The following is a 55,023-nucleotide window of genomic DNA, read 5'->3' as shown; positions in this document are numbered from 1 at the left end:
GCAACCGCGCCGCGCTGCTGCCCGAGGACGACAGCGCCATCGCCGCGCTGGTCGAGGCCATCGACGGCGCGACCGAGCATGTGCACATGCTGTTCTATATCTGGCTGGACGACCCTTCGGGCCGCGCGGTGGCCGAGGCGGCGATCCGCGCCGCCGGGCGCGGCGTCAAGGTGCGGGCGATCATCGACGCCTTCGGCTCGCGCGCCTTCGGCCGTTCGGAATCCTGGGCGCGGATGAAGGCGGCGGGGGTGGAATGCGTCGAGGCGCTGCCGCTGAGCATCCCGGTGATCGGCGGCCTCTTCCAGCGCATGGACCTGCGCAACCACCGCAAGATCGTGGTGATCGACCATGTGCTGGGCTTTACCGGCAGCCGCAACTGCTCGGACCGGGCCTTCGCCATCAAGCCGCGCTACGCGCCCTGGATCGACGTGTTCCTGGCCATAGAGGGGCCGGTGGTGCGGCAGATGCAGGCGGTCTTCCTGCAGGACTGGATGAGCTATACCGGCGAGGACCTGGGCGAGATGCTGCGCATGACCCGCCCGGTCACCGCGCCGGGCGAGGTGGCGCAGGTCGTCGCCACCGGCCCGGACGAACGGCAGGGCTCGCTGTCGGACTGCATGGCGACGATGATCCATGCGGCGCGCGAGCGGCTGGTGATCACCACGCCCTATTACGTGCCCGACGCCTCGCTCGATTCGGCGATCCGCACGGCGGCGCGGCGCGGCGTGGACGTGACGGTGATCCTGCCCGAGCGCAACGATTCGCTGGTGGTGCAGGCCACCTCCGAGGGGTTCTATTACGGGCTGGTCTCGGCCGGGGTGAAGCTTATGCTGTTCCGGGACGGGCTTCTGCATTCCAAGATCATCAGCGTCGACGGGCGCATGGCGATGCTGGGCAGCGCCAACATGGACCGCCGCAGCTTCGAGCTGAATTACGAGATGAACATGCTGTTCCTGGGCGGCGACGTCACCGAACGGCTGGACGAGCGCCAGCAGAGCTATGTCGAGCGCGCCCGCCCGCTGAGGCTGGATGAGATCCGCGGCTGGTCGGTCTGGCGGCGGCTGCGCAACAATCTTCTGGCGCTGGCGGCGCCGATCCTGTGACGGAGGAGACGATGACCGGACTGGACAAGGAAAAGATCGTGGACGGTGCGCCGGCGCTGGCCGGGGACGAGTTGCGCGCGGCCTTGGCCGGCCTGCCGGAATGGCGGCTGGCCGAGGACGGCAAGGCGATCCGCCGCGAATGGCGCTTCAAGAGCTTCAAGCGTGCCGCGCAGCTGGCCAACCTGGCCGCCTGGCAGGCCGAGGCGGCCAATCACCATCCCGACATCGCCTTCGGCTGGGGCTTCGCCAGCGTCACCTATTCCACCCATTCGGCGGGCGGCGTGACGCGGAACGACCTGATCATGGCCGCGCGGCTGGACGCGGCGGCGGGCTGACGGCCGCGCCGCCGGCCTCGCGGGCCAGAGCCTCTTGCCCCGGCGGCAGGCTGGGCCTATCCAGAATCCAGCCAGAGGATGCCGCCATGAAAAACACCCGCTTCGACAAGTCGTCCCTGCCGAGCCGCCATGTCACCGAAGGGCCGTCCCGCGCGCCGCAGCGCAGCTTCTTCTATGCCATGGGCATCACCGAGGAGGAGATCCATTCCCCCTGGGTCGGCGTCGCCACCTGCTGGAACGAGGCGGCGCCCTGCAACATCGCCCTGAACCGGCAGGCGCAATCGGTCAAGCAGGGCGTCAAGAAGGGCGGTGGCTGCCCGCGCGAATTCACCACCATCACCGTCACCGACGGCATCGCCATGGGGCATGAGGGGATGCGCGCCAGCCTCGCCAGCCGCGACGCCATCGCCGACACGGTCGAGCTGACCATGCGCGGCCATTGCTACGACGCGCTGGTGGGGCTGGCCGGCTGCGACAAGTCGCTGCCGGGCATGATGATGGCCATGGTGCGGCTGAACGTGCCCAGCGTCTTCATCTATGGCGGCTCGATCCTGCCCGGGCGTTTCCACGACCGCGACGTGGTGGTGCAGGACGTGTTCGAGGCGGTGGGCCAGCACGCCGCCGGCAATCTGCCCGATGCCGAGCTGGAGCTGCTGGAGCGCGTCGCCTGCCCTTCGGCCGGGGCCTGCGGCGGGCAGTATACCGCCAACACCATGGCCTGCGTCAGCGAGGCGATCGGGCTGGCGCTGCTGAACAGTTCGGGCGCGCCGGCGCCCTACGAATCGCGCGACCAGTACGGGCTGGCCTCGGGCGAGGCGGTGATGGCGCTGATCGAGAAGAACATCCGCGCCCGCGACGTGGTGACGCGCAAGGCGCTTGAGAACGCGGCGCGGGTGGTGGCCTGCACCGGCGGCTCGACCAATGCCGGGCTGCACCTGCCGGCCATCGCGCATGAGGCCGGGATCGAATTCGACCTGTTCGACGTCTGCGACATCTTCCGCGACACGCCCTATTTCGTGAACCTGCGCCCCGGCGGCGATTACGTCGCCAAGGACCTGTTCGACGCGGGCGGCGTCCCCGTGGTGCTGCGCGAGCTGCGCAAGGCCGGGCTGATCCACGAGGATTGCCTGACCGCCTCGGGCCGCAGCATGGGCGAGGAGCTGGACCTGATCGCGCGCGAGGCCGACGGCAAGGTCATCCATCCGGTGACGGCGCCGCTGTCCCGCACCGGCGGCGTGGTCGGGCTGCGCGGCAACCTCGCCCCCGACGGCGCCATCGTGAAGGTCGCGGGCATGGCGCCCGAGGACCAGGTCTTCACCGGCCCGGCCCGGGTCTTCGACTGCGAGGAGGACGCCTTCGAGGCGGTCATGCGCCGCGACTATGCCGAGGGCTGCGTGATCGTCATCCGCAACGAGGGCCCGGCCGGCGGCCCCGGCATGCGCGAGATGCTGGCGACCACGGCGGCGCTGTCGGGGCAGGGCATGGGCAAGAAGGTGGCGCTGATCACCGACGGGCGGTTTTCCGGCGCCACGCGCGGCTTCTGCGTCGGCCATGTCGGCCCCGAGGCGGCGCATGGCGGCCCCATCGCCCTGTTGCGCGACGGCGACATCATCACCATCGACGCGATCCGGGGCGAGATCTCGGTGGCGCTGTCCGACGAGGAACTGGCGCGGCGCCGCGCGGAATGGCCGGGACCGCGCAAGACGGATTATGCTTCGGGCGCGCTGTGGAAATACGCCCAGCTCGTCGGCAAGGCCCGCTACGGCGCCGTCACCCATCCCGGCGCGGCGGCGGAAACCCATGTCTACATGGATCAGTGACAGGCGGACGCATGGCAATACGCCCTCGCAAATGGCTTGAGCGCAAGACCCGGGAACGGGCGCTGCGGCAATGGACCCGACTGGCCGAGGGGGTCGAGACCCTGGGCCCCGCCCGCCTGCGCCACCTGCGCGAGGAGGCGCTGGACCTGCGCGGCAGTCTCGACCGCTTCCTGATCCGGGCCGACCGCCGCGCGGCGCGCTCGCGCGCGGCGCTGGACGCGCTGCACCTGCCGGGCGGCACCGACTGGCGCTGGCGGCCGGGCTTCCTGGCCGGCCAGGTCTCGCCCCGCGGCGTCGCCGGGCCCGAGAATGGCGGCCGGCTGGGCGACGGCGCGGCGGTCTGGCACGATTGTCCCGAACGCGCGCTGATCCTGGAGCAGCTGGCCAATACCGGCGCCACCGACCTGTCGCCCTTCGGCATCAGGCTCGAGGTCTTCGGCTTTGCCGGCAGCTTCCTGTCGCTGTCGATCGATCTGCCGACCAGCGCGCTGCAGGGCCTGACCCGCAGCCATATCCTGCGGCTGGAGACCGGCATCATGGCCGAGCGGGCGATCAACGTCTATGCGCGGCTGAACATCGGCCACGGGCCGAATATCGACGAGGTCACGCTGCAGCTGCACAGCTTCGAGCCGGGGCATTACAGCCAGCAGGTGGCCGAGTTCGACCTGGCCTATACCCAGATGAACGAGAAGCGGCTGGAAAAGATCTGGCTGGACCTGATCTTCGAATCGCCCCGCATGAACGCGGTCGAGATCCGCGAGCTGTTCTTCTCGCGCCATCTGCGGGCCGAGTTCTGACCAAGGAATGTCCCATGAACGAGTTTGAATCCCTGGGGTTGAAAAGCGGCATCTGGCAGGGCGTGATCCATCGCGACGCCCCGCCGGGCCGGCTGGTGCTGGTGCATATGGGCAGCCGCGTGGCCGAGGCCCGCGTCACCGCCGAGGCCGAAGGCTGCTGGCGCGTCGCCGCCGCCATCCCGGCCGAGCGGCTGTCGGACGGGGTGCAGAGCTTCCTGCTGCTCGAGGATCAGGGAAACGAGGGCGAGCCGCCCCAGCCCGGCGCCCTGCATCTGGGCAGCCTGACGCTGGTCGCGGGCGAGCTGCTGGATGCCGACCTGCTGGCCGAGCTGGGCCTGATGCGCAGCGAGCTGGAACTGCTCAAGAAAGAGCTGCGCCGGCTGGCCTCGGAACCGGCCTGAACGGGGCCGCGGCCAGACCCCGCGCGGCCCGGCTCAGTCCTTGCTCCAATAGCCATAGCCGCCCAGCTCGGCGAAGCCCAGCCGGTCATAGACCGCCAGCGCGCCGGCATTGTCGCGGCTGACCGCCAGCGCCAGGCGGGTCGCGCCCTGCGCCTCGGCCCAGGACGCCGCCATGCGGATCAGCCAGCCCGCCACGCCCATCCGGCGCAGCGCCGGCACCACCTCGATGGCATGGACCATGGCGACCGGCCCGTCCAGCGCCACGAAGGCGGCCCCGGCGGCGCGGTCCTGCACCCGTCCCAGCAGCGCGGTCTTGGGCAGGGCGACGCGCTCCATCACCGCCTGCCGGGCGGCGGTGACGTTGCCGTCGCTCCAGATGTCGCGCTGCATGGCGAGCGGCGGCCAGATCTCGAAACTGGACAGCGGCGGCACCGGCCGGGCGGTCAGCGCCGCGCAATCGGCGGCCAGGATCGCGGTCGGCGTGCCGTGGCGATAGCCCCGCGCCGCCAGCGCTTGCGCCAGGGCCGCGTCGCTGTCGGCGACGCGGAACATCGGCCGCTCGTCCCAGCCGCGCTGGATGGCCTCGGCGCGGGGGATGTCGGCCGGGTCCCAGTCCGGCCGCGCGGCCCGGGCCGAGCTGACGCGGCCGCCGCCGCCCCGGCCGCGTCCGACCAGAAAGCCGCCCGCCCCGGCATATTCGGCCGCGGGCCAGGTGCTCTCGAAGGCGCGGGCGATATCGGGATCGGCAATCACATCGCAAGCCTTTCGCGCAGGGCGGTCATGGCGTCGGTGACGCGCTGGCCGTCCAGGCCGCGGATCACCAGGCTGGTGCCGTAGCGCTGGCCGCGCTGGAACGGATAGGAGCCCAGCGACAGGTCCGGGAAGTCGTCGGCCACCGCCCGCAGCTCGTCGGCCACGTCGGATTCCGGGCGCAGCACCTCCAGCGCCTCGCTGACCGAGGGCCGTCCGGTCGGCAGCTCCGGCACCACGGCCTCGACCATGGCGCGGAACACCTCGGGCACGCCGGCCATGACATAGGTGTTGCCGATATGGAAACCCGGCGCGGCGGAATAGGAATTCGGGATCAGCCGCGCCCCCAGCGGGATGCGGGCCATGCGCAGCCGGTTGCCGGTGACCTCGACGCCGCGCGCCTGCCAGCGTTCGACCATGACGCGCCGGGCTTCCTCGTTGATCTCGATGCCGGTGCCGAAGGCCGCGGCCACGGCATCGGCGGTGATGTCGTCATGCGTCGGCCCGATGCCGCCCGAGGTGAACAGCAGGTCCCAGGCGCCGCCCAGCGAGCCGTCCAGCGCCCGGATCGCGGCGACGATCTGGTCGTGGTCGTCGCCGACGATGCGCATCTCTCGCAGGTCGACGCCGATGCTGTTCAGGACCTGCGACAGGTAATGCGCATTGCCCTCGCGGGTGCGGCCGGACAGGATCTCGTCCCCGATGACGAGAATGGCGGCGGTGGGATTGTCGGACTGCATCGGCGCGCTGCTCCTGGCGATCTGGCTCTCTCGGGGAAATGTATAGGTCGGCGCGCAGGGCTGGAACAAGTGGCGCCTTGGGTCTATCTGTGAGGCAGGAGATCACGAGGACGACATGAACGACGCACGCCAGACCCGCGAGGGCATCCGCATCCACGAGCCGCAGGACTTCCAGGGCATGCGTGCGGCCGGGCTGATCGCGGCGCAGATCCTGGACGAGGTCGGCCCGCTGGTGCGGCCCGGCGCCACCACCGGCGCGCTTGACGATTTCATCCGGGACCGGGTCGGGGAACTGGGCGCCACCAGCGCCACGATCGGCTATCGCGGCTACCAGCATGCCAGCTGCATCAGCGTGAACCACGTCGTCTGCCACGGCATTCCCGGCGACAAGATCCTGGCCGAGGGCGACATCCTGAACATCGACGTGACGGTGATCGTGGACGGCTGGTATGGCGACAGCTCGCGCATGTATGTGGCGGGCAAGCCCAGCGTCAAGGCGCGGCGGCTGATCCAGGTCACCCATGACGCGCTGATGCGCGGCATCGAGGCCGTCCGCCCCGGCGCCACCTTCGGCGATATCGGCTGGGCGATCCAGTCCTATGTCGAATCGAACCGCATGTCGGTGGTGCGCGACTTCTGCGGCCACGGCCTGGGCCGCAGCTTCCACGCGCCGCCGAACGTCCTGCATTTCGGCCGCCCCGGCAAGGGTCCGGTGCTGGAGGAGGGCATGTTCTTCACCATCGAGCCCATGGTGAACCTGGGCCGCCCCGAGACCAAGATCCTTGCCGACGACTGGACGGCCGTCACCCGCGACAAGTCGCTCTCGGCCCAGTTCGAGCATTCGATCGGCGTCACCGCCGACGGCTGCGAAATCTTCACGCCTTCGCCCAAGGGCCTGTTCTTCCCCGATCTGGGCTGACCGCCGGCCCGGCTTCTTCGTTCCGGAAAATACCCATGCGACCGCGCAACCGTCGCCGCCGTATGGGTATTTGTGCAACAGAGAAAGCGCAGGCCGGCGCGCGAAGGCTGGTTGCGGCGCCTGTTTCACCGTTCGAGAAATGCCCGCGCATGGCCGCCCGCCGGCGCGGCGTCAATGCTTGCGGATCGTTTCGCCCGGCATGATGGTCGGGGCCAGGGCGATGATGCCGTTCTCGGGGCGCGGCTCCTTGCCGGCGACGATGCGGGCCGCCCGCCGGCCGATATCGATGCGTCGCGCGTCCGTGGTGGTCAGCCGCATCGGCAGCCCGTCCAGCAACTCGACGCCGTTGAAGCCCGCCAGCCCCAGCCTGCCGGGGATGTCATAGCCCTTTTCCATGCACCACAGAAGCCCGCCGGCCCCGATCATGTCATTGGAGAAATACAGGAAATCCAGATCCGGCTCGCGCGTCAGGATGCGCTCGGTCAGCTCGCGGCCCTTGTGCAGCGACGAGCCGCCCTGGTAATATTCCCGCGCCGCCAGCTGCACGCCATGTTCGCCCAGCCGTTCCTCGAAACCGGCCAGCCGCTTGCGGGCGCGATGGTCCTCGGGCATGTGCGTGCCGATGAAGCCGATGCGGCGATAGCCGGCGGCCAGGATCTCGTCCGCCATCTCGGCCCCGGCGCGGCGATGGCTGATGCCGACGGCGGTGTCGATGGGCGCGCCGTCCACGTCCATGATCTCGACCACCGGCAGTCCGGCATTGTCCAGCATGGCCCGCGCGGCCTTGCTGTGCTCGAGCCCGGCGAGGATCACCCCCGAGGGCCGCCAGCTGAGCATGTCGTAAAGCACCGCATCCTCGCGCGAGGGGCTGTAATTCGTCACCCCCACCACCGGCTGCAGCCCGGTATCGTCGAGCTCGGCCGAGATGCCGCCCAGCACGTCGGGAAAGACCATGTTCGAGAGCGAGGGGATGACCACCGCGACCAGGTTCACGCGCTGGCTGGCCAGTCCGCCGGCGATCTTGTTCGGGACATAGCCGAGGGTGCGGGCGGCGGTCAGCACCTTCTCGCGCGTCGCGGCCGAGACGTCGCCGCGGTTGCGCAGCACGCGGCTGACGGTCATTTCCGACACGCCCGAGGCTTCGGACACATCGCGCAATGTCAGGGGGCGGCGGGATCTTTTCGTGTTCATCGCAACTACCGGGACGCAATCATGTTATCGTTATCGTTTCCGTCCGGTCGCGGCAAGCTTGCCATTTTCCTGATCAGAGGGCAAAAGAGGCCAGAACGGCCCCGTGGCTCAACTGGATAGAGCAGCCCCCTCCTAAGGGGCAGGTTGCAGGTTCAAATCCTGCCGGGGTCACCATTTTTTCTATGTATAACAGGGCCTTGCGAGGATCCACCGGCCGAATCGCGCAGTTTCCTGCGTGATCTTGCGCCGGTTTGCGCGGAACTTACCGGGAACGCCGGTACAAATCCCGTACAGCACCCGCTGACAGCTCCCATATGGCGAAGAAAGGAAAACCCCGGCTCGGCGGCAACCGAGACCGGGGGTCAAGCTCATGTGAAAGCACTCAACTTTCCTGGACAGACTACCCCGGACACCGCCTGCCGATCAATCGCAAAAAATAATGCGTATAAAAAGTCGGCGGTGCGGACATGACGCAGCACCTCACGCATGCCGGCTTGCCGGCTGATCTGACCCGCTGGCAGTTGTTGCGTCTGGTCGAAACCGCGCGCCGGCCGCTCGGGCTCAGCAAGGGTGCCGTGGGCTATCTGCGCCATGCCATCGGGCTCACCACGGATGGCGACTTTGCCAAGGACCGAATCTGCGCCTTCTGGGCTTCCGTCACGGAAATCGCCGCCTCGCTTGGCGTGGAGCGACGGCAGATCACCCGGATCGAAGTCGAGCTAATCGAGCGAGGGCTGATCCACAAGTCCAGCACCAATCGCAGCCGCCGCAGCGGTCATCGGCTTCACGGCGTGATCCGGCACGAGTTCGGCATCAACCTAGCCCCATTGATCGAGCGCGCACGAGAAATCCAGGCGCTGGCGCAGCGGGCCATACAGGAGCAGGTCGAGGCCAAGGCCCTGCGCAAGCAGATCAACAAGCTGTTCGAGCGCATCCGTGGGCTTGGCTGTGATGAGGCCACGGTTGCCGCCGATGCCGTCCTCCCGAACCATCGCCCGTCCACGATCCAGAGCTTTCAGCGGCTCAGGCAGGTCGCGGCGGCACTGGAGGCGGTACTAGCCGATTTTTCGGCCGACGCCGGTGGGGGTGAAATGTCCCACCAGTGCGACATTTCCACCCTACCCAATACCAATCCTGATCAGATCGATAAAACCTGTAGGGCTGAGAACAGGACAGCGCGGCAGCCGATCCGTACTACGCCGGCGCAGGTCTGGCTGCTGGCATCGGAGCGTTTCCGGGAATATCTTGCGTTCTATACTGCCGGTCTCGGGTCCGGCCGTGCCCCGGATGAGCGATGTTTCGTGATGGCGGCGCGCGACCTTGCGATGAACATCGGCATCTCCATGCGGGAATGGCGACACAGCTGCGAGGTTCTGGGCGAGGCCCGGACGGCGCTCTGCCTGCTGATCGCGGATCGGAATGCCTGCCGCCACGATGATTTCCGGGTCAGGGATGCTGCTGCGGCCTTTGTCGGCATGGTGCGGAAAGAGACGCGGCAGGGTGCGGTGGTCGATGCGCTGCTGGGCGAGCTGACGGCCTTCTGCCGAGAGACCGGCCATGCCTGACCGCGCCGGGAAGTCGATCTTTGCGCACAAGCAGACCTATTCGCGCAAGGGCAACAGCAAGAGCCGGTCGGTCCGGGAGATCGCGGATGAGGCCGAGCGGCTGGAAGGGGCCTGCCCGCATGTCGAGAACCCGCAGTCGCCCACCATCCTCGAAGGCATCCGGCCTTCGGAGGTGGTCGCGGTGATCGAGCAGCGCATCACCGAACAGAACAGGCTTTTGCGTCAGCTGCGCAAGGAGCAGCCGGATCGAAAGGACGCCTTGCGGGGCATCCGCAGCGACACCCACGTGATGATCGGCAGCGTCTTCAGCTTTCCCGATCTGGTCGAGGATATGGATGAGGCCGATTACCTGCGCTGGCGCAGGGACGTGATCGCCTTCGCCAGGGCCGATGCCGCGCGTAACGGGGCCGAGGTGCTCAGCATCGTCGAGCATCTCGATGAAGCCCACCCGCATGTGCATGTGCTGGCCGTACCCATATGTGCAGATGACAATATGCGCATCGACGCCAAGCGCTGCCATGAAGGTCATCGCGAGCAGGACCGGCACATGGATCACGGCTGGTCCGGCTCGCCGTCTCGCAGCTACAAGCAGGCGATGCGCGGCTGGCAGGACCGCTATCACGCCGAGGTCGGCGCGAAGCATGGTCAAGCCCGCACGGGGCCGCGCCGCCGCCGTCTGGACCGGACTGCGTGGAAGGCCGAGCAGGAGCGGCTGCAGGCGCAGAAGGAGGCAGAGATTGCCATCTTGCGCGCCGCAGAAGCCCGTCGCCTTGCCGACGAGGAAGAGCGCCGCCGCGATGCGGTCATGCAGGACACGGTCGCCAGGCGGCTTCAGGAGGCCGAGGCGGTACATGCCATTGCGACCGGCGGGCTGATCGCCGCCATCCGGCAGGTCGATCCTGACCCGGTGCTGATTGAGCGGCTGGAGACCCCCGGACAGATGGGCAGCTGGACGAGCCACGACGCGGATCGCAACCGCGAGATGTCCCTCGCGCTGGCGCCGGTGCTCAGCGACGGGTTGGAAGCCCTGCGCCAGCCGCCGGCAGGACCGGGGTTGCTCGGAGGGCTCTCCGGCTTCCTGCGCGGGATCGCGGGTTGGGTCAATCGCCTTGCCGGGGCCAGCCCGCGCTGGCTGAAATGGCCGGAAACCGTGGCCTATGCGGCTCATGGGGCGAGGCAGGCGTTCGACACGACCTACACGGCCTCGACCCTCGCCGGGGTCATCGAAGCCTCGCCGGCATGGCAGTCCTTCACCGGCGAGGCAAAGACGCGGCTGGATCAGGCGCGGGCGGTGCAGGCGCTGACGAATTCGCGCGGCTCTCGACCAGACGCTTCATCGCAGAGGGGCATATGACAGCATGCGCCTATGCCAATATGCCCATCCGCCCGCCAAGAGCCGGCAATTGCGTCCGATACGATTTCTTGGTAATATCCGGTATCGACGCACAGGAGGCCCGCATGTCCCGCAACACATCGGTTTCGCTCGGCGATCACTTCGTCAGCTTCATCGACGCGCAGGTGAAGGGCGGCCGCTATGGCTCGGCCAGCGACGTGGTGCGGGCAGGGCTGCGGCTCCTGGAGGAGCACGAGGCCAAGGTAAAGGCCCTTCAGGACGCCCTGATCGCCGGAGAGGAATCCGGCCGGGCGGAGGGCTTCGACCTCGACCGGTTCATTGCCCGCAAGATGGCCGGTCGCAACGCATGAAGGCGCTGGCCTTCACCGTCGCGGCAACGGTCGATCTGGAGGCAATCTGGGACTATACGGAGGGCGAATGGGGCCTCGCGCAAGCCCGGCGCTATGTGCAGGAACTGCGCGACACCTGCCACGCGCTGGCATCGGGGCAAGGGCGCGGCAGGCCGGTTGACGTTCGGCCTGGCTATCTGAAATGCCTGAGCGGATCGCATGTCATCTTCTTCCGGGATCTGGGCGACACGCTGGAAATCGTCCGCATCCTGCACGGTGCACAGGACGTCGAGCGGCATTTGTGACCAGCATGGGTCTGTGCGATGGCACGATGCTCGAAGGGTAAAATTGCAATATTGGCATATGCGCCCCTTGGGCGTGGAGAGCTTGGTGATGACTTATCTGCTCAGCGATTATCCGGTCCTGGCGCGGCTTGCGGCCGGCAGAACCAAGGCAACGCGGCTTGACGTCAGCGCCTGCCGCCGGCTCTACGCACTGGCGACGGACGACGATCTGGGCGCGATGGGGCCGGAAGAGCGCGGGTTTTACGACAGCTTGGCCGCGAGCGAACCGGTGCCGGGTTCCGGCGGGCCGATTGCAACGCTTCAGGCGCGGGTCAGGGCCGACGGCTTCCGGCGCATGGCCGACGAAAAGGCCTTCATGGACGACCTGTGCGGCGGCATCTGATTGCTGCAAGCCCTGCTCAGCTAACGGCTGCAGGCCGTGGCCCAGAGTGGCCTACTTTTCGCGATTTCGCCAAATATTAGTGACCGACTATTATTTTGCGGGGCCCGGTGCAAAGCACCACCCGCAAAATGTCGGACCAGATGCTGCGCCCCGGTACCCAGCTTCCTCCGCCCAGAAAGAAGATCGATCCCCGACGCCGCCCGATGGGCGGCCGTATTGCTTACGGATGAAGCGCCAGCAGATCCTGCCCGAACTGATGCAGCGGCATGATCTCAATGCCGTTCGGCAGCGGGAAAGCCTCGTCCCCCGGATAGACCACGATCCGCCGCGCGGGTTGCAGGTCTTCGCAGGCCGAGTGAAAGCCGCGCTCGACCTTCGGCGCCAGATTGCGCTTGATCTCGACGGCCCAGACCGCGCCGCCCGGCAGGGTCAGCACCAGATCGACCTCGGCCCCCGCGCCGCTGCGGTAGAACTGCGCCTGCGTTCCCTCCGGCATCAGGGCATGGGCTGACTCGATGACCAGACCTTCCCAGCTCGCCCCCGCAACGGGGTGGCCGAGAACGTCGTCCAGCGTCGTCAGTCCCAGCAGGGCGTGCAGGATGCCGGTGTCGCGCACATAGATGCGGGGGGATTTCACCAGCCGCTTGCCGATATTCGCGTGCCAGGGCTCCAACCGGCGCACCAGCATCAGATCGACCAGCAGGTCGAGATAGGAGGCGACGGTCTTGGCATCGACCCCGAGCGCGCGGGCCAGCTCGGCGGCGTTCGACAGGCCGGATTGCCGGTGCGCCAGCATGGTCCAGAAGCGACGCAGCGTCTCGGCGGCGATGCGGGGGCCGAGCGCGGGAATGTCGCGCTCCAGATAGGTGCGGATGAAGTCGCGCCGCCAGCGCAGGCTGGCCTGATCGTCGCGGGCGAGGAAGCTGTCGGGAAAGCCGCCGCGCAGCCAGAGCCGGTCCAGGTCGGCGGCAGGAACCTCCAGCGCATCGAGGGGGGCGAGTTCGGCATAGGCGATCCGCCCCGCCAGCGTCTCGCCCGACTGCCGCAGCAGGTCGATGGAGGCCGAGCCGAGCAGCAGGAAGCGCCCCGCCCGCAGCCCCTTGCGCCGCCCCCGGTCGATCAGGCCGCGCAGGTTCTGGAACAGGTCCGGCATGCGCTGGACCTCGTCGAGGATGACCAGCTTGTCCTCATGCGCCAAAAGGTAGAGTTCGGGGTCCGAGAGTCTGGCCCGGTCGGCGCTGGATTCGAGATCGAGATAGAGCGATGGCCGCTCTTCCCCCAGCTCCTGCGCCAGCGTGGTCTTGCCCACCTGGCGCGGCCCCAGCAAGGCAACGGCGGGGCTGTCGTCCAGCAGGGACTTTACGGTTGCGGTGATACGGCGCTCGATCAACATCCTTGCAATTATGGAGATCAATTCCCGATTTGCAAGGTTAATTGGGGGTCATGCGCGCATCTATTGCCGGGCTGACTTCAATGAGCCCAGCTGTCGGAAGGCACGCTGCATCTCTCCGGGTGTGAACCGGCGTGCAAAATTGACCCCGTAACGGGGTAATCGGCTTCCAAAAATGACCCCCTTACGCTGATGGTCATGATGCCTCCGAGGCTATCGGGGGGCACAGTGTGGGATGCTGGTTGTGGAGACGATTGCGAAGATCCGCCGGGCGTATTTCCAGGACAAGAAGTCGATCAAGCATATCTGCCGAGAGCTGCGGGTATCGCGGAACACGGTTCGGAAGGTGATCCGGTCCGGCGCAACGGAGATGACTTACGAGCGAACCGTCCAACCGCAGCCGAAGATCGGTCCCTGGAAAGGCAAGCTCGACGAGATGCTGGCGGCGAATGCGCGCAAGCCGAAGCGCGAGCGGCTGACCCGCATCCGGATTTTCGAAGAGCTCAGGGCCCTCGGATATGACGGCGGCTACGACGCGGTCCGACGCTATGCGGCTTCGTGGTCGCAGGCGGAGCAGGAAGCGTCAGCCGCCGCCTATGTGCCACTGAGCTTCGATCCGGGTGAAGCCTACCAGTTCGACTGGAGTCACGAGGTCGTTCTGATCGACGGCGTGACCACCACGGTGAAGGTGGCTCACGTCCGGCTTTGTCATAGCCGGATGCTGTTCGTCCGGGCCTACCCGCGAGAGACGCAGGAAATGGTGTTCGATGCCCATGACAAGGCCTTTGCCTTCTTCGGCGGCGCCTGTGCGCGTGGGATCTACGACAACATGAAGACGGCGGTGGACACGATCTTCGTCGGCCGCGACCGCGCGTATAATCGCCGGTTCCAGCAGATGTGCGGACACTACCTTGTCGATCCCGTCGCCTGCACCCCCGCGTCCGGCTGGGAGAAGGGACAAGTAGAGAACCAGGTTGGCGTTGTCCGGCGGCGGTTCTTCGTGCCGCGGCCGCGCTTCAAGAGCTACGCGGAACTCAACGCCTGGCTTCAGGATCGCTGTATTGCCTGGGCCAAGGCCCATCCGCACCAGGAATTGCGTGATCGGACAATCTGGGACGTGTTCCAGGATGAGCGGGCGAGCCTGGTGCCCTACGTCGGCCCTTTCGACGGATTCCATGCCGTGCCGGCCTCGGTGTCCAAGACCTGCCTCGTTAGGTTCGACAAGAACCGCTACTCGGTCGATGGTCGCGCCGTCGGCCGTCCGGTCGAGATCCGCGCCTATGCCGAGCGGGTCGAGGTCTGGCAGGACGGCAAGATCGTCGGCCGGCACGACCGCGCCTTCGGGCGCGACAAGGCCATCTATGACCCGCTGCACTACATCCCGGTGCTGGCCCGCAAGCCCGGCGCCCTTCGAAACGGCGCTCCCTTCAAGGAATGGGAACTGCCGCCGGCGATACGACGCGTCCAGCGTAAGCTGGGGCGCGTGCCGAACGGTGACCGTCAGATGGTCCAGATCCTGAGCATGATCCCAACGGATGGACTGGAAGCCGTCGAGGCTGCCTGCGTCGAGGCCCTGACCGAAGGCGCCCCGGCGGCATCGGTCGTTCTGAACATCCTGGCCCGACATCGCGAGCCACCACCTCCGTTGACCATCGCCACGCCGGACGCGTTGCGCCTGACCTGCGAGCCCGTGGCCGACTGCAAACGCTACGACAGCCTCAGGAGACCCCGCCATGGAAAGATCACAGGTGCTGGACGCGATGGGCCAGTTGAAGCTCTACGGCATGAAGGCCGCCTACGATGAGATCATCGCCACGGCGGTGAAGCGACAGCACGAACCGCAGCAAATCGTGGGCGACCTGCTGAACGCCGAGATCAGCGAGAAACAAGCTCGCTCGATCAAATACCAGATGACCATCGCCAAGCTGCCCTTGGCCAAGGAAGTCGACGAGTTCAGCTTCGAAGACACGCCCGTAAACGAAACGCTGGTGCGCGATCTGGCCTCCGGAGAGTTCCTCGAGCATCAGCGTAACGTCGTCCTCATCGGCGGCACCGGGACCGGCAAATCCCACCTTGCCGTCAGCATCGCCCGGGCCTGCATCCGCCGTGGCAAGCGCGGCCGCTTCTTCAACGTCGTGGACCTGGTGAACAAGCTGGACGCCGAAGCCCGCGCCGACCGACAGGGACGCACTGCGGATCTCCTGTGCCGCCTCGACTTCCTGATCCTCGACGAGTTGGGATATCTGCCGTTCGCCCAGACGGGTGGCCAGCTCCTGTTCCACCTCATCAGTCGCCTTTACGAACGCACCTCGATCATCGTGACGACGAACCTCGACTTCGGCGAATGGCCGACCGTCTTCGGAGACGCGAAGATGACAACGGCGCTCCTCGACCGACTGACCCATCACTGTGACATCGTCGAGACCGGCAACGAGAGCTGGCGCTTCAAGACGCGGGAATGACCGAGACGCCGCTGGCCCGATCCGGTTGCGCTGTATGGAGGCTACACCGCATCGGGCCAGCTACCCGTGCTGACCAAGCGGGGTCATTATTGGGCGCCGAAAGGGGGTCAAAGTTGCGTGCCGATTGACACATAGCGGGTCGCGAGTGTAGCCACTTTTGTACCAGACGCCTGGTTGGGGCATGTTGCGCTCGTTGATGTCGAATGAATGTTAAGCAGGTATAGTTAAAAGCAACGGCGCACAATAGCAGAACATCTCCATCGGTAATATGTATCAGGTTCGCAGGGCTTTGACGTCGAAATTTGGATGTTGCTGAGGGCGGAGTGGTCCGCAGAGTGGGCGAGAAGTAGACTTGTGCGGCCACGCGTGGCTGACACAGAAACCACCTGAAGCGGCCGCTCGAATTTTTAACGCGCTGTCATCAAAAGTGTTTCAAACAGGTGTACACCGTCTCTACTTCAATGCGGAGTTGATCGCTTGGATCAGCTTTTTCCACTGATTGCGCTCATCTGACGTCAAATCTTTAGCAGAATGATCGCGTGACCAGCGAACGAAAGCCTTGGCAAGGCGGTACTTTGAAAAGTCCCTGATCTCGCTTTCGAATATGTTGACGAGCGGGCGGTCTTTTTGCTTCGCCGCAACTGCGGCGATGTCCCAGCCGCAGTCCGACTTGGCGACGGCGATCAGCGTTTCGCGGAGCATATCTTCGACTTCGGCAGCTTTGACAGGACTGCCGAGGAAGTCTTTCGTCCGCAATATGCCCTTGTTGCCGAGCGTGTGGACAAGCGTGTCCTGCTTCGCGGCCTGGTCGCCTGCACTGTCGGAATCTAAGAGCGCCAGCACCTTTAGGCCTTGTGCGTGTAGGATCGTCGCGAAATACACGACCTTGCCTGCGGTGTTCGACGGAACAAGGGCAATCTTCTCGTTAAGATGCACGTCGCCCGAGTCCCGCAGAAGTGCGGCAACGGCATCGACATACCAGTAATCTGTCAGTCCCTCGAGGACGAGATTCTGCTTCTGCGTGAAGAGACTTTGGGCGAGGTCGTATCCAAGGGCTTCCTGCAAAGGTAGAAGAGCCGCAGGATCGTTCGCGGTGACAGACGTGTGAACCTTGGTTCCCGTTTCCCTGTTTGCCATCTCGACGACGCGGACAAGATCAAGCTCATCTGGGCCGACAAGGAACGGTGAATGGGTCGAATAGATCGTCTGGTTGTCCGCAGCCAGCCGCGAAATCGTCTTCCGGAATTCGCGCTGTTTCAGGGCATGAAGGCTCATCCCTGGCTCGTCGAGAAGGAGTACGGCGTTCTTATGGTCGCCCTCCGCTTCGGAGAAGAAGACCACGAAGAAGGATACCAGCCACTGAAACCCTTCGGAGCGCTGGTCGAGTTCAACCTCCACGCCAAGGTCATCTTCAACCGTCACCTTGAGATATTGGCCGTCCGCGCGCAGCCGCAGCTTCGCGGCTTCGCCCTTACTTTCATCGGGATTCCAGACAGATCTGATTTCGCGCGTGAGGCTGACTTCGGCGGCGTTGAGCTGATATTGCCGCTTATCGAGCTTCTCCCGATAGGTTTCCATTGCATCAGGATTGTTGGCGTCGGGATCGGGGGCGGTCCCCATTTCGGAGAGCTCGGCGGCAGTGAACCCGAGCAGGTTCAGAAGACAGAAATTTCCGTAGTCAAACCGCTCTTCGTCCAAAGTGCTGTTCGCGATCCTCGCTGCCAGTTGCTTGAGGTGGATCAGCGGACGGACGCGGAAATAGTTGCTGAACAGGACGAATACGGGAACGCGCTTCCGAAGCGCCTTAACCGCCGCGTTGCGGGCATCGCCAATACCGATTGCGGCTTTGAGGCTGTCGTAGCGAGCCTCCTCTTTCTCGTTGTCTTCGTCAATGAGAGGCAGCACCGCTTCAAGCCATTGCGATAGTGCCTCGGCTTTGTCCCCTTCAATCATGTTCCAAGTGTACCAGCCCGCCGTCGCGGCCTTGAGCTTGTCGGACGGCTTGCTTTCGGCAGCACCTTCGGAAGGCGAATGCCGGCTGTCAACGTGGGCAGCAAGGCGGAGCAAGTCCTTCTCAATGTCGGAGTATTTTGCCGTGTCTGGCACTCCCAAGAGGCGGTTGCCCGTAGAATTATCCAGGTTCCGCCAAAGGACGTAGGTAGCATCCTTCAAGTTGTCGGGAAGCAGTGCGCGCTCGTCGTCGTCAAGTTCGAACTCCGCTTCCACCACTTTGGTCTTTGCTGGATCAACCTCACCCGTCGTTATTTTGCTGTAGCGGGAGCGCGGATAGTCTCGCAGCGCACTGAGGGGTTTCACCCCGCTGGGCGGATTTAGGTGCTGAATCGCTTGCAAAAGCGCAGTCTTGCCTGCTTCGTTGGGGCCGACCAGAATCGTTTTGTTCTTATCGATTTCGAACTCTTCGCTGTCGATGATCGAGCGGTAGTTCTGAACGTGAATTTTCTTAATTCGCATTGTGGTCCTCCTACCGTGCCGCAACCGCCGCAATATGGCCCGCAAATTCGGTCACGAAGGTCTTGAGTGACGTGAGGTCGCTGAGATGTCTGTACGCGCCGTCCTTGGCCGCCTCGCGGGGCGACGCGAGAAAGGTGGCGCTTGAATAAAGCCCTTCCTGCACGAGGCGCTTGCAAAGAATATCGTAGCGCTGCGCGTATGACGCATGTTTGAAGGCAGGATCGACGGGGAAGTGCGGCTGCTTGTCGGCAACGGGCACGTTTGATTTCGGGCAGTCCTCGACCAGCATGACCCATCCGAGAAAAGGGCGCGGAACGTCGCTCCCGAACGCGCCCTCCCGGAAGGCTGTCCATAGGTCGTGTGCGGTGCCGATGGCTTCTTCGCAGCGGTTATTGAAGTTGTTCCCGAAAGACGGGCCGACCTGTGATTTGAATTCAACGGCGGCGACAAGCTCGCCCCGATACATGACCAGCATGTCCCACAGCTTTGTCGGTCTGAAAAAGCCAGGCAGCGTCAAGACGCGCTTCTGCACCCAGATATCGGCAAGCGCAAGCCCGTTGGCCTCGACAAGGGTTTGGGCGATGGCGAGGAAGCCGTCCATGTTCTTGCCTGCCGTGACAGCGCCGCGCGCCCCCGCATCCTGATTTCCTGACTCGATCTGCCGCGCCAGCGCGGCTTCGCGGTTGCCCCAAAACAGCTTTACCGCTTCGCGCGCCTGTTCTTCGTAGTTGGCAAGATCAAGACTCATGCGTCACTTGTCCCTTCTATCAATTTCAGCTCTTCGGGGCTCAGGCTGTAGAGTTCCGATACAATTTCGTTGAGAGCATGGCGGTCGCTCGTTTCCGCGTAGCGTGCGAGTTTGTCGCGCAGGTCGACACTCACGTCCGACCACTTCGGTATTCTGATCTTGCGGAGATACTGCGCCTGAAAGCGCAAATAGCCGCCACGCATGCGTGTGCAGTAAAGCCCGACAAACAACCGTGCGATGCCTGACCGCATGACGGCCTGGAGCGCAGGAACGTCCCATTCATCGGACGTGATGAAATACAGATTGTGGTGCGGGTAAAGCTTGCCTTCCTCGTGCACGATAGAGGCATCCCCCTTGATGTCGGGGATCAGCAGCTTCTCGCGGTAGGTCAGTTCGGGGTAAATGCGGTCGATGGTGCGATACCAGCCGCGCGGGTTCTTCTCCGCAACATGGCGCCCTGCGATCTGCTCCTTCCGTTCTTCGAGATAGGCGCGCAGCTTGGGAAAATCCTCGAGATCAACAAGCTTGCCGTCTTCGCCGAAAGGATTGATGATCCCTTTGCCCCGCCACGCGACATGACCTGCGAGGATGTCGCGCGTCATCGCCAAGGGGAGCTTTCGGGAAGGCTCGACGTCCAGCGCCTCGAAGTCGCCGATAAAGGCTTTGTCGGCTCCCGTTGCAACGCCGATGCCGACCTTGCACCCTGCGTCTTCAAGGGCAGGAAACTGCTCTTCCAGCCGCCGCACCAGCGCCAATTCGTCGAATGAGTCGAGCACCCACGGATCGCCGCTAGATGCTGGATTCCTGATCTCGCGGACGCGGCTCTTCGCGGGCAGCCGTGCGGCGGTCAGATCGGCGGCGAGGGTCTTGAGAAAGGCCGCGTCAACGGGCGGACGTGCGAAGACGCGCGTCACTTGTGAATGATCCCTGGCGATCACGGTAATAGCGGGATAGGCGCTGACCTCTGCTTGGAAGGCGTCGGTATCGACCATATCGACGTAGATTTTCATGCTGTAGCTCTTGCTGACAAGTTCGCGCAGCTTCTTGCCGTACTTGTTCTTCATCCAGCGATCCGCGCAGATGAAACCGAGCTTGCCGCCCTTGCCGAGCAAGGCCAGTGACCGTTCGATAAAGGGGACATAGATGTCGGCGCGGTCGTAGATGGTCTTATAGCGCTGACGGTACTCGCTCATCAGCGCACCGGGAATGGCCTCCTGACGGACGTAAGGCGGGTTGCCGACGACGTGAGTAAACTGCGCGTCGAAGCCTGCCAGCAGGAAGTCTCCCTGATGCAGCCAGACATCGCACAGACGTGCCGCCTCGTCCCGCGCGATGCCGCTCTCCCGAAGGCGCTGCGCAACCAGTGCGCGCGTACCTTCGAAGGTAAAGCGATGCAGCTCGACGGCGCGGATGGCGGGTGCAAGGTCGTCATAGGTGAGCTTGCCGTCGCGCGCGGCCGCCGCGAGGAGTCGGTCGAGGATTGGCAGCAGGAAATCACCGTTGCCAAAGGATGGCTCAAGCAGGTGATAGTCGGTTAGTGGCGCATTGTCCGTATAGCCTGCCAAGTCGAGGATGAAGTCGACGACCTCACGCTTGGTGTAGATTGCGCCGCGCTCCTCGATCCCGCCTTCAGTCGCCAACTTCTCCACAGCTTCGGTCACGGGACAGAAACCAGGGAAGGCAGTTTGGCGGGCGAGCGTTGCGGTCACGGGCGTTTCCTTGTCGAACATTCGGGGAACATAGTGCTTTTATAGCACCGATTGTGCAAGCCATTCTAGGGTGCGCAAGATGTGGCAATGTCGTATCTTCAAGGCATACAGTTGCAGTCCCTGGTGAAGAGGCGCTTGGGGCGCAATTCGGCGGCTTCTCCGGCGGCAGCAGGGGGCCTTGATGCAGTCCGTCAGGCGGAAGAAGCATCACCGTCGTCGTCAAGTGCCGCCCAATAGCGCTTGCCGTACTTGGTGTGCTTACGAACAGCCTGCACAATGTCGGCCTTCGTGTACTGGATCGTCGGATCGCCGCGCCACCAGCGATCCTGCTCGCGATCCGACAGCACCTCATAGACGACTGTACGCAAGTCCTCGTAGGAAATCTGATCCTCTCCGTCCCGAAAATGGGCAACGATATATGTCTGAAGCTCGAAGATTTCCTCCAGGATCGGACCATAATCGCAATGGCGCACCCGCCCGGTCAGAATGAACTCGGCATCGATGTCGCTTATCGCAGCAAGCCTGCGCAGCACCTCGGCGGGCACCTTGGGCACTTCCTGCGACTCGTAGGCGATGTAGGTTCGTTTGGGGATGCCAAGCCGCCGCGCCATCTCCTCCTGTGAGATGCCCTTTTCTTCAATCTTCCTCCGCGCCTGCTTCAGGATCGCACCCACAGGTGCGACCGGGGCGCGCTTACTCTCAGGCTCAAACGAATCAAAATCGTCCTGCAACCAGGCCTCCCCGTCCAGATCGTCGTCATCAAATCTGATATCGAGGTGCGTTTGGGGCGTTTTCCCGTTCATTTCGCGACGTCTCCGTGCAAAAGATGCAAGTTCTTGCACTAAAAATGACGATATTTTTCAATCCATTGACCGATCTGTCCATGCATGTTTTCCAACATATAGGAAAGGAGAACAGACATGTCGAAGATTTTCGATCTGGGGCGCACCCCCGAAGAATGGTCGGCGAAGCTTCGCCCGCGTGGAGTCGAGTTGTCACCGCGTACACTACGCTCCAAGGCCCGCACGCACGGTCAATATTTCGCTATCGGACGGGCAATTTTCATCACCCCCGACCAGATGGATGAGATCCTGCTGCGTGAAGCGGACCTCATTTCGCAGGCTGACCGAGCGCGACGTCCCTCACAACGGCCTTCCGCGTAAGTATTTCACGAAGCTTTCAGCGAATGAGCGTTTCCAAGATGACTGTAAATGGCGAACCGACAGGGTCCAAAATTCTTGATACGGGCATGACGCCGGCAGAATGGGTCTTGCGGCTTTGCGAACGGGGCCTGGAAATCAGCGAACGGAGCCTGAGGGAAAAGGCGAACCGGATTGGAGCCTGCTACCGTCTGGGAAATTCGATGATCATTACGCCTGCTCATCTTGATGAGATTTTAATGGAGGGACAGAAATGCCGCTCGAACCATATCTCCGAGGCCGTATCTGGTGGGTCAAGGGTCGTGTCGAAATCAACGGCCGCGCCATCACCGGTCCATACCGAAAAAGCACGGGCGCGACTGATGAAGCTGGCGCGCATGACTGGATAGCCGAGGAAACGGATATACAGCGTCGCCGCTATTATGGCGGCGTAAAGGAAGCTTACTATTTCAGAGATGCAGTGTATCTTTATCAGGCAAAAGAGCGAGAAGCACGAAAGCTCTTGCCAATTCTGGATGAAATCGGCGATATGCTTATCTCCGATATTACTGGAAAACTTCTCAAGAACCTTGGGCCCAAGCTTCGGCCGAATGTCTCGACGGACACTTGGTGGCGGGAAATCGTCACGCCCGCTCGTGCCGCTATTAACAACGCGCATGAGTTGGTTGGCACCCCGCTCTTACGTGTTAAGCCATACGATCAATTCGAACGAATTTCCCAAGACCAAAAGCGTAATCGCCAGAGCCGAATAAAGCGAAAGCCATCGAATCAGAAATGGATTGACGCTTTCTGCAACGCGGCTGATCCTTATAACGCTGCCTTGGTTCGTTTCATGTTCGAGACCGCAGCTCGGATCGATCAGGCCGTATCAATTCGGCCCAATGACTTGCGATCGGACGAATGCAAAGTGCGCTTGAAAGCGCAGAAAGGGCACCCGGAGGTCTGGATCACCGTGTCGCCGGAAATGATGGCCGAAATCGAGGCACTGAAGCCGAAGCGGCCACGCAATCGCCGCACCGGAGCTTTGCTGGACCCGCGTGTTTTCGGTTACGGTAGCTCCACAGGTTACAACAATCGCTGGCGCACGATCTGCAGGCGTGCCGGAATCCCCTATCTGTCAGCTCATGCCGCAGGTCGTCACGGCTTTTACACCGAACTGGTCGTGCGCCAGCAGGTTGATCCGGTCACTGCGGCCGAGGCAGGGCGATGGGCTGATGCAAATCTGCCGATGCGCATTTATGCTCACGCCGAGGTTGACGAAGGGCAGATTCGCGCGCGGTTTCGTACAAAGCCGGTACATACCACGACTTCTGAATGCGCTAAGGAAATGTAAATAAAAGGAGAATTCGGATATGCGACTATCCCTCCTAAGGGGCAGGTTGCAGGTTCAAATCCTGCCGGGGTCACCATCGCCTTGTTTTGGCGCTGATAACTCGCGTTATTTTCCTCCTTTTTGGAACTTGATCTCGGAAGTAGGAACTTTCTGTTCCCCATCCGTCTGCGACAACGCGTTTTATTTCCGGGGCCAGGCCCCGTTGAGGGTCATCGAGGCGGGGGACGGCCATGGCGTCACTAACAGGTTGCTCAACGGAAAGCTTTCCTGACTGTCCCGAAATCATGTCGGGCGTCTGCAATCGATGGCCCCGAGCTCGATAGGCCGACGACCGAAGCGGCGTCTTCCGGCGCGTGGACAGCTCTTGGCCGCGTCGGCCGCGCCGAACTTGATCATCTCGCCATGCTCCCGGTTGGGTGTGACAGCTTTTTCCGGCCACTCGCGGTCCTTGTCAGCCACAAGCACCGTCGACGCCGCCTGCTGCCGATATCATGAGGATTGCGCGCAATATCGTGTGATTTCAGCGAGGTCGGATCGGTGCAGGGGCTTGACCTGAGACGGGGCTGGGCCAAACTTTCCTTATGAAAGGGTTTCGTTCAGACTGATGCCGAGGGTTTCATGACGGACACATATCTCTCTGCCGCCCGCGATCTGGTGATCGAGGGGATGCGCGAAAGCCAGGTCGCCCTGTCGTCCGAGCTCGAGTTTCATCTTGCCTCGACGCTGGCGCGCTACATGCACCGTCCCATTGCGCCCGACCGGCTGACGGTGCGGCTGATGGATGCGGCGCAGAGGCAGGCGGGAAAGGGCGAGTCGCGCCAGATCGGGGACGAATGCCTGATCTCTTGCGCCTTCTTCGCGGCGCGGCTGACGCGGCGGGGCGGCACCATCGTCCATTACGCGGGGCTGGGCCAAAGCGCCTATGAGATCGCCGGGATGCCGGATGTGGCCCATGGCTTTCCCGACATGCTGGATGTGCTGCAGGCCAGCAGCCCGCATGTCGAGGAGCGGCCTTTGCCGTCCAGGGACGGCGAGGCGGAGGAGCCGAGGATCCTGCTGCTCTCGCCGAGGTTCAGGCACTGAACCCGACTTGTTCCCCGGGGTCTGGCCCTGCCTTAAGGATGGCCACCCTTCGTTCGGCGACGCGGCTGACAGGGGATGCCCCGCGCCGATCATGGCCTTGTCGGCATGGCGCCAGCCCCATGCCAGCTCCTCGACCGTCGCCTGTTCCAGGCGATCAGCGGCTCACCGGCGGCTGCCGGAACCGGCCTGATATCCGAGTCGCGTGGCGGTTCTCCAAGCCTGCATCAGCCAGCCAGACAGGGGCTTTCCGGGCGCACGAAAGAGGCCGCATTCGCGGTGTTTTCGCCCCCTTGAACCGCCATTTCCGCGCCCTAAATCGTGGATCGCCGGAAGCCTCGAACGGGGCCGGCATGCCGGGGCGGATGCAACGGCACCGCACGGCGAAAGACTTGTATCCATGTTGCTCAACGGAGGATGTGGCTATGAGAACCACTTTCGACTTTTCCCCTCTCTACCGGTCGAGCATCGGTTTCGACCGGATGCTGAACGCGCTGGAAGCGGCAAGCCGGGTCGGGACGGTCGACAACTGGCCGCCCTATGACATCGCCAAGACCGGCGAGGACGACTATCGCATCACCATGGCGGTGGCGGGCTTCTCGCCCGACGAGCTGGCCATCACGCAGGAACGGACCGTTCTGACGGTAACCGGCCGCAAGGCTGGCGAGGACAAGGGCGAGTATCTGCATCGCGGCATTGCCGAGCGCAGCTTCCGCCGGCGCTTCCAACTCGCCGATCATGTCAGGGTGACCGGCGCCGAACTGCTGAACGGGCTGCTGACGATCGACCTGCGGCGCGAGATCCCCGAAGAGATGAAGCCGCGCCGGATCGAGATCGCCCCGGCCAAGGCCCTGCCCAAATCCCAGCCGCAGCAGGTCGAGACCGGCAAGCAGGCCGCCTGAGGCCCTGTCACCGCACGATCCCCGCCGGCCGCCGGGCAGCGCCCGGCGTTTCCGGCAACCTGTTGCCATGACGGAGGAAAATCATGAATGTCCGTGATCTGATCCCCTGGAACCGCAATGGCGGCAACCAGCTTCCCACCGCCTTCCGCGACGGCGACCGCGATCCCTTCCTGTCGCTGCATCGCGAGGTGAACCGGCTGTTCGACGACGTCTTCCGCGGCTTCAGCCTGCCCGCGGTCGGCACGGTCCCTGCCTTTGGCGGCGGCTGGCCGAGCGTCGAGATCTCCGACAACGAGAAGGAGATCAGGGTGACGGCCGAGGTGCCGGGCCTTGACGAGAAGGACATCGAAGTCCTGCTGGATGACGGCGTGCTGACGCTGAAGGGCGAGAAACGCTCGGAGGTCGAGGATAAGGACCGGCAATTCTCGGAACGCTTTTACGGCCGTTTCGAGCGCCGTATCCCGCTGGGCGCCGAGATCCGCGAGGACGAGGTCGATGCGCATTTCAGGAACGGCGTGCTGACCGTGACCCTGCCCAAGACGGAAAAGGCGCAGTCGCAGGTCAAGCGCATCGCCATCAAGGGCTGAGCCATCGCGGCGGCGACAACCGCCGCCGCCGCATCCAGCCTTCCCCCGCAGGGGAAGGTCCATTGACGGGATCACCAAGCAACCGACAAGGAGGAGTGAACGATGCTGAAATCCCTGTCTCTCGATCGCCGGACGGCATTCGACATCGCCAATGTCGTTGCCAGTCTCGGTCTTCTGCTGTCGCCCTGGTATCTCGGCTTCGCGGCCGAGACCGCCGCGGCGTGGAACGCCTGGCTCGTCGGGGCCGCGATGACGCTGATCGCGCTGGCCGCGCTCTTCGCGTTCCACAGGCTTGAGGAATGGGCCAATGTCGCCCTTGGCCTCTGGGCGGTGATCGCGCCCTGGGTTCTGGGCTTCGCGACCCTCGCGGCGGCGATGTGGGTGCATGTGATCGCCGGTCTGGTCGTCGCGATCCTGGCGGGCGTCAGCCTGTGGTCGGGCGACGACCGGCCCTATTCGACAGCGTGACCTCCCGAACGGCCCGGCAACCCGCCGGGCCGTTTTCTTGTTCTCCGTCTGGTCTCGGGCGAGAAAGGAAATCACCACCGATCAAACGGAGATTGCCGATGTCGATGAAAATCCCCCGACTGCGCGCGGCCGTCATCACGCTGTGCACGATCCTGGCGCTGGTCGCGCCGCCCCAAGCGGCTGTCGGGCAGCCCATGCCCGAGGCTGGGGGCGGTATTCCCACCATCGCCCCGATGCTGTCGCGCGTGACCCCGGCGGTGGTCAATATCGCGGTGGTTTCGGAAACCCCGGCAGTATCGAACCCGCTTTACAACGATCCCTATTTCCGCCGCTTCTTCGATCTTCGCGACCCGCCGATGCGGCGGCAGATGAGCGCCGGCTCCGGCGTGATCGTCGATGCCGAAAACGGCTATGTGCTGACCAACCATCACGTCGTCGCCGAGGCCAGCGCGATCAGCGTCACCCTGAAGGACGGGCGCCAGTTCCGGGCCGAGCTCGTCGGCGCCGACCAGGCCACGGAAATCGCCCTGCTGCGGATCGAGGCCGAGGATCTGGTCGCGCTGGAGATCGGCGATTCCGACCGCCTTCAGGTCGGCGACTTCGTCGCCGCCATCGGCAACCCCTTCGGCCTGGGCCAGACGGTGACCTCGGGCATCGTCAGCGCGCTGGGGCGCAGCGGCATCAGCCGCGAGGGCTATGAGGATTTCATCCAGACCGACGCCTCGATCAATCCGGGCAATTCGGGCGGCGCGCTGGTGACGCTGGACGGCCGGCTGGTCGGCATCAACACCGCCATCCTGACCCCGGCGGGGGGCAATATCGGCATCGGCTTCGCGGTGCCCAGCAACATGGCCGTCGCCGTGATGCGGCAGCTGATCGAGCACGGCGAGGTGCGGCGCGGCAGGCTGGGCATCGGCATGCACGATCTGACGCCCGACCTGGCCGAGGCGCTGGAGCTGGGCGGCATCCACGGCGCGGTGATCGCGAATGTCGAGCCCGGCTCGCCCGCCGAGAAGGCGGGGCTGAAGGCGGGGGACGTGGTGACCGCTGTCGACGGCGCCCCGGTGCAGGGCGCCACGCATCTGCGCAACCGGCTGGGCCTGACGCCCGTCGGCAGCACCATCCGCCTGACGGTCAGGCGCGACGGGGATGCGCGGGAGGTCGACCTGACCATCACCGCCGATGCGACCTCCTCCGGTGATTTCGCCGGCACGCCGCTGGATGGCGCCCGGCTGCGCAACGCCTCGGCGGAGGAGGCGCGCCGGGCGGGGGGTGCCGGGATCATGGTCGACAGCGTCGAGCCGGACAGCCTTGCGGCCTGGATCGGCCTGCGCCGTGGCGACATGATCGTCGCCGTCAACCGGACGCCGGTTTCCTCGGTCGCGGATTTGCGTGGCATGCTTGCCGGCCGCCGTGCCATCGTGGCGCTGGAACTGATCCGCGACGGCAACCGTCTTTTCATGGTCGCGAGATGAACAGGAGCGGCGGCATGGACATGAACCCCAGGACGCAATTCAACATCTGGTATTGGGTGGCCGCCTTCCTCGTCCTGGCGGCATTCCAGTATGTCTTCACCGCCGCCAACCAGGTCGCGCAGATCCCCTACAGCCAGTTCGAGGCCTATCTGCGCGAAGGCCGGATCTCCGAGGTCGCGGTTTCGGACCGCTTCATCCAGGGCCGCTTCATCGAGCCGGTGGACGGCCGCCCGATGTTCGTCACCACCCGGGTCGAGCCCGACCTGGCCCGCCAGCTTCAGGAACACGGCGTCACCGTCACCGGCCAGATCGAAAGCACCTTCCTGCGCGATCTGCTGTCCTGGGTGGTGCCGGTCCTGTTGATCCTCGGCATCTGGATCTTCGTGATCCGGCGCATGGGCGCGGGCATGGGCGGCGGGCTGATGCAGATCGGCAAGTCCAAGGCCAGGGTCTATGTCCAGTCCGACACCGGCGTCACCTTCGAGGATGTGGCCGGCGTGGACGAGGCCAAGGACGAGCTGAAGGAGATCGTCGATTTCCTGCGCGACCCGCAGGGTTACGGCCGTCTGGGCGGGCGGATGCCCAAGGGCATCCTGCTGGTCGGCCCGCCCGGCACCGGCAAGACCCTGCTGGCCCGCGCCGTCGCGGGCGAGGCGGGGGTGCCGTTCTTTTCCATCTCGGGTTCGGAATTCGTCGAGATGTTCGTGGGCGTCGGCGCCGCGCGGGTGCGCGACCTGTTCGAGCAGGCCCGCGCCAAGGCCCCGGCCATCATCTTCATCGACGAGCTGGACGCGCTTGGCCGCGCCCGCGGCATCGGCCCCATGTCCGGCGGCCATGACGAGAAGGAACAGACGCTGAACCAGCTTCTGGTCGAGCTGGACGGCTTCGACCCCTCGACCGGCCTCGTGCTGCTGGCGGCCACGAACCGCCCCGAGATCCTTGATCCGGCGCTGCTGCGCGCCGGCCGCTTCGACCGGCAGGTGCTGGTGGACCGGCCCGACAAGCAGGGCCGGGTGCAGATCCTGAACGTGCATCTGAAGAAGGCGAGGCTCGGCCCCGATGTCGAGCCCGAGAAGATCGCCGCCCTGACCCCCGGCTTTACCGGTGCCGATCTGGCCAACCTGGTCAACGAGGCGACGCTGCTGGCCACGCGGCGCAATGCCGATGCCGTCACCATGGAGGATTTCAACAACGCCGTGGAGCGCATCGTCGCCGGCCTGGAAAAGCGCAACCGGCTGCTGAACCCGCGCGAGCGCGAGATCGTCGCCTATCACGAGATGGGCCATGCGCTGGTCGCCATGGCGCTGCCGGGGGTCGATCCGGTTCACAAGGTCTCGATCATCCCGCGCGGCATCGGTGCGCTTGGTTACACGATCCAGCGCCCGACCGAGGACCGCTTCCTGATGACGCGCGAGGAATTGCACGACAAGATGGCGGTGCTTCTGGGCGGCCGCGCGGCCGAGCATGTCGTCTTCGGCCATCTGTCCACGGGGGCCGCCGACGATCTGGTCAAGGTCACCGACATCGCCCGCGCCATCGTCACCCGCTATGGCATGTCGGACCGGCTGGGCCATGTCGCGCTGGAGCGGGACCAGCGGTCCTTCCTTGCGACCGACCAGCCCTGGTATGGCCCGCAGGAGCGCGCCTATTCCGACGAGACCGCCGCCGCCGTGGACGAGGAAGTGCGCCGCATCGTGGACGAGACCTTCCGGCGGACCGTCGCCCTGCTGGAGGAGCGCCGCGATCTGCTGGAACGCACCGCCCGCCGCCTGCTGGAAAAGGAAACCCTGGACGAGCAGGAAATGGCCGCGCTTGTCGGCGGCGGGCAGGGCGCCCCGGGCGCCGAAGGCCGGGACCGGACGGCCCGGGCCTGACCTGCCTTGCTGATCCGGCGCGGGGGCAGGCGGGCGGCTCATGCCTGCTCTCTGGCCAGGCGCAGGACATTGCGCGCGCCCCGCCGACGATGAGGTGGCGAATGTCCTCCGGCATGCCGGGCGCCGGACTCTGCTGACTCGCGATGCGCGGCGGTTCCGGGCTAGGATCGGACAGATGCGCAAAAAGGAGGCTCTGGCGATGCATCTCGACCCCGTTGCCGATCTGGGGACGCATGAGGTCCTGAACCAGCCGAAGGATCCCGGCGACCGCGACCTGTGGCGCGACGATCCGCTGCTGCGCGCCATGATCGAGGCCGGCGGCGCGCAGACCGAATGGCCGGCGCATTACGGCGCGCTGCTGGGCCGGGCCGAGATGCGCGAGGCGGGGCGCGATGCGAACCGCCACCCGCCCGAGCTTGTCCTGTTCGACAGCGGCGGCAGGCGGCTCGACGAGCTGCGCTTCCATCCCGCCTGGCACCGCTTCATGCGCGATTCCGTCGCCGCCGGCTACCATTCGGTGGCCTGGGAGGGCGGGACGGCCGGGCACCTGACCCATGCCGCGATGGTCTATCTGGCCAGCCAGGTCGAGCCGGGCCATTGCTGCCCGCTGACCATGACCTATGCCGCCGTGCCGGTGGTTTCGGCGGCGCAGGATCTGCCCGGCGACTGGCGCGCCGCGCTTCTGTCGCGGCGCTACGATCCCGCCGTGCGGCCGCTGGGCGACAAGCAGGGCGCGCTGCTGGGCATGGCGATGACGGAAAAGCAGGGCGGTTCCGACGTGCGCGCCAATACCACCCGGGCCGAGCCGGACGGCGGCGCCTGGCGGCTGACCGGGCATAAATGGTTCTGCTCGGCGCCGATGTCGGACGGATTCCTGACGCTGGCGCAGACCGGGCGCGGGCTGACCTGCTTTCTGGTGCCGCGCTGGCTGGAGGAGGGGCGCAACGCCATCCGCATCCAGCGGCTCAAGGACAAGCTGGGCAACCGCTCGAACGGCTCGGCCGAGATCGAATACCAGCGCGCCCTGGCCTGGCAGATCGGCGAGGAGGGCGACGGCATCCGCACCATCGTCGAGATGGTCCATCACACCCGGCTCGACACCGCCATGGCGCCGGCCGGGCTGATGCGGGCGGCGCTGCGCGAGGCGCATCACTGGACCGCCCATCGCAGCACCTTCCAGCGGCGGCTGATCGACCAGCCGCTGATGCGCTCGGTGCTGGCCGATCTGGTGCTGGACTGGCAGGGCAGCCTGGCCCTGGGCCTGCATGTCGCCGCCAGCTTCGACGGGCGGGGCGACGAGGATCGCGCCTTTGCCCGCATCGGCGTGGCGCTGGCGAAATACCTGTCGAACAAGCTGTGCCCGCAGGTCGTGGCCGAGGCGATGGAGGTGCTGGGCGGCATGGGCTATGTCGAGGACACGCCGCTGCCGCTGCTTTATCGCGAGGCGCCGCTGAACGGCATCTGGGAGGGTTCGGGCAATGTCATCTGCCTGGACGCCTTGCGCACGCTGGCGCGCGAGCCGCTGGCCGCCGAGGCGCTGGCGGCGCGGCTGGACCAGGCCGCCGGGCTGGACCGGGCCTATGACGCGGCGCTGGCGGCGCATCGCGACCGCTGGGCGGGCGGCGTGCCCGAGGCCGAGGCGCGCTGGTTCGTCGAGCGCAGCGCCCTGCTGCTGACCGCCGCCGTGCTGTTGCTGCATGGCGAGCCGGATCTGGCGGGCGCCTTCGTCCGCACCCGCCTGGACGGCGAGCGCGGCCGCACCCCGGGCACCATTCCCGCGCCTATGGCCGGGCGCATCCTGGCCAAGGGCTTCCCCGCCGCCGAGGCCTGAGGGCAGGGCAGGGCAGGGCAGGGCAGGGACGGGACGGGTGCGGAGCCCGGCTTCCTTCGCCGCCTGCGGCCGGTCACATGACAGCCACGGCTTTCGTGCTAGCATCGGCGTGACGGCCGGTTGCCGGAGGAGAAGGAATATGGTCGATCTGCGCATCCATGCCGAGGTCGAGAACATCGTCCGCGACCGGCTGCGCCGGGCACGGCCCGAGATCGAGGCCTCGCTGGCCCATATCGCCGAAGGCAATCCGCTTGCCGCGGAACCCACCCTGCCGCGCCGCCTCGAAAGGCTGCGGATCAAGACCGGCGGCAGCCGGGAAGAGGCGATGATGCTTTCGGCCGCCATCGACATGGCGGCGGCGGGCGCCGCGGCCGCGCCCGCGCGCGGCAAGCCGCCGGGACCCGAGGCGATCCAGGGCGCGACGCTGGACTTCGTCGGCGTGGCCTTTCTGGAGCGCGGTCGGCGGGCCGCGGACGCGGTGGGGCGCATCGCCTTCCTGAACGGCCGGCCGCAGGGCACCGGCTTTCTGGTGGCGCCGAACCTGCTGCTGACCAACCATCACGTGATCGACTCGCCCGAGGCGGCGGCCCGCCTGCAGGTGCAGTTCGATTACGAGCATGACCCTTTCGGGCGGCTGCGGGCGGTCTCGGGCTTTCTCTTCGATCCGGACCTGTGCTTCGTCACCGACGGGATCGAGGGACTCGACTATACGCTGATCGGCATCGGCGGGCGACGCGAGGGCGACCGGGATCTGGCGGAATTCGGCCATCTGCCGCTGTCGGACGCCGCCGCCAAGCACATGCTGGGCGAGATCGCCAATGTGATCCAGCATCCCGACGGCCGCTTCAAGGAGCTGGTGCTGCGCGAGAACCATCTGGTCGCCCGCGACGAGACGCTGCAGGTGCTGCATTACGTCGCCGATACCGAGCAGGGCTCCTCGGGCTCGCCGGTGTTCAACAACGAATGGGAGCCGATCGCCCTGCATCACTGGGGCGGGCCGTGGCGCGAGGTGATGGGCACGGCCGGCCAGCCGCTGGCGCGCGAGATCAACGAGGGCATCCGCATCAGCGCCATCGTCGCCGACCTGCGCGGCAGGGCGGACGCGGCCTCGCCCGATGCCGCGGCGATCCGAGCGGCCCTGGACGCCTGGGACGGCGCCGGCCGCGGCCCGGACGCCCTGCCGCCGCAAGCGCCGCGCATGGCGGCCACGCCGGGGCCGAGCCAGGCAGGGGGCTCGGCGACCTGGACCTTTCCCATCGAGATCACCCTGCACGCGCCGCGGCTTGCCGGTTCCGCCGCGCCTGGGCCGCCGGCCGCCGGCGCCGAAGCGACCACCTGGCGGACCGAGGATTTCGCCGACCGGGGCGGCTATGAGCCGGGCTTCATCCCCGGCCATATCGTGCCGCTGCCCGAGACCGGCGCGCTGCCCTGGCGGCTGGCCCGCAACCAGCTGGCGGCCGAGGGCGACGATCCGCACGAGCTGCGCTATCATCATTTCTCGATCCTGATGAATGCCGAGCGCCGGCTGGCCTGCTGCACCGCCGTCAATATCGACGGCGCCCGGATCCGCGCGGTCAACCGGGCCGACAAGACCGTCATCGCCGACCCGACCCTGGCCCAGCTCGGCATCGAATCGGCCGAGGCCAGCGACGATTTCCGCCCCGACCGTCGCATCCTGCCGGAAGAGCAGATGAACCGGCCCTTCTACGAAAACCAGCAGGTTCCGGGCTTTCCGGTCGCGACCTCGGCCGGGCGCATCGCCCGGATGTTCCAGAAGGGGCATATCATCCTGCGCGGCGATCCGGCCTGGGGCAGCGAGGCCGAGGCCCGCGCCGCCGAGCGCGACACCTTCTTCTACACCAATGCCGCGCCGCAGGTGGGCTTCTTCAACCAGGGCAGCGCGCTGGACCGGCCCGGCGCCAAGGGCAAGCTGCGCTGGCGCGCGGTCGAGACCTATGTGCTGCGCAATGCCGTGACCATGCGCCAGAGGATCAGCGTCTTCGCCGGCCCGATCTTCGACGACGAGGCCGACCCGGTCTATCGCTTCGGCGCGCGGCTGCCGATGCGGTTCTGGAAGATCGCGGTCTGGAACGACGGAACCGCGCTGCGTTCCATCGCGCTGATCGCGGACCAGCGCCCGGTGCTGGAGGTGATGCCCGAGGCGATGGGCGCCGAGGCCTTCCAGGACGAGGAGGAGCTGGCGCGGGTTTCGGAATTCCTGTCCACGGTGCGCGAGGTCGAGGCGCTGACGCATCTGGATTTTTCCGCGGCGGTTCGCGACGGCGATGTGCGGGCGGGGGCGGCGGAACCGGCCCCGGCGCTGACGCTGGAGCCGCCGGCCCTGGCCGGCAGCGCCCCGCCGCCGCGCCGCAAGGGCCGCAAGCGATGCTGAGCCCGGCGCCTAGCGCCAGAACCGCCGGGCATCGACAAAGGCGTCATGCGCTTCGGCAGCGGCCTCGATCAGCGCCTGCTTGTCCCGGTCCGATCCGGCCAATGCCGCCGCCTCGGGGTCATCGGTCAGGCCCAGCCGCTCGATCAGCTCGGGGGCGGTGACCAGATCGTTCAGCGCGCCCATGCGGTCCTGCAACTGCTCCAGCGCGTCCAGGAAGCGCGCGGCCCGGCGCTTGCGGCGTTTTTCCCCGAACAGCGGCGCGAAGAATTCGGCGGCATAGCGCAGTTTCTTGGCGTCCTTGCGCAGCTCGTGCCGGGCCTCGTCCGACAGCTCGGCCAGGTCGCGGCCCTCCTTCTTGACCTTGCGGCGAAAGCGGTCCAGCGCCGAGGCGGCGAATTCCCGCGCGGCAAGATTGCGGATTTCGGCCCCCGAGGGCAGCGCCAGCCAGGGGCCGATGGCCAGATATTCCGCAAGATCAAGCATCAGCCGCCGCGCCCGGCGCGAGGCCAGAGCCGCCTCGGCCCGGCCATAGGCCGCCTCGCGCGCCGGTTCCAGCCGGGCGTGCAGCGCCTCGGCATCGCAGCGCGTCCGCAGCACGTCCAGGTCGCGCGCCTCGGCCAGCATGCCGGCGAGCCAGCGGCTTTCCTCGTTCAGCCGGCCGGCGTCGTCGTCCTGCAGCATCGGCTTGAAGATCGACAGGGCCGAGCGCAGCCGCCGCAGCGCCACGCGCGCCTGATGCACAGCCTCGGGATTGCTGCGCCCGATCAGCGGTTCGTTCAGCCGGAACTGCCGCAGGCAGGCGCCGGCGATCTGGCGAAAGCTCTCGGCGGCGGTCATGTCGCCGGTCAGCGCAACCGGGGCCGCCTTGTGCATGTTCCGGACCGGGCCGAGCAGGCGATAGCCGCGCTCGGCCTCGCCCAGCACGCCCAGGCGCAGCGGCGCGATCTCGTCCAGCCGCCGCGCCAGCGAGAACAGCGCCGGGGGCGCTCCCTGCTGCAACACCAGCCCGATCTCGCAAAGCGGCGCGCTGCGGTCGCCCGCCGTCACCTGGCCCTGTTCCAGCACCAAGCCGATCGTGGCGCCCTCCCAGTCGAGGGTCCAGCATCGCTGCCGGGTCTGCAGGCGAAAGACCGGGCCGAGATCCTGCGCCTTCCGTCCCAGCAGCGCGCGGACCGGCGTGGAATCGTCCAGCTTCGGCACCTCGCCCGCCACCGGCTGCCGCCATTCGGGCAGGGCGAAAAGTCCGGCGGGGGCGCCGGCCGCCTCGACGATCTGAAGGTCGCCTTCCGGTGCGTGCCGGATCGCCAGCGTGAAGCCCGCCGCCACGAGGTCCTGCGCCGGCGTGTCGAAATAGGTCGCGCGCCGCGCAGCCGCGCTGCCCTCGCCCGGCAGCAGCTCGGACCGGGCCAGGGTCTCCGAAGCCTCGGCCGCGAGGTCCAGCCGCAGCTCTTCGGCGGAAACGATGGCCCGGCGCGGCGGCAAGCCGTTCGCCTTCAGGGCGGCCAGATAGCCATGCTCGCTGCCGGGCGAAGCGGCCGCGTCGCGGGTGGTTGGTTTGCCTTCGGGCCTGTCGATCATGCTCGCGTCACCTTCACGTCCATTCCCTATGGGCGTGCTTGGTAAAGGTAATATGTCATGGCGCTGACCGGTAGCCGGGTTTCAACCGCTCGATCACGGCCCGTTGCCGCGAACGAGGCTCCGCGTCCACCGGCCGTCCAGCCATCCCTGCACCGGCAAGATCGGGCGGTGCACCGCGAGGCCGGGGGCACGGCCGTCCGGGTTCGTCATGAGAAGCGCCATGACCAAGCGCGCCGTCCGAGCCGCAATCCCAGCCGCTTGCAAGGGTCCGCGCTGCTCGCTGACGGGCTCTGACGCGGGTTGCATCCCCAGGCAGGAGGAGTCGGAGGAAAGCCGTCAGATACGACAAGCGCCGCAATCGCATCGGGATCATGCGCGACCGGCGCAAGATCCGGCGCTGCGTCCCGCAGCTGGCCCATCAGCCTCCTCTCCGCCGCTGGCAACGCGCAAGGGCATCCGAACCAACGGAATAGATGACGCGCCTGCGTGGCGTCCCGCTGGGTGCAGTCCGCAGGATCAAGGGCAAGCCGGCGCCATTCCGGCAGCATATCCGGAAGGAGGGCGCCGGGATCAGTCGGTTTGTCGGGCTGGACCCATGGCTGGAGAAAACCGCGACCCGCGTGATCGGCGCGCACGGGACGATGGTGAAGAAGGCGCGGCTGTCCAGCGCGCCCGCGGCCGTGCTGCGCTGGATCAGCGAGCAGGACGGCGCCCTTGCCGCGGTCCCGAGGGCTGAGGCGTCTTGCCCGCGGCCCCCCCCGAACGAAAAAGCCCCGCTCTCGCGGGGCTTTTCCTTTTGCGCTCAGTTGCGCTCCTTGTCGACCATCTTGCCCTTCGAGATCCAGGGCATCATGGCGCGCAGCTTCTCGCCGACCTTCTCGATCTGGTGCTCGTCGTTGATGCGGCGGGTCGCCTTGAAGAATGGCTGGCCGACGGCGTTCTCCTGCATGAAGTCGCGCACGAACTTGCCGGTCTGGATGTCGGTCAGCACCGCCTTCATCCGCGCCTTGGTCTCTTCATAGGGCAGTACGCGCGGGCCCGAGACATATTCGCCGTATTCCGCGGTGTTCGAGATCGAGTAGTTCATGTTGGCGATGCCGCCCTCGTAGATCAGGTCCACGATCAGCTTCACCTCGTGCAGGCATTCGAAATAGGCCATTTCCGGCTCGTAGCCGGCCTCGACCAGGGTCTCGAAGCCCATGCGGATCAGCTCGACCAGACCGCCGCACAGCACGGCCTGCTCGCCGAACAGGTCGGTTTCGCATTCCTGGCGGAAATTGGTCTCGATGATGCCCGAACGGCCGCCGCCGATGGCCGAGCAATAGGACAGGCCGATGTCCATGGCCTTGCCGGTGGCGTCCTGATGCACCGCGACCAGGCAGGGCACGCCGCCGCCCTTGGTGTATTCGCCGCGCACGGTGTGGCCGGGGCCCTTCGGCGCCATCATGATCACGTCCACGCCCGGCTTCGGCTCGATCAGGCCGAAATGCACGTTCAGGCCATGGGCAAAGGCGATGGCGGCGCCTTCGCGCAGGTTGTCATGCACGTATTTCCTGTAGGTCTCGGCCTGCAGCTCGTCGGGCATGGTGAACATGATCAGGTCGGCCCAGGCGGCGGCCTCGGCGATGCCCATCACCTTCAGCCCCTCGGCTTCGGCCTTCTTGGCCGAGGCCGAACCCTCGCGCAGCGCCACCACCAGGTTCTTGGCACCCGAATCGCGCAGGTTCAGCGCATGGGCGTGGCCCTGGCTGCCATAGCCCAGCATGGCGATCTTCTTGTCCTTGATCAGGTTCACATCGCAGTCGCGATCATAGTAAACGCGCATCGGAAACTCCCTCCATTTCGCTGAAGGGTTTGTAGCAGGCGATTTCCCGGAGATGTGTGCATTTTTCCCGTTTAATGTGGGTGTATCGTTATGATAATGTCCAATTCACGATAAAAGTGAAAATATCATGCCCGACGCCACCGACCGCCGCATCCTGCGCCAGCTGCTCGCCGATCCCGACATCGCGAATGCCGCGCTGGCCGAGCGCGCCGGGGTGACGCCGGCCAGCCTGTGGCGGCGGCTGGAGCGGATGCGCGAAACCGGCGTGATCCGCGCCACCCTGACCCGCATCGACTGGCGCAAGCTCGGCTACGAGGTGCAGGTCAGCCTGCGCTTCACGCTGGACAAGACCCATCCGCGCGCCTTCGACGAATTCATCGCCGCCGCCCGCCGCGTGCCCGAGGTGACCGAGATCCAGACCTTCCTGGGTTCGGTGGACCTGCGGCTGTCGGTGATCGCGCGGGACATGGCGCATTGGCAGCAGCTTTACCGCGAAAGCATTCTGACCCTGCCGCATGTGGCGGACAGCGATGCGCTGATGCTGGTCTCGACCATCAAGGACGTGCAGGAGCTGCCGCTGTGAGCGTTCAGCCCGATGCGACGGACCTGGCGATCCTGCGGCTTCTGGCCGAGGATGCCACCCGCGGCGCGGCCGAGATCGGCCGGGCGCTGGGGCTGACCCAGCCCGCGACCTGGCGGCGCATCCGGCGCCTGACCGAGGCGGGAGTGATCGCCGGCCGCCGCGTGGTCGTGGACGAGGCGGCGCTGGGATTCGGCGTCACCGTCTTCCTGGGCATCCGGCTGGCGGTCAAAGGCCGTGTCAGCCTGGAGGATTTCGAGCGCGCGGTGACCGCCATCCCCGAGGTGCAGGTCGTGCAGCACGTGCTGGGCCAGTTCGACTATCGGCTGCGCATCCATGCCCGCGACATCGCCGATTTCGAACGCATCCTGCGCCGCCGCATCATGACCCTGCCCGGGGTCGGCCAGGTCGAGGCGAATGTCATGCTGTCCGAGGAACGCCGGCCGGGGCCGCTGTAGCATGCCGGGGAAGCGGCCGGATCGTCTGCCCGCCAGCCGGGCCGGGGTCTTGGCCAAGCTGACCGATAGGCGGTTCGCCTATCCCACCCGGCAGGGCCGCCTGGGCCCGTTTGTCCGTGGCGCCTTCTCTCAGGCCCGAACGGATCGGGCCCCTGCCGATTGGCCGGATCAGGGGCCGATCACCTGGCAGCTCTGATGCCGGGCGGCGATCCGGTTGCAGGCGAGCTCGGCGGTTTCCTTGCTCATGCCGACGAAATTCGCCTCGAAGCCGCGCCGGGTATTGGCGACCCGGCTCATCGCGCTGCCGAGCGCGCCGCTTTCCTGCAGCGCGGTCTTGAGCAGCAGCTGCTCGGCCTCGTGCTGCGAGCGGAACAGGCCCAGCGTAACCCCCCAGCCCTTGCCGCCGGCGCCCGATCCGCGCGAGACGATCTCGGTCGCCTGCGGGGCGGCCTGGTCGTCGGGTTCGAGCGAGGCGAGGATGACGGTTTCCGACCGCTGCGCCGGGGCGGGTGCGGCCAGCAGCGCCATGCTTTCCGGCTGCGGCTGGGTGGTCTGGACGAAGAGCGAGGGCGAGCCGGCCGCCGGGGCGGTCGTCAGGCCGGCCGACCGGTCGCCGCGCGGCGCCGGCATCGGGCGGGCGGCATCGACCGGCGCCGCCGCGGTCTCGGGCGCATCGCCTTCTTCCGGGCGGGCTTCGGGACGCGCCGCGCGGGCCAGAAGTTCGGAATCGATCGCGGCATTGGCCAGCTGGCCGGTGCCGGGCTTGCGGGCCGGCCGGGCGCTTGCCGTCAACGTGCTGGCGCTGCGGGCGGGGGCGGGCGCCGTCGCCTGGGCGCGCGAGACCGCGGCCGAGATCGCCGCCGGCGTCACCACCGCGACGGTCGAGGCCCGCGCCACCGGCCGGTCGGAGGCGGAAAGCTGCACGTTCGCCGCCGCCGGGCGCGGTTCGGTCCGGGCGACCTGCACGGTGCGGCGCACCTTCTTCTCGGCCACGTATTGCGGCGGCGCAGGCTTGACCTCTCGCACACGGGTGGGGGCCTTTCCGAAGCCGGCGTCCAGCAATTGCGCCATCACCTGGTTGCGATGCGCGGTCGAGGTGCCGCCCATCACCGTGGCGATGATGCGCTTCGAGCCGCGCTTGGCCGAGGCGGTCAGGTTGAAGCCCGCCGCGCGGGTATAGCCGGTCTTGATGCCGTCCGCGCCTTCGTAGCTGTCGAGGAACCGCTTGTTGGTGCTGGCGACGGTGGCGATGCCCGCATCCGCCGAACGGCGCGAGAAGATCGAGTAATATTGCGGGAAATCGTAGAACAGCCGCCGGCCCAGCAGGGTCATGTCGCGGGCGGTGGAATAATGCCCCTCGGCCGTCAGGCCGTTGGCATTGCGGAAATTCGTGTTGCGCATCCCCAGCGCCCGGGCCATCTGGGTCATCTGCGCGGCGAATTTCGCCTCGGACCCGGCCAGCCCTTCGCCGATCACCGTGGCCGCGTCATTGGCGGATTTCACCGCCGCCGCGCGGATCAGGTAACGCAGCTCGATCCGCTGGCCCGGCTTCAGCCCCAGCCGCGAGGGCGGCTGCGCGGCCGCGTGGCTGGAGACCAGGAACTTGCTGTCCAGCCGGACCTGGCCGCGCTCGATGGCGTTGAAGGCCATGTAAAGCGTCATCATCTTGGTCAGCGAGGCCGGATGAAGCCGGGTATCCGCGTTCTGCGCGTAGATTTCCTGCCCGGTTCGCGCATCCATGACGAAGGCTGCGAAAGGGGCGGCGGCCACTGCCATGGGCAGCGCCCAGGCGAATAGGATCATCAGTCCCAAACGGACGTTCTTGGCGAATCTGCTCACTGTCCCGGTCTCTATCTGCCTCTGAGGACCCGTTCATTATGCGGGCCCTTCATTAATAAAATGACAATAGCACGGCTTCCGGCGTTCGGGAACTGCAAGTTTTCACCCCCGGCCACGCAATCTGCCGCAGGTTGCGCCGCCTTTCGGCAGGAAGGCGGGGGCGGGGGTTATCAAGCGCGGGGAAAGCCTCTATATTCGGTCCCAGAACCGTCCATATCCTGTTGCAAGCCTCGTGACCAATCCGCAGATGACGAACCGACCCGGGGACCGCGAAGAGGTCGAGCTGGGGGTCAAGACCCGCCCCCGCACGCAACGGCCTCCGATGTACAAGGTCTTGCTTCTGAACGACGATTTCACCCCGATGGAATTCGTCGTGCATGTGCTTGAGCGGCTGTTCAACATGAGCCATGCCCAGGCGATCGAGATCATGCTGACGGTCCATCGCAAGGGGGTGGCCGTCGTGGGCGTCTTCTCGCACGAGATCGCCGAAACCAAGGTGGCGCAGGTCATGGAACTGGCGCGCCGCCAGCAGCATCCGCTGCAATGCACCATGGAAAAAGAGTAGAAATTGGCTGGATCACGGCTGGAACTTGTCTTTGGCGGCACGCCGCCGGAAGGGCGCTGGCTGCTGATCGGCGCCGGCGCGGCGACCGACCTTTCCCCTTTCGACGCTGCCCGGCCGCAGATCGTGCAGGGCTTCTATCCCGATCACCGGGCGCTGCAGGCGCGCGGCCATGAGGTCGTCACCGAACCCTCGGGCGCCTTCGACGGCGCCGTGGTCTTCCTGCCCCGTGCCCGGGCCGAGGCGCGGGCGCGCATCGCCGAGGCCGCGGGGCGGCTGGCGCCCGGAGCCGCGCTCTGGATCGACGGGCAGAAGACCGATGGCATCGACGCGGTGCTGAAGGAGATGCGCGGCCTTGCCCCGGTGGACGAGGTGCAATCGCGCGGCCACGGCAAGATCTTCCGGGTGACGCTGCCCGGAGGGGGCTGGCTGCCCGAGGACTGGCCGGCCCGCGACCATCAGGCCGCCCCGGGCATGGTGACGCGGCCCGGGGTGTTTTCGGCCGACGGGCCGGACCCGGCCTCGCAGGCGCTGGCGGCGGCGCTGCCGGACAAGCTGCCGACCCGCATCGTCGACCTCGGCGCGGGCTGGGGCTGGCTTTCGGCCCAGATCCTCAGGCATCCGGGCGTCGAGCAACTGCATCTGGTCGAGGCCGATGCGGCGGCGCTGGATTGCGCGCGGCGCAACGTGACCGACCCGCGCGCGCGGTTCCATTGGGCGGATGCGCTGGATTTCCGCCTGCCCGAGCCGGTGAACGGCGTCGTCATGAACCCGCCCTTCCACGAGGGGCGCGCGGCCGATCCGAAGCTGGGCGCCGGCTTCATCCGCGCGGCGGCGGGCCTGCTGACGGGGGCCGGGCGGCTGTGGATGGTCGCCAACCGGCACCTGCCCTATGAGCAGGCGCTGCGGGAATGCTTTGCCGAAGTCGCGGAACTGGGCGGCGATTCGCGGTTCAAGATCCTGACCGCCTCGGGCGCGCGGCGTCCCGGCGCCCGTCCATAGAGCAAAGGTAGGAAAAGATGAGCCTGTCCATCCAGGGCAAGACCGCCATCGTCACCGGCGCCGCGCGCGGCATCGGCCTGGCCATCGCCCGCCATTTCCAGGAGGCGGGAGCCAATGTCATGTTCGCCGACAGCGACGAAGCGGCGCTGATGGCCGAGCTGGGCGAGCAGGCGGCGGGCGAAGGGCCGGTGCGGGCCTTCGCCGGCGATCTTGGCCAGAAGCTGACGCTGGCGAACCTGGTCTCGGCCACCATCGACGCCTTCGACCGGGTGGACATCCTGGTCAACGCGCATCGCATGGTGCAGGGCTGCGATCCGCTGACGGTCAACGACGAACTGCTGGGCGACATGCTGCGCCAGAACATGATGGCGGGGCTGCGCCTGTCGCAGATGGTCGCGCGGCGCATGATGGCGCAGGTGCGCGAGGAGGACGAGGATGCGCTGCAACACGGCGCCATCGTCAACGTGACCTCGCTGGCCGCCGACTGGCCGCAGCCGCAGATGCTGGCCTATTCCATCGCCAGCGCGGCGCAGGCACAGGCCACGCGCTCGCTGGCCTCGGCGCTGGCGCCCAGGCGCATCCGGGTGAACGGCGTGGCCTTCGCCAGCATCATGTCGAACAACATGCAGCTGAAGCTGCGCGAGGACCCCGGCCTGCGCGACCGCATGGTGGCGGCGACGCCGCTGGGCCGCATCGCCGGCGCGGACGAGCTGGCCTCGACGGTGCAGTTCCTGGCCAGCGAGGCATCGAGCTTCGTCACCGGCCAGATCCTGCGCGTCGACGGCGGCCGCAGCCTGGGCGATCCGCTGGCGCCCGGGGTCTATTAGGACCGCTTCTCTTCGGGATAGGCGGTCTTGCAGGCATCGACGGCGGCGCGGGCGGCGGGCATCAGCGCCTGCTTGCGCGCCTGCAGGTTGTCGCGCTTGCGCGTCTCGGCGGCCGGGTCGATCGGCACCCGGTAACGCTCGGTGTCGACGACGTCGCGCAGGCAGGGACGATAGCCCAGCCGGCGGTTGCCGTCGCGATCGATCCATACATGGCGGCAATCGTCCCATTCGGTGCGGGTCACGGTGCGCTCTTCCCAGGCATAGCCGCGCGCCAGATTGGCCTCGACCTCGGCCAGCAGGTTCGAGACGGTGCGGTATTCGCGGGTGTTGCGGCTGATGCACTGTTCCTGCGGGGTTCCGCAGGCCGCGACAACCAGGACAGGCATCAGGGCAAGCAGGATGTTGCGGGTCATGGCCGGGATCTCTAGTTGTTTCGACCGAAGCATAAGCCCGTCCCCCTGGCGGGGCAATTCACGAATCCGGAGGCAAGCCCATGGAAATGCAGGACGAGCGACAGGAGGCCGCGGCCTGGTTCCGGGAATTGCGCGACCGCATCGTCGCGGCCTTCGAGGCGCTGGAGGATCGTGGCCCCGGCTCGGCCCCGCCCGGCCGGTTCGAGATCCGCGAGACCAAGCGCGGCGAGGATGGCGGCGGCGGGCTGATGTCGGTGATGCGCGGCGGCCGGGTCTTCGAGAAGGTCGGCGTGAACTGGTCGGCGGTGCATGGCGAATTGTCCGCCGCGGCCCGGCAGGCCATGGCGGCGCGCGGCGTGCCGGGGATCGAGGCCGACTCGCGCTTCTGGGCCTCGGGCATCAGCCTGGTCGCGCATATGCAGAACCCGCATGCGCCGGCCGTCCACATGAACACGCGCATGTTCTGGACCCCCGGCGCCTGGTGGTTCGGCGGCGGCGCCGACCTGAACCCCTGCCTGGAAGTCGCCGAGGATACGGCACATTTCCACGAAACCCTGCGCGCAGCCTGCGCCCCGCATGGCGCGGATTACTACGACCGCTTCAAGGCCTGGGCGGAGGAGTATTTCTTTGTCCCGCATCGCGGCCGGGCGCGGGGCGTCGGCGGCATCTTCTACGACGACCTGAACACGGGCGACTGGCGCGCGGATTTCGCCTTTACCCGGGCGGTGGGCGAGGCTTTCCTGCCGGCCTTCCTGCCCCTGGCCGAAAAGCGCATGGCCCAGCCCTGGGGCGAGGCGGAAAAGGACGCGCAGCTGATCCATCGCGGCCTCTATGCCGAATACAACCTGGTCTATGACCGCGGCACCAAGTTCGGCCTGGCGACCGGCCACGATCCCGAGGCGGTGCTGATGAGCCTGCCGCCCATGGCGAAATGGGTCTGATGCCGGACTGGCCCGACCTCTACCTGATGCGGCACGGCCAGACCGAATGGAATGCCCAGGGGCGGATGCAGGGGCGGCTGGATTCGCCGCTGACGCCGCTGGGGCAGGCGCAGGCGCGCCGGCTGGCCTGGCTGGTGCGCGACCTGCGCGGCGTCGCGCGCTATGCCAGCACCGCCGGGCGGGCGCAGCAGACGGCGCGCATCGTCTTCGGTGGGCAGGACTTCCGCGCAGACGAGCGGCTGCACGAAATCGACATCGGCGATTTCACCGGCAGGCTTTGGGAGGAGTTGCGCGCGACGCATCCCGCGATCTTCGGCTCCGGCGGGCTGGACTGGTATGACCGCGCGCCGGGGGGCGAGCATTTCGCCGGGTTGGAGGCGCGGGTGCGCGCCTTCCTGGACGATCTGACCGGGCCGGCGCTGATCGTCACCCATGGCATCACCCTGCGCATGCTGCGGCTGGTGGCGATGGACCTGCCGCTGCGGCGCCTGCCCGAAATGCCGGTCATGCAGGGCGCGCTGCATCTGGTCAGCCGCGGCCGGCACCGGGTCTTCTTCTAGGCGGCGCGCTCAGCCCTTCGGCGGCAGCGGCCGGGCCGGGTTGCCGACCACCGTGGCGCCCGGCGCCACGTCCCGGGTCACCACCGCGCCGGCGCCGACGATGGCGCCGTCGCCGATCGAGATGCCGGGCAGGACGACGGCGCCGCCGCCGATCCAGACATCGTCGCCGATGCTGATCGGCTTGCCCCATTCCTCGCCCCGGGCGCGGCTTTCACGGTCGCGGGGCCGGTCCTCGGTCAGCAATTGCACGGCAGTGCCGAACTGGCAGCGCGCGCCGATGCGGATTTCGCAGATATCCATGAAGAAACAGCCGTAATTCACGAAGCAATCCGGGCCGAAATGGATATGCTTGCCGTAATCGACATGGAAGGGCGCGCGGATCACCGCGCCGTTCCAGGTGCCCAGCAGCTGGGTCAGGGTGCGGGCGCGGGTCTTGTCGCCGATGATGGTGGCATTGTAGTCGCGCATCAGCCCCTGCGCGGTCTTGCGCATCGCCACCAGCTCGCCATCCCCGGGATGATAGGGCAGGCCGGCCAGCATGTCCTCGCGCGCGGTCAAATGAAGCCGAGCTCCAGGCGGGCCTCTTCGGACATCATGTCCATGCCCCATTGCGGCTGGAAGGTCATCTCGACATCCACCTGCTTGACGCCGGGCAGTGGCTCGACCGCATCGGCGACCCAGCCGGGCATCTCGCCCGCCACCGGACAGCCCGGCGCGGTCAGGGTCATGACGATGCGCACGGCGTTCTCGTCGTTGATGTCGATCGTGTAGATCAGGCCCAGGTCGAAGATATTGACCGGGATCTCGGGGTCGTAGACCGTCTTGCAGGCCTCGACCACACTATCATAGAGGGGGTGATCCGTGGTCGAGGGCGCGATCAGCGGATCGCCTTCCTTGAGGTTTTCGGTGCTCATGCGGCGCGTCCTGTGGAATCTTGGCAATGATATAGGACTTGTGCCTTCCGGGGTCCAGTGCCGCCTAGAAGCGGAAGTTCAGCCGCCGTGCCAAGCCGATGCTGACCGAGGGCTGGCTGCGCGTCTCGACCAGGGGCGAATCGCCGGCATCGCCCAGCAGGCGGCCATAGCTCAGCCGGCCCATCACCGCCGTGTCGGGCATGAATTCATAGCGCGCCTCGATGCTGACGCGGGCGATATAGGCGCCGCCGTCCGGATCATGCTCGGGTCGGCCGGGGCGGGTCTCGCCGGGCGCCACGCCGAAATAGGTGCCGGTGAAATCGTCGTCGCCCAGGCCCAGCTCGGCGCCGGTCCAGAGCGTCAGCTTGTCGCTGGCCTCGAATCGGTATTTCGCGCCCAGCTCGCCCACCAGTCCGTGATGGCCGCCGAACCCCTTGCGGATGGCGCCGTAGCTGGTCAGATCGCCCATGCGCCAGGATAGTTTCACGCCGATCTCGCCGGCATAGCCGATATCGTCCATGCCGCGCAGGTCGTCGTGATCGTCGGCGTCGCGCTTGCCGACATAGTTCAGCGAGGGCAGGATCGAGAACCCATCCGGCTGGTCGCGGTCGGCATCGGCGTTGCGCAGGATGAACCAGGGCGCGGCATCCAGATTGTCCGAGCCCATGAATGCCGGCCCGTATTTCAGCCCCAGGCCGGCATCGACCGAGAACTCGCGCCCCAGCGACTGCCCCAGCGCGGGCGAGGTCAGGGCGGTGGCGGCGAGAAGCGCGAACGCGGCTATCCTGGTCATGGCGAATCCCTGTCGAATTGCGCGTGACCCTGCGTCGAAAACCCGTTGCAGGGCAAGCGGCTTCTGACGGATTTCACGCGGATGACGGCCCGCTGTTGCGTTCAGGCCCGCTCGGCCTCCTCCAGCCGCTCCAGCGCCTCCATCCACAGGCTTTCCGCGCGCTGCATCGCCTCGCTGGCCTCGGCATGCTTGCGGCCCCAGGCTTCGGCCTTCTGCGCATCGTCATAGGTCGCGGGATCGGCCATGATGGCGTCCAGCTTTTCCAGCATGGCGGTCAGCTTCTCGACCCGCTCCTCGGCGCGCCTGGCCTCGGCGCGCAGCTCCAGGATCTTCTCGCGCGCGGGGCGTTTCGGCGCCGGCTTCGCTTCGGTTTTCGGCTCGGGCTTTTCCTCGCCGGCCAGCAGCATGCGGCGATAGTCGTCCAGGTCGCCCTGCCAGGGGCTGACCCCGCCCTGATCGACCAGCCACAGCCGGTCCGCGACCAGGTTCAGCAGGTGCATGTCGTGGCTGACCAGCACCACGGCGCCGGTATAGTCGTTCAATGCCTCGGTCAGCGCCTCGCGGCTCTCGATGTCCAGGTGGTTGGTCGGTTCGTCGAGGATCAGCAGATGCGGCGCGTCGATGGTGGCCAGCAGCAAGGACAGCCGCGCCTTCTGCCCGCCCGAGAGCTGGCCCACCCGGGTCTCGGCCTGCGCCTCCATCAATCCGAATCCGGCCAGCCGGGCGCGCAGCTTCGCCGGCGGCTCGTCCGGGCGCAGGCGGCGGACATGGGCGATGGGCGTCTCGTCCAGTTCCAGCTCATCGACCTGGTGCTGGGCGAAATAGCCGATGCGCAGCTTGCTTGATCGCGCGATCCGCCCCTCCATCGCCTCCAGCCGGCCGGCCAGCAGCTTCGACAGCGTAGACTTGCCCTGGCCGTTCCGGCCCAGCAGCGCGATGCGGTCGTCCTGATCGATGCGCAGCGCCAGCCGCCGCAGCACCGCCCGCCCGTCATAGCCCACCGTCACCCCGTCCAGCGAGATGATGGGCGGCGACAGCTGGTCGGGCTGCGGAAAGCCGAAGCGGTGGAACTTGGCCTCTTCCGGGGCGGTGATCGGCTCCATCTTCTCCAGCATCTTGATACGGGCCTGGGCCTGGCGGGCCTTGGTGGCCTTGGCGCGGAAGCGATCCACGAAGCTTTGCAGATGCGCGCGGCGGGCGTCCTGCTTCTTCGCCTCGGCGGCCTGCAAGGCGCGTTTCTCGGCCCGGGTCCGCGCGAAGATGTCGTAGCCGCCGGAATAGAGCACCAGCCTGCGCTCCTCGAGATGCAGGATATGGCCCACGGCGCGGTTCAGCAGGTCGCGGTCGTGGCTGATGACGATGACGGTATGCGGATAGCGCGCCAGATAGCTTTCCAGCCACAGCGCGCCTTCCAGGTCGAGGTAGTTGGTCGGCTCGTCCAGCAGCAGCAGGTCGGGCTGCGAGAACAGCACCCCGGCCAGCGCCACCCGCATCCGCCAGCCGCCGGAATAGTCGGCGGTCGGCCGCGCCTGGTCCTCGGTCGAGAAGCCCAGGCCGCGCAGGATGGTCGCGGCCCGCGCCTCGGCCGACCAGGCGTCGATATCGGCCAGCCGGGTCTGGATCTCGGCGATGCGATGCGCGTCGGTGGCATCGGCGGATTCGGCCAACAACGCGGCGCGTTCGATGTCGGCCTCCAGCACCGTCTCCAGCACGCTGGTCGCGGTGCCCGGCGCCTCCTGCGCGACGCCGCCGATGCGGGCGCGGGGCGGCAGGGTGATGGCGCCGCCGTCAAGGCCCAGCTCGCCCCGGATCAGCCGGAACAGCGTAGTCTTGCCGGCGCCGTTCGGGCCGACCAGGCCGACCTTGTGCCCGTCCGGGATGGTGGCCGAGGCGTGCTCGAACAGCGGCCGTCCGGCGATGGAATAGGATATGTCGTCGATGCGCAGCATGCGCCCCCGCATGGCGCAAGCCGCGGCGGGCGTCAATGCCGTCATCGAAGGCCCGGGCCAGGGCGCGGGCCGCGGCCGCGCCGGCTTTTCAAGCGCCGCGGCGCGTGTTAACGGGGCGCGGATTTCCGGGCCATTGCGGCCGGAACAAGGAAAAGGACGACCCCCATGGCCATCGAACGCACGCTTTCGATCATCAAACCCGACGCCACCAAGCGCAACCTGACCGGCAAGATCAACGCCAAGTTCGAGGATGCCGGCCTGCGCATCATCGCGCAGAAGCGCATCCAGCTGACGCTGGCGCAAGCCGGCCAGTTCTATGCCGAGCACAAGGAACGCCCCTTCTACGGCGAACTCACCGAATTCATGACCTCGGAGCCGGTGGTGGTGCAGGTCCTGGAAGGCGAGGGCGCCATCCTGAAGAACCGCGAAGTCATGGGCGCGACCAACCCGGCCAATGCCGATGAGGGCACCATCCGCAAGGAATTCGCTCTCTCGGTCGGCGAAAACTCGGTCCACGGCTCGGACAGCCCCGAAGCTGCGGCGCGCGAGATCGCCTTCTTCTTCTCGGGCCTCGAACTGGTCGGCTGAGCCCGGCTTCTTCGCCCAAATACCCATCGCAAAAGGCCGCCCATCGAGGCGGCCTTTTCTCACATCGCGCTTTCACCGTTTCCCAAATACTCAAAGCAAAGCGGGCCAATCGGAGAGGCCTTTCCTATTGCCGCCGCGCGCTCAACTCGAACCCGATCTCGACCCCGAATCCCACGGTGCTTTCATCGGCATAGCCCGCGCCGATGCCGAAATCGCGGCGATCGACGCGCATCTGCCCCTGTGCCTGCGCCACATCACCCTGAAGCGTCAGCTCGAAGGGCAAATCGGCCTCGACCGTCTGGCCGGCGAGGGTCAGCCGGCCATGCGCGACATGCGGCTGACCCTCGGCCGCGGGAGGCAGGATCTCGGCCTCGAAACGCGCGGCGGGATGGGCGGCGGCGTTCAGGAAATCCGGTCCCTTGGCCGGGTCGCTGATGGCGCCCAGCGTCAGCGAGGCGATGTCGACATCGACCGTCACCCGTCCGGTCCGGCTCTCAGGGTCATAGGCGATATCGGCCTGCCATTGCCCGAACTGCCCCGTCACCGCATTGCCGGCCTGCATGGCCTCGATCTCCAGAGCGCCCTGTTCGACCGCCCAGCCCGATCCGGCCGCGGCCGCAGGGGCGGATGCGGTGGCGGGCATCTCCTGCGCCTCCGGGGTGTCGGCCGGGATGAAGGCGACCCCCACCCAGACCGCCAGCCCCGCCAGGGCGGCCAGGACATGCGGCAGGAGGCCGGGCTGCGCGGCCGGGGGCTCGGGCGCGCGTTCGGGATTGCCGGCCATGCGGCGCATGGTGCCGTCGCGGTCGATGATCGCGTGCTTCAGCGCCCCCGCGACATGCAGCAGGATCAGCCCGGCCAGCAGCCACCAGCCGAATTCGTGGAAGGCCGCGAAGCGCCCGGACAGCGCCGCGTCCTCGGGAACGAAGGGCAGGCGCTGGCCGAAGGGCCAGAGGATGCGGGCAAAGCCGCCCGGCGCCGCGGAATGCAGAAGCCAGCCCGACAGCGGCATGACGACCATGCCGATCCACATCGCCCAATGCACGACCTCGGCGCCGAAGCTTTCCAGCCGCCGCTCGGGGTGCAGCGGGCGCGGCTTCGGCTGGGTCAGCGTCCACAGCAGGCGCAGCGCGGCGAGGGCCAGCGCCGCCATGCCCACGGTCTTGTGCACGGAATAGGCGGTGAAGATCGCCTGCAGCTGCGTTTCCCCGCCCTCGGGCAGGTTGTCCGCGTAAAGCCCGATGGCGATGGCGGCCAGGATCAGCACCGCGACCGTCCAGTGGAACATGCGGGCGACCCAGCCATAGGCGCGGGCGGTATTGCTGGCTTTCATCGGATTTCCCCCATCGCTTCGCGCCAATGGCGCCGGCAGAGCGAGACATAGGTTTCATTGCCGCCGATCTGGACCTGCGCGCCCTCGCGCAACGCACGGCCCTGTTCGTCCTGGCGCACGACCATGGTGGCCTTGCGCCCGCAATGGCAGATGGTGCGCACCTCGCGCAGGTCGTCGGCCAGCGCCAGCAGCGCCGCCGAGCCGGGGAACAGCCGGCCGCGGAAATCGACCCGCAGCCCGTAGCACATCACCGGCTGGCCAAGGTCGTCGGCGACGCGGGCCAGCTGCCAGACCTGCTCCTCGGTCAGGAACTGCGCCTCGTCGACGAAGATGCAGGCGGCGCCGCGGCCCCGGGCTTCGATCAGGGCGAAAAGATCGGCTTCGGGGGTGAAACCCAGCGCGGATTCGGCGATGCCGATGCGGCTGGCGATCTGGCCGGGGCCGGCGCGGTCGTCCAGCGCCGCGGTCAGAAGCAGCGTCGCCATGCCGCGTTCGCGATAATTGTAGGACGCCTGCAGCAAGAGCGTGCTCTTGCCGGCATTCATCGTGGAATAATGAAAATAAAGCTTGGCCATGCCGGCAGATAGCCGGGCCGGGCCGGGGGTCGCAAGCCGCCGCGACGGGGCGGCGGCTCACGTTTGCGCGTATCGCGGCGGAATCAGGCCCGCTGCGCCGTTTTCGGTGCGCGCGAGGGGCGCCGGGCCGGGCGCTTGCGCGCCGCGCCTTGCGCCGGGCGGCCCGCCGGGCCGCCGCGTTCGCGGATCTTGGCCGCCTCGAAGGGCTCCTCGCCGCCGACCACGGCGATCTTGGCCTTCATCGCCTTCTCGATGGCGCGCAGCTCGCCGATCTCGGCGGGCGAGCAGAAGGCGATGGCGCGGCCGTCGCGCCCGGCGCGGGCGGTGCGGCCGATGCGGTGGACGTAGTTTTCCGGCACGTTGGGCAGGTCGTAGTTATAGACATGCGCCACCTCGGGAATGTCGAGGCCGCGCGCCGCCACGTCGGTCGCGACCAGAACCTTGGTGTCGCCGGCGCGGAAGCTGGCCAAGGCGCGCTCGCGCTGGCCCTGGCTCTTGTTGCCGTGGATCGCGGCGACCTTGTAGCCCCATTTCTCCAAAAGCTTCGACAGCTTTTCCGAGCCGTGCTTGGTGCGGCCGAAGACGATGGCCAGCTCGTCCACATGCTTGGACAGGTATTCCGCCAGCAGCGTCGCCTTGTCGCCCTGGTTGACGAAATGCACGCCCTGGTCGATCTTGGCCGCCGCCTGGCCGGGCGGGTTCACCGCCACGCGCAGCGGATCGTTCAGGTAGCTGTCGGCCAGCTCCTCCATCAGCTTCGGCATGGTGGCCGAGAACAGCAGCGTCTGGCGCTCGCGCGGCAGCATCTTGGCGATGCGGCGCAGCGCGTGGATGAAGCCGATGTCCAGCATCTGGTCGGCCTCGTCCAGAACCAGGTATTTGGTCTGCGACAGGTCCACGGCGCCGCGCTCGATCAGGTCGATCAGCCGGCCCGGCGTCGCGATGAGCACGTCGACGCCGCGCTCAAGCCGCTGGACCTGCACGTTGATCGAGGCGCCGCCGACGACGCGGAACTGCCGGATCGGCGTGCCGACGGCATAGTTGTCGATGTTCTCGGCGATCTGGGTCGCCAGCTCGCGGGTCGGCGCCAGGATCAGCGCCCGGCAGGTCCGGGGCTCGGGCTTGCGGCCGATGTTCAGCAGCCGGGTCAGCATCGGCAGGCCGAAGGCCGCCGTCTTGCCGGTGCCGGTCTGGGCAAGGCCCAGAAGGTCGCGGCCCTCGACGATGCCGGGGATGGATTTTTCCTGGATGGGCGAGGGGGTCTCGATGCCCAGGCCCGGCAGGTTGATCGCTACGCGCGCATCGATCCCCATGCGGGTAAAGGCGGTGTCGATCTCGGGGATGGCGCGGCGGATGAATTTCTCCTCCGGCTCTGCACGGTGTCGGCGGTGGTTGGTGTTGGGTTTGTCGTTGCGGAAACGCGGCTTGCCGCCTTGCTGGGCGCGGGGATTGCCCGAACGGTTCGGGCGGGTGGTCTCGTTGGTCATAACATCTTTCGGCCAGGTCGCCCGCGTATCGGCGCGCATGGCTGGTGCCGTGCAAAGCGCACGGCTGGTTGCGAGGGGCGGGCGTGGATACGGTGATGCCCGCAGCCTCCCCGCGTGAATGGGAAACTGGAAAATCGGTGCCGACCTTGGCGCAAGGGCGCCGGCTGCTCACGCGGCAGCGGGCGGCAACTTGTCGCAAATGAGGGTTCGGACTGCGAAAGTCAAGCGCGTTCTGCGGAATCCATCCAGATCGTCACCGGGCCGTCATTGACCAGCGACACCTTCATGTCGGCGCCGAAGGCACCGGTCTCGACCGGCAGGCCCAGCTCGCGCAGCGCCTCGGCAAAGCGCAGATACAGCGCCTCGCCGCGCTCGGGCGCCTCGGCGGTGGAGAATCCGGGGCGGTTTCCGGTGCGGGTGTCGGCGGCCAGGGTGAACTGGCTGACCACCAGCACCGCGCCGCCGGTGTCCTGCACCGAGCGGTTCATCTTGCCGGCCTCATCGCGGAAGATGCGCAGCTTGGCCACGCGCGCGGCCAGCTTCGCGGCCGCGTCGTCGGGGTCGCCCTGCATGGCGCAGACCAAGACCAGAAGGCCCGGCCCGATGCGGCCGATGCTGCGGCCCTCGACCGTGACCTCGGCTTCCGAGACCCTCTGGATCAGCGCCCGCATCTTACTTGCCCAGCATGATGCCAAGGACGACCAGCATCAGCCCCAGCACCGAGGCCGCGAGTGCCGCCATGTTCACCGCCACGACCTTGCGCATGGCGGCGCGCATTTCGGCATCGTCGTTGATCCGCGCCTTGGCCCGCGCAGCGGTCAGGATGCACCAGGCCAGCGCCACCAGCCCGACCACCGTCAGCGCGGTTCCGCCCCAGATCAGCCCGTCCCAGATCGTCATGTTTTCGCCTCCGTCTGCCGCTGACGGCCTAGCGGCGATTGCACCCGCCCGCAAGACCGCCTAGACCCGCGCCAAAACCCGAAGGAGCGGAACATGCAGGACGACAACGCCTATGGCATCGCCGCCGGCGAGCTGCGCCAGTTCATCGAGCAATACGAGCAGCTCGAGGCGGAAAAGAAGGACGTGACCGAGCAGCAGAAGGAGCTGATGGCCGAGGCCAAGGCGCGCGGCTACGACACCAAGGTCATGCGCAAGGTCATCGCGCTGCGCAAGCGCGACAAGGACGACATTGCCGAGGAAGAGGCGATCCTGGAAATGTACAAGGCCGCGCTCGGCATGGCCTGACGCCGCGAAGCGCGCGCAAGCGGGGGCCGGGCGACCGGCCCTTTTTCATGCGCGGGTTTTCATGCGCTCAGGGGGTGATGAACTCGATCCCCGGCAGGGCGGCGATCTCGGCCATGTCGGCGTCATAGGCGGCGGTGATGCGGTCCACCAGGTCCTGCGTCCAGCCGGGCAGGTTCAACTGCACCTCGATCTGCTCGGGCAGGGCGTATTTCTCCAGCGCGGCGGCAAAGATCCGGCGGCGGCTCCTGACGGTCAGCCGCTCTTCCTGCGCCATCGCGTCGCGGATCATGCGGATGCCGTCCGGATGCAGGATGTCGCCCAGGATCTGCAGCCCGGCCTTGAGCGGCACGTCCGCCGGCATGGTCGAGATGCGGCGCACCACCTCGGGCCAGATCAGCGAGGTGTCCTCGTGGCACCAGACCACCAGCCGCCGGTCGGGCAGGGCGGCCAGGATGCGCCGGATCGCCGGGGCCCAACGCAGCGCCTCGGGATCGACCCCGCCCATCAGCTCGGCATAGGTGCCGCTGCCTTCCTGCGACAGGATGAAGGGGATCAGGGTGGCCGGGTTCTTCAGCGCCATGAAGAACTCGATCTCGGCGCTGGGGAACAGATTGGCCAGCGCCGCCATCTTCTCGCCCGCCGCGACATAGAGCCCCTCGGGCGAGATCGCCCGCGCCGCCTTGCCCAGGAAGGTGGGCGTGCTGCAGATGATGCGGCGCGGATCGTCCAGGTCCAGGATGGCGTCCAGCATGACCTGCTCCATCTCGGCCGTGGCGGGGCCGCCCCTCAGCGCATTCAGCGCCTCGTTGAACACGTCGCGATGGCGGTTCGGCGTCACCGGCTCGACCCCGTTGCGCAGCAGCCAGTCGCGGTTCTGCAACAGTGTCTTGACCATGCGGTAAAGATCGGTGCCGTGAACCCCGCAATGAAAGACGACCTGCATGCGCGCGCAACTCCCGACTCGTTTCCGGCGGTACAGTAACCAGCAATCCGGATCAGGAAAACCACCTGCTTGCAGGCCGGCCGGAATGCGATTCGGCAATTAGGACGACTTGCCCCGTCGTCATTGCGCAATCGCCATATGTCTTTCCAGATCAATCTGTTGAAAGGTTTCCTTTAAATAAGTTAACCTTACGTCACCTTGCAAATTTCTGCCTGATGCATTGATCCCGTCCGGGGTATTGGCAATAATATTTCAAAGGCATCGGCGCTGGTGCAATTTATTCTAAAGGGTTTTTGGGGAAAGAGCGCAGTAAAAACATGGAAGTGCTGAAAGACATGGAGGTCATCCTTGCGGCGCGCTCGGTGCAGGCCGTCTGGCAACATTATGTCGAACGGCTGACCGACCTGGGCTTTCCGAATGTTGCCTATCGCGCGGTGCGGATACTTGAGGCTTCCTGCGACCGGATGCGTGACGACAGCCTCGTGCTGTCCAGCTATTCGCCGCACCTTTGGCATGAGCTGGTCTCGCTGGACCTGGTCGAGAGCCTGCCGATGCATCTGTGGCTGGTCGGCAACCAGGGAAGCGAAAGCTGGGACTGGATGCACCAGCGCCGCCTGGCCGGCCGGCTGACCCCGTGCGAGGAGCGGGCGCTGGACCTGTTCGCGCGCTACGGCCATGTCGCGGGCTATGCCATCGGCCTCGGCGACAGGGTCGAGCGCATCCGCGCCGGTATCATC

The 55,023-nt window shown here is 66.7% G+C and carries 55 protein-coding genes, 1 tRNA gene and 1 pseudogene (2 of these 57 running past the window's edge); 35 read left to right on the top strand and 22 right to left on the bottom strand.

Translation table 11 applies throughout. The features are described 5' to 3' along the window. The 5 genes from cls to LOS78_RS15360 form a co-directional block, all read left to right on the top strand. On the top strand, positions 1-1,103 hold the 3' portion of the coding sequence (cls, locus tag LOS78_RS15380) for a cardiolipin synthase (protein ID WP_230377391.1). 301 nt of this gene lie to the left of the window's left edge; the window shows 1,103 of its 1,404 coding nt (coding positions 302-1,404); its start codon lies off the left edge, out of view; its stop codon occupies positions 1,101-1,103. Between the two features lie 11 nt (positions 1,104-1,114). Further along, positions 1,115-1,438: a 4a-hydroxytetrahydrobiopterin dehydratase gene (locus tag LOS78_RS15375; protein WP_028713306.1), complete on the top strand. Its 324-nt coding sequence runs from the start codon at positions 1,115-1,117 to the stop codon at positions 1,436-1,438. 86 nt (positions 1,439-1,524) lie between these two features. Further along, positions 1,525-3,258, top strand: a complete 1,734-nt coding sequence (ilvD, locus tag LOS78_RS15370; protein ID WP_028713307.1) for a dihydroxy-acid dehydratase — start codon at positions 1,525-1,527, stop codon at positions 3,256-3,258. 11 nt (positions 3,259-3,269) lie between these two features. Continuing rightward, positions 3,270-4,055, top strand: coding sequence for a DUF6478 family protein (locus LOS78_RS15365; protein ID WP_028713308.1), 786 nt, complete (start codon positions 3,270-3,272; stop codon positions 4,053-4,055). 14 nt (positions 4,056-4,069) lie between these two features. Further along, entirely contained in the window at positions 4,070-4,456 is a 387-nt protein-coding gene (locus tag LOS78_RS15360; protein WP_028716853.1) for a hypothetical protein, read from the top strand. A gap of 33 nt (positions 4,457-4,489) precedes the next feature. Here LOS78_RS15360 and LOS78_RS15355 read toward each other — a convergent pair whose 3' ends face one another. Further along, complete coding sequence (locus LOS78_RS15355; protein ID WP_028713310.1) at positions 4,490-5,209, bottom strand: GNAT family N-acetyltransferase; 720 nt, start codon at positions 5,207-5,209, stop codon at positions 4,490-4,492. Further along, a complete protein-coding gene (locus tag LOS78_RS15350) occupies positions 5,206-5,946 on the bottom strand; it encodes a molybdopterin-binding protein (protein ID WP_230378530.1) in 741 nt (246 codons plus the stop codon). Before LOS78_RS15350 ends, LOS78_RS15355 begins: the two co-directional genes overlap by 4 nt. Positions 5,947-6,061: 115 nt before the next feature. Between LOS78_RS15350 and map the strand changes: the two genes are divergently transcribed. Beyond that, complete coding sequence (map, locus tag LOS78_RS15345; protein WP_028713312.1) at positions 6,062-6,865, top strand: type I methionyl aminopeptidase; 804 nt, start codon at positions 6,062-6,064, stop codon at positions 6,863-6,865. A 171-nt stretch (positions 6,866-7,036) separates the two neighbouring features. On the opposite strand, the gene LOS78_RS15340 is transcribed toward map, so the two are convergent. Beyond that, positions 7,037-8,056: a LacI family DNA-binding transcriptional regulator gene (locus LOS78_RS15340; protein WP_230377390.1), complete on the bottom strand. Its 1,020-nt coding sequence runs from the start codon at positions 8,054-8,056 to the stop codon at positions 7,037-7,039. Between the two features lie 97 nt (positions 8,057-8,153). Between LOS78_RS15340 and LOS78_RS15335 the strand changes: the two genes are divergently transcribed. From LOS78_RS15335 to LOS78_RS15310, 6 genes are all read left to right on the top strand, one after another. Next, positions 8,154-8,230 (top strand) — tRNA-Arg (locus tag LOS78_RS15335). A gap of 293 nt (positions 8,231-8,523) precedes the next feature. After that, positions 8,524-9,621, top strand: a complete 1,098-nt coding sequence (locus LOS78_RS15330) for a helix-turn-helix domain-containing protein (protein WP_230377389.1) — start codon at positions 8,524-8,526, stop codon at positions 9,619-9,621. Then, positions 9,614-10,975 carry a plasmid recombination protein gene (locus tag LOS78_RS15325; RefSeq protein ID WP_230377388.1) on the top strand — a complete coding sequence of 454 codons (1,362 nt, stop codon included), beginning with the start codon at positions 9,614-9,616 and terminating at the stop codon, positions 10,973-10,975. The genes LOS78_RS15330 and LOS78_RS15325 overlap by 8 nt, the downstream gene beginning before the upstream one ends. Positions 10,976-11,079: 104 nt before the next feature. Continuing rightward, the gene (locus LOS78_RS15320; RefSeq protein ID WP_230377387.1) at positions 11,080-11,325 is read left to right on the top strand and encodes a type II toxin-antitoxin system ParD family antitoxin; all 246 of its coding nucleotides are present in this window, start codon (positions 11,080-11,082) and stop codon (positions 11,323-11,325) included. After that, a complete protein-coding gene (locus LOS78_RS15315) occupies positions 11,322-11,609 on the top strand; it encodes a type II toxin-antitoxin system RelE/ParE family toxin (RefSeq protein ID WP_152366699.1) in 288 nt (95 codons plus the stop codon). The genes LOS78_RS15320 and LOS78_RS15315 overlap by 4 nt, the downstream gene beginning before the upstream one ends. Before the next feature lie 88 nt (positions 11,610-11,697). Then, a complete protein-coding gene (locus tag LOS78_RS15310) occupies positions 11,698-11,991 on the top strand; it encodes a hypothetical protein (RefSeq protein ID WP_230377386.1) in 294 nt (97 codons plus the stop codon). Positions 11,992-12,211: 220 nt separating this feature from the next. On the opposite strand, the gene LOS78_RS15305 is transcribed toward LOS78_RS15310, so the two are convergent. Further along, on the bottom strand, positions 12,212-13,384 hold the full coding sequence (locus LOS78_RS15305; protein WP_230377385.1) for an ATP-binding protein: 1,173 nt from the start codon (positions 13,382-13,384) through the stop codon (positions 12,212-12,214). A 232-nt stretch (positions 13,385-13,616) separates the two neighbouring features. Here LOS78_RS15305 and istA point away from each other — a divergent pair, with 232 nt between their 5' ends. Both istA and istB read left to right on the top strand, forming a co-directional pair. Further along, positions 13,617-15,185 carry an IS21 family transposase gene (gene istA / locus LOS78_RS15300; protein ID WP_028717560.1) on the top strand — a complete coding sequence of 523 codons (1,569 nt, stop codon included), beginning with the start codon at positions 13,617-13,619 and terminating at the stop codon, positions 15,183-15,185. Beyond that, on the top strand, positions 15,115-15,843 hold the full coding sequence (istB, locus tag LOS78_RS15295) for an IS21-like element ISPkr1 family helper ATPase IstB (RefSeq protein WP_024843951.1): 729 nt from the start codon (positions 15,115-15,117) through the stop codon (positions 15,841-15,843). Before istA ends, istB begins: the two co-directional genes overlap by 71 nt. Before the next feature lie 453 nt (positions 15,844-16,296). Here the strand turns inward: istB and LOS78_RS15290 are convergent, their stop codons facing one another. From LOS78_RS15290 to LOS78_RS15275, 4 genes are all read right to left on the bottom strand, one after another. Beyond that, positions 16,297-18,315, bottom strand: coding sequence for an AAA family ATPase (locus tag LOS78_RS15290; protein WP_230377384.1), 2,019 nt, complete (start codon positions 18,313-18,315; stop codon positions 16,297-16,299). 10 nt (positions 18,316-18,325) lie between these two features. After that, positions 18,326-19,063 carry a PaeR7I family type II restriction endonuclease gene (locus LOS78_RS15285; RefSeq protein ID WP_230377383.1) on the bottom strand — a complete coding sequence of 246 codons (738 nt, stop codon included), beginning with the start codon at positions 19,061-19,063 and terminating at the stop codon, positions 18,326-18,328. Next, a complete protein-coding gene (locus tag LOS78_RS15280; RefSeq protein ID WP_230377382.1) occupies positions 19,060-20,793 on the bottom strand; it encodes an Eco57I restriction-modification methylase domain-containing protein in 1,734 nt (577 codons plus the stop codon). The genes LOS78_RS15285 and LOS78_RS15280 overlap by 4 nt, the downstream gene beginning before the upstream one ends. A gap of 170 nt (positions 20,794-20,963) precedes the next feature. Further along, entirely contained in the window at positions 20,964-21,575 is a 612-nt protein-coding gene (locus LOS78_RS15275) for a helix-turn-helix domain-containing protein (RefSeq protein WP_230377381.1), read from the bottom strand. Positions 21,576-21,692: 117 nt separating this feature from the next. On the opposite strand from LOS78_RS15275, the gene LOS78_RS15270 reads away from it, so the two are divergent. The 10 genes from LOS78_RS15270 to LOS78_RS15225 all read left to right on the top strand — a co-directional run bounded on the left by LOS78_RS15270 (position 21,693) and on the right by LOS78_RS15225 (position 33,874). Continuing rightward, a complete protein-coding gene (locus LOS78_RS15270; protein WP_152366684.1) occupies positions 21,693-21,935 on the top strand; it encodes a hypothetical protein in 243 nt (80 codons plus the stop codon). Between the two features lie 250 nt (positions 21,936-22,185). Next, the gene (locus LOS78_RS15265) at positions 22,186-23,265 is read left to right on the top strand and encodes a tyrosine-type recombinase/integrase (protein ID WP_230377380.1); all 1,080 of its coding nucleotides are present in this window, start codon (positions 22,186-22,188) and stop codon (positions 23,263-23,265) included. A gap of 618 nt (positions 23,266-23,883) precedes the next feature. Continuing rightward, positions 23,884-24,348, top strand: coding sequence for a hypothetical protein (locus LOS78_RS15260; protein ID WP_028713314.1), 465 nt, complete (start codon positions 23,884-23,886; stop codon positions 24,346-24,348). A gap of 422 nt (positions 24,349-24,770) precedes the next feature. After that, positions 24,771-25,247, top strand: a complete 477-nt coding sequence (locus LOS78_RS15255; protein ID WP_230377379.1) for an Hsp20 family protein — start codon at positions 24,771-24,773, stop codon at positions 25,245-25,247. 83 nt (positions 25,248-25,330) lie between these two features. Then, a complete protein-coding gene (locus LOS78_RS15250) occupies positions 25,331-25,834 on the top strand; it encodes an Hsp20/alpha crystallin family protein (protein ID WP_017998448.1) in 504 nt (167 codons plus the stop codon). A 102-nt stretch (positions 25,835-25,936) separates the two neighbouring features. Further along, on the top strand, positions 25,937-26,302 hold the full coding sequence (locus tag LOS78_RS15245; protein ID WP_028716852.1) for an SPW repeat protein: 366 nt from the start codon (positions 25,937-25,939) through the stop codon (positions 26,300-26,302). A gap of 98 nt (positions 26,303-26,400) precedes the next feature. Then, positions 26,401-27,777, top strand: a complete 1,377-nt coding sequence (locus tag LOS78_RS15240; protein WP_230377378.1) for a DegQ family serine endoprotease — start codon at positions 26,401-26,403, stop codon at positions 27,775-27,777. A 20-nt stretch (positions 27,778-27,797) separates the two neighbouring features. Beyond that, positions 27,798-29,651, top strand: a complete 1,854-nt coding sequence (ftsH, locus tag LOS78_RS15235) for an ATP-dependent zinc metalloprotease FtsH (protein WP_230378529.1) — start codon at positions 27,798-27,800, stop codon at positions 29,649-29,651. Positions 29,652-29,850: 199 nt separating this feature from the next. After that, complete coding sequence (locus LOS78_RS15230) at positions 29,851-31,482, top strand: acyl-CoA dehydrogenase family protein (RefSeq protein ID WP_230378528.1); 1,632 nt, start codon at positions 29,851-29,853, stop codon at positions 31,480-31,482. A gap of 139 nt (positions 31,483-31,621) precedes the next feature. Then, on the top strand, positions 31,622-33,874 hold the full coding sequence (locus LOS78_RS15225) for a DNA/RNA non-specific endonuclease (protein ID WP_230377377.1): 2,253 nt from the start codon (positions 31,622-31,624) through the stop codon (positions 33,872-33,874). 9 nt (positions 33,875-33,883) lie between these two features. On the opposite strand, the gene LOS78_RS15220 is transcribed toward LOS78_RS15225, so the two are convergent. Further along, positions 33,884-35,452, bottom strand: a complete 1,569-nt coding sequence (locus LOS78_RS15220) for a CHAD domain-containing protein (RefSeq protein ID WP_230377376.1) — start codon at positions 35,450-35,452, stop codon at positions 33,884-33,886. Between the two features lie 296 nt (positions 35,453-35,748). Here LOS78_RS15220 and LOS78_RS22110 point away from each other — a divergent pair. Beyond that, positions 35,749-35,841 (top strand): annotated as a pseudogene (locus LOS78_RS22110) (IS5/IS1182 family transposase); the annotation flags it as partial. Positions 35,842-36,254: 413 nt separating this feature from the next. Here LOS78_RS22110 and ilvC read toward each other — a convergent pair. Continuing rightward, on the bottom strand, positions 36,255-37,277 hold the full coding sequence (gene ilvC / locus LOS78_RS15215) for a ketol-acid reductoisomerase (RefSeq protein WP_028712275.1): 1,023 nt from the start codon (positions 37,275-37,277) through the stop codon (positions 36,255-36,257). 127 nt (positions 37,278-37,404) lie between these two features. On the opposite strand from ilvC, the gene LOS78_RS15210 reads away from it, so the two are divergent. Continuing rightward, positions 37,405-37,860, top strand: a complete 456-nt coding sequence (locus tag LOS78_RS15210) for an Lrp/AsnC family transcriptional regulator (protein ID WP_028712276.1) — start codon at positions 37,405-37,407, stop codon at positions 37,858-37,860. Then, entirely contained in the window at positions 37,857-38,315 is a 459-nt protein-coding gene (locus LOS78_RS15205) for an Lrp/AsnC family transcriptional regulator (RefSeq protein WP_028712277.1), read from the top strand. Before LOS78_RS15210 ends, LOS78_RS15205 begins: the two co-directional genes overlap by 4 nt. 168 nt (positions 38,316-38,483) lie before the next feature. Here LOS78_RS15205 and LOS78_RS15200 read toward each other — a convergent pair whose 3' ends face one another. Beyond that, entirely contained in the window at positions 38,484-40,118 is a 1,635-nt protein-coding gene (locus tag LOS78_RS15200; protein WP_230378527.1) for a D-alanyl-D-alanine carboxypeptidase family protein, read from the bottom strand. 283 nt (positions 40,119-40,401) lie between these two features. Here LOS78_RS15200 and clpS point away from each other — a divergent pair, with 283 nt between their 5' ends. From clpS to LOS78_RS15185, 3 genes are read left to right on the top strand one after another with little or no spacing between them, the layout of a single operon-like run. Continuing rightward, positions 40,402-40,719: an ATP-dependent Clp protease adapter ClpS gene (gene clpS / locus LOS78_RS15195; protein ID WP_028712279.1), complete on the top strand. Its 318-nt coding sequence runs from the start codon at positions 40,402-40,404 to the stop codon at positions 40,717-40,719. Between the two features lie 3 nt (positions 40,720-40,722). Beyond that, positions 40,723-41,718 carry a class I SAM-dependent methyltransferase gene (locus LOS78_RS15190; protein WP_230377375.1) on the top strand — a complete coding sequence of 332 codons (996 nt, stop codon included), beginning with the start codon at positions 40,723-40,725 and terminating at the stop codon, positions 41,716-41,718. A 17-nt stretch (positions 41,719-41,735) separates the two neighbouring features. After that, positions 41,736-42,545: an SDR family NAD(P)-dependent oxidoreductase gene (locus LOS78_RS15185; RefSeq protein ID WP_028712281.1), complete on the top strand. Its 810-nt coding sequence runs from the start codon at positions 41,736-41,738 to the stop codon at positions 42,543-42,545. Here LOS78_RS15185 and LOS78_RS22035 read toward each other — a convergent pair. After that, entirely contained in the window at positions 42,542-42,958 is a 417-nt protein-coding gene (locus tag LOS78_RS22035) for a hypothetical protein (protein WP_305802565.1), read from the bottom strand. The two genes, LOS78_RS15185 and LOS78_RS22035, sit on opposite strands and share 4 nt — an antisense overlap. 80 nt (positions 42,959-43,038) lie before the next feature. On the opposite strand from LOS78_RS22035, the gene hemF reads away from it, so the two are divergent. Together hemF and LOS78_RS15170 are read left to right on the top strand one after the other, a co-directional pair. Beyond that, a complete protein-coding gene (hemF, locus tag LOS78_RS15175; protein WP_230377374.1) occupies positions 43,039-43,899 on the top strand; it encodes an oxygen-dependent coproporphyrinogen oxidase in 861 nt (286 codons plus the stop codon). Further along, the gene (locus tag LOS78_RS15170; protein WP_036698116.1) at positions 43,899-44,459 is read left to right on the top strand and encodes a histidine phosphatase family protein; all 561 of its coding nucleotides are present in this window, start codon (positions 43,899-43,901) and stop codon (positions 44,457-44,459) included. The genes hemF and LOS78_RS15170 overlap by 1 nt, the downstream gene beginning before the upstream one ends. 9 nt (positions 44,460-44,468) lie before the next feature. Here LOS78_RS15170 and LOS78_RS15165 read toward each other — a convergent pair whose 3' ends face one another. The 4 genes from LOS78_RS15165 to LOS78_RS15150 form a co-directional block, all read right to left on the bottom strand. Continuing rightward, a complete protein-coding gene (locus tag LOS78_RS15165) occupies positions 44,469-45,017 on the bottom strand; it encodes a sugar O-acetyltransferase (protein WP_028712285.1) in 549 nt (182 codons plus the stop codon). Continuing rightward, positions 45,014-45,373, bottom strand: a complete 360-nt coding sequence (locus LOS78_RS15160; protein ID WP_024845409.1) for an SUF system Fe-S cluster assembly protein — start codon at positions 45,371-45,373, stop codon at positions 45,014-45,016. Before LOS78_RS15160 ends, LOS78_RS15165 begins: the two co-directional genes overlap by 4 nt. Positions 45,374-45,437: 64 nt before the next feature. Continuing rightward, positions 45,438-46,166 carry a MipA/OmpV family protein gene (locus tag LOS78_RS15155; protein WP_230377373.1) on the bottom strand — a complete coding sequence of 243 codons (729 nt, stop codon included), beginning with the start codon at positions 46,164-46,166 and terminating at the stop codon, positions 45,438-45,440. 101 nt (positions 46,167-46,267) lie between these two features. Then, the gene (locus tag LOS78_RS15150) at positions 46,268-48,115 is read right to left on the bottom strand and encodes an ABC-F family ATP-binding cassette domain-containing protein (protein WP_230377372.1); all 1,848 of its coding nucleotides are present in this window, start codon (positions 48,113-48,115) and stop codon (positions 46,268-46,270) included. 165 nt (positions 48,116-48,280) lie between these two features. Here LOS78_RS15150 and ndk point away from each other — a divergent pair, with 165 nt between their 5' ends. Then, positions 48,281-48,703, top strand: coding sequence for a nucleoside-diphosphate kinase (ndk, locus tag LOS78_RS15145; protein WP_028712288.1), 423 nt, complete (start codon positions 48,281-48,283; stop codon positions 48,701-48,703). 124 nt (positions 48,704-48,827) lie between these two features. On the opposite strand, the gene LOS78_RS15140 is transcribed toward ndk, so the two are convergent. The 5 genes from LOS78_RS15140 to LOS78_RS15120 all read right to left on the bottom strand — a co-directional run bounded on the left by LOS78_RS15140 (position 48,828) and on the right by LOS78_RS15120 (position 52,998). Then, entirely contained in the window at positions 48,828-50,036 is a 1,209-nt protein-coding gene (locus LOS78_RS15140) for a cytochrome b/b6 domain-containing protein (RefSeq protein ID WP_230377371.1), read from the bottom strand. Then, positions 50,033-50,611, bottom strand: a complete 579-nt coding sequence (locus LOS78_RS15135) for a thymidine kinase (RefSeq protein WP_028712290.1) — start codon at positions 50,609-50,611, stop codon at positions 50,033-50,035. The genes LOS78_RS15140 and LOS78_RS15135 overlap by 4 nt, the downstream gene beginning before the upstream one ends. Before the next feature lie 83 nt (positions 50,612-50,694). After that, positions 50,695-52,098: a DEAD/DEAH box helicase gene (locus LOS78_RS15130; RefSeq protein WP_230377370.1), complete on the bottom strand. Its 1,404-nt coding sequence runs from the start codon at positions 52,096-52,098 to the stop codon at positions 50,695-50,697. Between the two features lie 221 nt (positions 52,099-52,319). Then, positions 52,320-52,769, bottom strand: a complete 450-nt coding sequence (gene dtd, locus LOS78_RS15125) for a D-aminoacyl-tRNA deacylase (protein ID WP_230377369.1) — start codon at positions 52,767-52,769, stop codon at positions 52,320-52,322. Position 52,770: 1 nt separating this feature from the next. Beyond that, the gene (locus tag LOS78_RS15120; protein ID WP_028712293.1) at positions 52,771-52,998 is read right to left on the bottom strand and encodes a hypothetical protein; all 228 of its coding nucleotides are present in this window, start codon (positions 52,996-52,998) and stop codon (positions 52,771-52,773) included. Between the two features lie 93 nt (positions 52,999-53,091). On the opposite strand from LOS78_RS15120, the gene LOS78_RS15115 reads away from it, so the two are divergent. Beyond that, positions 53,092-53,343 carry a DUF2312 domain-containing protein gene (locus LOS78_RS15115; protein WP_028712294.1) on the top strand — a complete coding sequence of 84 codons (252 nt, stop codon included), beginning with the start codon at positions 53,092-53,094 and terminating at the stop codon, positions 53,341-53,343. A gap of 67 nt (positions 53,344-53,410) precedes the next feature. Here the strand turns inward: LOS78_RS15115 and LOS78_RS15110 are convergent, their stop codons facing one another. Further along, on the bottom strand, positions 53,411-54,286 hold the full coding sequence (locus LOS78_RS15110; RefSeq protein WP_028712295.1) for a hypothetical protein: 876 nt from the start codon (positions 54,284-54,286) through the stop codon (positions 53,411-53,413). A gap of 317 nt (positions 54,287-54,603) precedes the next feature. Here LOS78_RS15110 and LOS78_RS15105 point away from each other — a divergent pair, with 317 nt between their 5' ends. Beyond that, positions 54,604-55,023, top strand: partial view of a LuxR family transcriptional regulator gene (locus tag LOS78_RS15105; RefSeq protein WP_230377368.1) — the 5' portion only. It continues 462 nt past the right edge of the window; the window shows 420 of its 882 coding nt (coding positions 1-420); its start codon is at positions 54,604-54,606; its stop codon lies off the right edge, out of view.

The organism is Paracoccus sp. MA, from assembly GCF_020990385.1.
In the GTDB taxonomy this organism is placed as follows: domain Bacteria; phylum Pseudomonadota; class Alphaproteobacteria; order Rhodobacterales; family Rhodobacteraceae; genus Paracoccus.
The sequence above is the reverse complement of the archived record's forward strand: the minus strand, read 5'-3'. Positions and strand labels throughout refer to the sequence as shown.

Excerpts from the sequence above, each read along its gene's own strand:
- LOS78_RS15375 (WP_028713306.1), top strand. The coding sequence starts at position 1,115 with ATGACCGGACTGGACAAGGAAAAGATCGTGGACGGTGCGCCGGCGCTG.
- ilvD (WP_028713307.1), top strand. The coding sequence starts at position 1,525 with ATGAAAAACACCCGCTTCGACAAGTCGTCCCTGCCGAGCCGCCATGTC.
- LOS78_RS15365 (WP_028713308.1), top strand. The coding sequence starts at position 3,270 with ATGGCAATACGCCCTCGCAAATGGCTTGAGCGCAAGACCCGGGAACGG.
- LOS78_RS15360 (WP_028716853.1), top strand. The coding sequence starts at position 4,070 with ATGAACGAGTTTGAATCCCTGGGGTTGAAAAGCGGCATCTGGCAGGGC.
- LOS78_RS15350 (WP_230378530.1), bottom strand. The coding sequence starts at position 5,946 with ATGCAGTCCGACAATCCCACCGCCGCCATTCTCGTCATCGGGGACGAG.
- map (WP_028713312.1), top strand. The coding sequence starts at position 6,062 with ATGAACGACGCACGCCAGACCCGCGAGGGCATCCGCATCCACGAGCCG.
- LOS78_RS15340 (WP_230377390.1), bottom strand. The coding sequence starts at position 8,056 with ATGAACACGAAAAGATCCCGCCGCCCCCTGACATTGCGCGATGTGTCC.
- LOS78_RS15330 (WP_230377389.1), top strand. The coding sequence starts at position 8,524 with ATGACGCAGCACCTCACGCATGCCGGCTTGCCGGCTGATCTGACCCGC.
- LOS78_RS15325 (WP_230377388.1), top strand. The coding sequence starts at position 9,614 with ATGCCTGACCGCGCCGGGAAGTCGATCTTTGCGCACAAGCAGACCTAT.
- LOS78_RS15320 (WP_230377387.1), top strand. The coding sequence starts at position 11,080 with ATGTCCCGCAACACATCGGTTTCGCTCGGCGATCACTTCGTCAGCTTC.
- LOS78_RS15315 (WP_152366699.1), top strand. The coding sequence starts at position 11,322 with ATGAAGGCGCTGGCCTTCACCGTCGCGGCAACGGTCGATCTGGAGGCA.
- LOS78_RS15310 (WP_230377386.1), top strand. The coding sequence starts at position 11,698 with ATGACTTATCTGCTCAGCGATTATCCGGTCCTGGCGCGGCTTGCGGCC.
- LOS78_RS15305 (WP_230377385.1), bottom strand. The coding sequence starts at position 13,384 with ATGTTGATCGAGCGCCGTATCACCGCAACCGTAAAGTCCCTGCTGGAC.
- istA (WP_028717560.1), top strand. The coding sequence starts at position 13,617 with ATGCTGGTTGTGGAGACGATTGCGAAGATCCGCCGGGCGTATTTCCAG.
- istB (WP_024843951.1), top strand. The coding sequence starts at position 15,115 with ATGGAAAGATCACAGGTGCTGGACGCGATGGGCCAGTTGAAGCTCTAC.
- LOS78_RS15290 (WP_230377384.1), bottom strand. The coding sequence starts at position 18,315 with ATGCGAATTAAGAAAATTCACGTTCAGAACTACCGCTCGATCATCGAC.
- LOS78_RS15285 (WP_230377383.1), bottom strand. The coding sequence starts at position 19,063 with ATGAGTCTTGATCTTGCCAACTACGAAGAACAGGCGCGCGAAGCGGTA.
- LOS78_RS15280 (WP_230377382.1), bottom strand. The coding sequence starts at position 20,793 with ATGTTCGACAAGGAAACGCCCGTGACCGCAACGCTCGCCCGCCAAACT.
- LOS78_RS15275 (WP_230377381.1), bottom strand. The coding sequence starts at position 21,575 with ATGAACGGGAAAACGCCCCAAACGCACCTCGATATCAGATTTGATGAC.
- LOS78_RS15270 (WP_152366684.1), top strand. The coding sequence starts at position 21,693 with ATGTCGAAGATTTTCGATCTGGGGCGCACCCCCGAAGAATGGTCGGCG.
- LOS78_RS15265 (WP_230377380.1), top strand. The coding sequence starts at position 22,186 with ATGCCGCTCGAACCATATCTCCGAGGCCGTATCTGGTGGGTCAAGGGT.
- LOS78_RS15260 (WP_028713314.1), top strand. The coding sequence starts at position 23,884 with ATGACGGACACATATCTCTCTGCCGCCCGCGATCTGGTGATCGAGGGG.
- LOS78_RS15255 (WP_230377379.1), top strand. The coding sequence starts at position 24,771 with ATGAGAACCACTTTCGACTTTTCCCCTCTCTACCGGTCGAGCATCGGT.
- LOS78_RS15250 (WP_017998448.1), top strand. The coding sequence starts at position 25,331 with ATGAATGTCCGTGATCTGATCCCCTGGAACCGCAATGGCGGCAACCAG.
- LOS78_RS15245 (WP_028716852.1), top strand. The coding sequence starts at position 25,937 with ATGCTGAAATCCCTGTCTCTCGATCGCCGGACGGCATTCGACATCGCC.
- LOS78_RS15240 (WP_230377378.1), top strand. The coding sequence starts at position 26,401 with ATGTCGATGAAAATCCCCCGACTGCGCGCGGCCGTCATCACGCTGTGC.
- ftsH (WP_230378529.1), top strand. The coding sequence starts at position 27,798 with ATGAACCCCAGGACGCAATTCAACATCTGGTATTGGGTGGCCGCCTTC.
- LOS78_RS15230 (WP_230378528.1), top strand. The coding sequence starts at position 29,851 with ATGCATCTCGACCCCGTTGCCGATCTGGGGACGCATGAGGTCCTGAAC.
- LOS78_RS15225 (WP_230377377.1), top strand. The coding sequence starts at position 31,622 with ATGGTCGATCTGCGCATCCATGCCGAGGTCGAGAACATCGTCCGCGAC.
- LOS78_RS15220 (WP_230377376.1), bottom strand. The coding sequence starts at position 35,452 with ATGATCGACAGGCCCGAAGGCAAACCAACCACCCGCGACGCGGCCGCT.
- ilvC (WP_028712275.1), bottom strand. The coding sequence starts at position 37,277 with ATGCGCGTTTACTATGATCGCGACTGCGATGTGAACCTGATCAAGGAC.
- LOS78_RS15210 (WP_028712276.1), top strand. The coding sequence starts at position 37,405 with ATGCCCGACGCCACCGACCGCCGCATCCTGCGCCAGCTGCTCGCCGAT.
- LOS78_RS15200 (WP_230378527.1), bottom strand. The coding sequence starts at position 40,118 with ATGATCCTATTCGCCTGGGCGCTGCCCATGGCAGTGGCCGCCGCCCCT.
- clpS (WP_028712279.1), top strand. The coding sequence starts at position 40,402 with ATGACGAACCGACCCGGGGACCGCGAAGAGGTCGAGCTGGGGGTCAAG.
- LOS78_RS15185 (WP_028712281.1), top strand. The coding sequence starts at position 41,736 with ATGAGCCTGTCCATCCAGGGCAAGACCGCCATCGTCACCGGCGCCGCG.
- LOS78_RS22035 (WP_305802565.1), bottom strand. The coding sequence starts at position 42,958 with ATGACCCGCAACATCCTGCTTGCCCTGATGCCTGTCCTGGTTGTCGCG.
- hemF (WP_230377374.1), top strand. The coding sequence starts at position 43,039 with ATGGAAATGCAGGACGAGCGACAGGAGGCCGCGGCCTGGTTCCGGGAA.
- LOS78_RS15170 (WP_036698116.1), top strand. The coding sequence starts at position 43,899 with ATGCCGGACTGGCCCGACCTCTACCTGATGCGGCACGGCCAGACCGAA.
- LOS78_RS15160 (WP_024845409.1), bottom strand. The coding sequence starts at position 45,373 with ATGAGCACCGAAAACCTCAAGGAAGGCGATCCGCTGATCGCGCCCTCG.
- LOS78_RS15155 (WP_230377373.1), bottom strand. The coding sequence starts at position 46,166 with ATGACCAGGATAGCCGCGTTCGCGCTTCTCGCCGCCACCGCCCTGACC.
- LOS78_RS15150 (WP_230377372.1), bottom strand. The coding sequence starts at position 48,115 with ATGCTGCGCATCGACGACATATCCTATTCCATCGCCGGACGGCCGCTG.
- ndk (WP_028712288.1), top strand. The coding sequence starts at position 48,281 with ATGGCCATCGAACGCACGCTTTCGATCATCAAACCCGACGCCACCAAG.
- LOS78_RS15140 (WP_230377371.1), bottom strand. The coding sequence starts at position 50,036 with ATGAAAGCCAGCAATACCGCCCGCGCCTATGGCTGGGTCGCCCGCATG.
- LOS78_RS15135 (WP_028712290.1), bottom strand. The coding sequence starts at position 50,611 with ATGGCCAAGCTTTATTTTCATTATTCCACGATGAATGCCGGCAAGAGC.
- LOS78_RS15130 (WP_230377370.1), bottom strand. The coding sequence starts at position 52,098 with ATGACCAACGAGACCACCCGCCCGAACCGTTCGGGCAATCCCCGCGCC.
- dtd (WP_230377369.1), bottom strand. The coding sequence starts at position 52,769 with ATGCGGGCGCTGATCCAGAGGGTCTCGGAAGCCGAGGTCACGGTCGAG.
- LOS78_RS15120 (WP_028712293.1), bottom strand. The coding sequence starts at position 52,998 with ATGACGATCTGGGACGGGCTGATCTGGGGCGGAACCGCGCTGACGGTG.
- LOS78_RS15115 (WP_028712294.1), top strand. The coding sequence starts at position 53,092 with ATGCAGGACGACAACGCCTATGGCATCGCCGCCGGCGAGCTGCGCCAG.
- LOS78_RS15110 (WP_028712295.1), bottom strand. The coding sequence starts at position 54,286 with ATGCAGGTCGTCTTTCATTGCGGGGTTCACGGCACCGATCTTTACCGC.